The sequence below is a fragment of the Arsukibacterium sp. UBA5043 genome, assembly GCA_002415085.1.
In the GTDB taxonomy this organism is placed as follows: domain Bacteria; phylum Pseudomonadota; class Gammaproteobacteria; order Enterobacterales; family Alteromonadaceae; genus Alishewanella.
Window position 1 is genome coordinate 403,701 of record DIBV01000001.1, and the last position, 57,671, is coordinate 461,371.

At 48.3% G+C, this 57,671-nt stretch carries 50 protein-coding genes (2 of these 50 cut by a window edge); 39 read left to right on the forward strand and 11 right to left on the reverse strand.

All coding sequences use genetic code 11. The annotated features are described in order from the left end of the window. The 8 genes from B2Q61_RS01855 to glnS form a co-directional block, all read left to right on the forward strand. Positions 1-2,257, forward strand: the 3' portion of a protein-coding gene (locus B2Q61_RS01855) for a 2-oxoglutarate dehydrogenase E1 component (RefSeq protein ID WP_290616350.1). 554 nt of this gene lie to the left of the window's left edge; the window shows 2,257 of its 2,811 coding nt (coding positions 555-2,811); its start codon lies off the left edge, out of view; the stop codon is at positions 2,255-2,257. Positions 2,258-2,323: 66 nt separating this feature from the next. Further along, entirely contained in the window at positions 2,324-3,574 is a 1,251-nt protein-coding gene (gene odhB / locus B2Q61_RS01860; RefSeq protein WP_290616348.1) for a 2-oxoglutarate dehydrogenase complex dihydrolipoyllysine-residue succinyltransferase, read from the forward strand. A gap of 147 nt (positions 3,575-3,721) precedes the next feature. Next, the gene (gene sucC / locus B2Q61_RS01865) at positions 3,722-4,888 is read left to right on the forward strand and encodes an ADP-forming succinate--CoA ligase subunit beta (RefSeq protein WP_290616346.1); all 1,167 of its coding nucleotides are present in this window, start codon (positions 3,722-3,724) and stop codon (positions 4,886-4,888) included. A gap of 10 nt (positions 4,889-4,898) precedes the next feature. Beyond that, the gene (gene sucD, locus B2Q61_RS01870) at positions 4,899-5,771 is read left to right on the forward strand and encodes a succinate--CoA ligase subunit alpha (protein WP_290616343.1); all 873 of its coding nucleotides are present in this window, start codon (positions 4,899-4,901) and stop codon (positions 5,769-5,771) included. A 224-nt stretch (positions 5,772-5,995) separates the two neighbouring features. Beyond that, positions 5,996-8,971, forward strand: coding sequence for a TonB-dependent receptor domain-containing protein (locus B2Q61_RS01875; protein WP_290616341.1), 2,976 nt, complete (start codon positions 5,996-5,998; stop codon positions 8,969-8,971). Between the two features lie 142 nt (positions 8,972-9,113). After that, positions 9,114-9,902 carry a hypothetical protein gene (locus tag B2Q61_RS01880; protein WP_290616339.1) on the forward strand — a complete coding sequence of 263 codons (789 nt, stop codon included), beginning with the start codon at positions 9,114-9,116 and terminating at the stop codon, positions 9,900-9,902. A gap of 35 nt (positions 9,903-9,937) precedes the next feature. After that, positions 9,938-11,572 (forward strand): tryptophan halogenase family protein, encoded by a 1,635-nt coding sequence (locus tag B2Q61_RS01885; RefSeq protein ID WP_290616337.1) that lies wholly within the window; start codon positions 9,938-9,940, stop codon positions 11,570-11,572. A 130-nt stretch (positions 11,573-11,702) separates the two neighbouring features. Next, positions 11,703-13,367 (forward strand): glutamine--tRNA ligase, encoded by a 1,665-nt coding sequence (gene glnS, locus B2Q61_RS01890; RefSeq protein WP_290616336.1) that lies wholly within the window; start codon positions 11,703-11,705, stop codon positions 13,365-13,367. 63 nt (positions 13,368-13,430) lie between these two features. Here the strand turns inward: glnS and B2Q61_RS01895 are convergent, their stop codons facing one another. After that, positions 13,431-13,625, reverse strand: a complete 195-nt coding sequence (locus tag B2Q61_RS01895) for a DUF3185 family protein (RefSeq protein WP_290616335.1) — start codon at positions 13,623-13,625, stop codon at positions 13,431-13,433. A gap of 234 nt (positions 13,626-13,859) precedes the next feature. Here B2Q61_RS01895 and B2Q61_RS01900 point away from each other — a divergent pair, with 234 nt between their 5' ends. The 8 genes from B2Q61_RS01900 (at position 13,860) to B2Q61_RS01935 (ending at position 19,875) form a co-directional block, all read left to right on the forward strand. Continuing rightward, entirely contained in the window at positions 13,860-14,483 is a 624-nt protein-coding gene (locus B2Q61_RS01900; protein WP_290616334.1) for a LysE family translocator, read from the forward strand. 19 nt (positions 14,484-14,502) lie between these two features. After that, complete coding sequence (locus tag B2Q61_RS01905) at positions 14,503-15,036, forward strand: hypothetical protein (RefSeq protein WP_290616332.1); 534 nt, start codon at positions 14,503-14,505, stop codon at positions 15,034-15,036. Further along, on the forward strand, positions 15,030-15,398 hold the full coding sequence (locus tag B2Q61_RS01910) for a hypothetical protein (RefSeq protein ID WP_290616330.1): 369 nt from the start codon (positions 15,030-15,032) through the stop codon (positions 15,396-15,398). Before B2Q61_RS01905 ends, B2Q61_RS01910 begins: the two co-directional genes overlap by 7 nt. A gap of 20 nt (positions 15,399-15,418) precedes the next feature. Further along, positions 15,419-16,618, forward strand: a complete 1,200-nt coding sequence (earP, locus tag B2Q61_RS01915; RefSeq protein WP_290616328.1) for an elongation factor P maturation arginine rhamnosyltransferase EarP — start codon at positions 15,419-15,421, stop codon at positions 16,616-16,618. A gap of 16 nt (positions 16,619-16,634) precedes the next feature. Further along, entirely contained in the window at positions 16,635-17,192 is a 558-nt protein-coding gene (gene efp / locus B2Q61_RS01920) for an elongation factor P (RefSeq protein WP_290610751.1), read from the forward strand. Positions 17,193-17,266: 74 nt separating this feature from the next. Next, positions 17,267-17,743, forward strand: coding sequence for a DUF1456 family protein (locus B2Q61_RS01925; RefSeq protein WP_290616326.1), 477 nt, complete (start codon positions 17,267-17,269; stop codon positions 17,741-17,743). A 4-nt stretch (positions 17,744-17,747) separates the two neighbouring features. Then, on the forward strand, positions 17,748-18,302 hold the full coding sequence (locus B2Q61_RS01930; RefSeq protein WP_290616324.1) for a PH domain-containing protein: 555 nt from the start codon (positions 17,748-17,750) through the stop codon (positions 18,300-18,302). Next, positions 18,286-19,875, forward strand: coding sequence for a PH domain-containing protein (locus B2Q61_RS01935; RefSeq protein ID WP_290616322.1), 1,590 nt, complete (start codon positions 18,286-18,288; stop codon positions 19,873-19,875). The genes B2Q61_RS01930 and B2Q61_RS01935 overlap by 17 nt, the downstream gene beginning before the upstream one ends. Positions 19,876-19,900: 25 nt before the next feature. Here B2Q61_RS01935 and B2Q61_RS01940 read toward each other — a convergent pair whose 3' ends face one another. From B2Q61_RS01940 to B2Q61_RS01960, 5 genes are all read right to left on the reverse strand, one after another. Further along, positions 19,901-20,563 (reverse strand): exonuclease domain-containing protein, encoded by a 663-nt coding sequence (locus B2Q61_RS01940; protein WP_290616320.1) that lies wholly within the window; start codon positions 20,561-20,563, stop codon positions 19,901-19,903. 2 nt (positions 20,564-20,565) lie between these two features. Further along, positions 20,566-22,392 carry a DUF294 nucleotidyltransferase-like domain-containing protein gene (locus B2Q61_RS01945; protein WP_290616317.1) on the reverse strand — a complete coding sequence of 609 codons (1,827 nt, stop codon included), beginning with the start codon at positions 22,390-22,392 and terminating at the stop codon, positions 20,566-20,568. 27 nt (positions 22,393-22,419) lie between these two features. Beyond that, a complete protein-coding gene (locus tag B2Q61_RS01950; protein WP_290616315.1) occupies positions 22,420-22,947 on the reverse strand; it encodes a hypothetical protein in 528 nt (175 codons plus the stop codon). 100 nt (positions 22,948-23,047) lie between these two features. Beyond that, a complete protein-coding gene (locus B2Q61_RS01955) occupies positions 23,048-24,829 on the reverse strand; it encodes a sodium:solute symporter family protein (protein ID WP_290616313.1) in 1,782 nt (593 codons plus the stop codon). A gap of 5 nt (positions 24,830-24,834) precedes the next feature. Further along, on the reverse strand, positions 24,835-25,098 hold the full coding sequence (locus B2Q61_RS01960) for a DUF4212 domain-containing protein (protein WP_046553731.1): 264 nt from the start codon (positions 25,096-25,098) through the stop codon (positions 24,835-24,837). 156 nt (positions 25,099-25,254) lie between these two features. Between B2Q61_RS01960 and B2Q61_RS01965 the strand changes: the two genes are divergently transcribed. Continuing rightward, on the forward strand, positions 25,255-28,806 hold the full coding sequence (locus B2Q61_RS01965) for a PAS domain-containing hybrid sensor histidine kinase/response regulator (protein WP_290616311.1): 3,552 nt from the start codon (positions 25,255-25,257) through the stop codon (positions 28,804-28,806). Positions 28,807-28,823: 17 nt separating this feature from the next. Here B2Q61_RS01965 and B2Q61_RS01970 read toward each other — a convergent pair whose 3' ends face one another. Together B2Q61_RS01970 and acs are read right to left on the reverse strand one after the other, a co-directional pair. After that, positions 28,824-29,498 (reverse strand): LuxR C-terminal-related transcriptional regulator, encoded by a 675-nt coding sequence (locus B2Q61_RS01970; RefSeq protein WP_290616309.1) that lies wholly within the window; start codon positions 29,496-29,498, stop codon positions 28,824-28,826. Positions 29,499-29,601: 103 nt separating this feature from the next. Beyond that, positions 29,602-31,557 carry an acetate--CoA ligase gene (acs, locus tag B2Q61_RS01975; protein WP_290616307.1) on the reverse strand — a complete coding sequence of 652 codons (1,956 nt, stop codon included), beginning with the start codon at positions 31,555-31,557 and terminating at the stop codon, positions 29,602-29,604. Positions 31,558-31,788: 231 nt separating this feature from the next. On the opposite strand from acs, the gene B2Q61_RS01980 reads away from it, so the two are divergent. Further along, positions 31,789-32,952, forward strand: a complete 1,164-nt coding sequence (locus B2Q61_RS01980) for a DcaP family trimeric outer membrane transporter (RefSeq protein ID WP_290616305.1) — start codon at positions 31,789-31,791, stop codon at positions 32,950-32,952. A gap of 74 nt (positions 32,953-33,026) precedes the next feature. Here the strand turns inward: B2Q61_RS01980 and rne are convergent, their stop codons facing one another. Continuing rightward, positions 33,027-36,320: a ribonuclease E gene (gene rne / locus B2Q61_RS01985; protein WP_290616303.1), complete on the reverse strand. Its 3,294-nt coding sequence runs from the start codon at positions 36,318-36,320 to the stop codon at positions 33,027-33,029. Positions 36,321-36,802: 482 nt separating this feature from the next. Between rne and rluC the strand changes: the two genes are divergently transcribed. Both rluC and B2Q61_RS01995 read left to right on the forward strand, forming a co-directional pair. Continuing rightward, positions 36,803-37,756 (forward strand): 23S rRNA pseudouridine(955/2504/2580) synthase RluC, encoded by a 954-nt coding sequence (rluC, locus tag B2Q61_RS01990; protein WP_290616301.1) that lies wholly within the window; start codon positions 36,803-36,805, stop codon positions 37,754-37,756. A 1-nt stretch (position 37,757) separates the two neighbouring features. Further along, positions 37,758-38,417 (forward strand): HAD-IA family hydrolase, encoded by a 660-nt coding sequence (locus B2Q61_RS01995; protein ID WP_290616299.1) that lies wholly within the window; start codon positions 37,758-37,760, stop codon positions 38,415-38,417. Positions 38,418-38,456: 39 nt separating this feature from the next. Here the strand turns inward: B2Q61_RS01995 and B2Q61_RS02000 are convergent, their stop codons facing one another. After that, positions 38,457-39,062, reverse strand: a complete 606-nt coding sequence (locus B2Q61_RS02000) for a Maf family protein (protein ID WP_290616297.1) — start codon at positions 39,060-39,062, stop codon at positions 38,457-38,459. A gap of 148 nt (positions 39,063-39,210) precedes the next feature. Here B2Q61_RS02000 and yceD point away from each other — a divergent pair, with 148 nt between their 5' ends. From yceD to prpF, 19 genes are all read left to right on the forward strand, one after another. Further along, positions 39,211-39,738, forward strand: coding sequence for a 23S rRNA accumulation protein YceD (gene yceD, locus B2Q61_RS02005; protein WP_290616295.1), 528 nt, complete (start codon positions 39,211-39,213; stop codon positions 39,736-39,738). A gap of 15 nt (positions 39,739-39,753) precedes the next feature. Continuing rightward, a complete protein-coding gene (rpmF, locus tag B2Q61_RS02010) occupies positions 39,754-39,918 on the forward strand; it encodes a 50S ribosomal protein L32 (RefSeq protein WP_019675618.1) in 165 nt (54 codons plus the stop codon). Between the two features lie 6 nt (positions 39,919-39,924). Then, entirely contained in the window at positions 39,925-40,965 is a 1,041-nt protein-coding gene (gene plsX, locus B2Q61_RS02015; RefSeq protein WP_290616293.1) for a phosphate acyltransferase PlsX, read from the forward strand. A gap of 6 nt (positions 40,966-40,971) precedes the next feature. Then, the gene (locus tag B2Q61_RS02020; RefSeq protein ID WP_290616291.1) at positions 40,972-41,931 is read left to right on the forward strand and encodes a beta-ketoacyl-ACP synthase III; all 960 of its coding nucleotides are present in this window, start codon (positions 40,972-40,974) and stop codon (positions 41,929-41,931) included. Between the two features lie 34 nt (positions 41,932-41,965). Next, on the forward strand, positions 41,966-42,907 hold the full coding sequence (gene fabD / locus B2Q61_RS02025) for an ACP S-malonyltransferase (RefSeq protein WP_290616289.1): 942 nt from the start codon (positions 41,966-41,968) through the stop codon (positions 42,905-42,907). A gap of 2 nt (positions 42,908-42,909) precedes the next feature. Beyond that, a complete protein-coding gene (fabG, locus tag B2Q61_RS02030; protein ID WP_290616287.1) occupies positions 42,910-43,656 on the forward strand; it encodes a 3-oxoacyl-ACP reductase FabG in 747 nt (248 codons plus the stop codon). A 127-nt stretch (positions 43,657-43,783) separates the two neighbouring features. Then, a complete protein-coding gene (gene acpP, locus B2Q61_RS02035; RefSeq protein WP_008223041.1) occupies positions 43,784-44,020 on the forward strand; it encodes an acyl carrier protein in 237 nt (78 codons plus the stop codon). Positions 44,021-44,100: 80 nt separating this feature from the next. Further along, positions 44,101-45,339: a beta-ketoacyl-ACP synthase II gene (gene fabF, locus B2Q61_RS02040; RefSeq protein WP_290616282.1), complete on the forward strand. Its 1,239-nt coding sequence runs from the start codon at positions 44,101-44,103 to the stop codon at positions 45,337-45,339. Positions 45,340-45,436: 97 nt separating this feature from the next. After that, complete coding sequence (gene pabC / locus B2Q61_RS02045) at positions 45,437-46,207, forward strand: aminodeoxychorismate lyase (RefSeq protein ID WP_290616280.1); 771 nt, start codon at positions 45,437-45,439, stop codon at positions 46,205-46,207. Then, positions 46,201-47,217 (forward strand): endolytic transglycosylase MltG, encoded by a 1,017-nt coding sequence (gene mltG, locus B2Q61_RS02050; protein ID WP_290616278.1) that lies wholly within the window; start codon positions 46,201-46,203, stop codon positions 47,215-47,217. The genes pabC and mltG overlap by 7 nt, the downstream gene beginning before the upstream one ends. Continuing rightward, positions 47,210-47,851 carry a dTMP kinase gene (gene tmk / locus B2Q61_RS02055; protein ID WP_290616276.1) on the forward strand — a complete coding sequence of 214 codons (642 nt, stop codon included), beginning with the start codon at positions 47,210-47,212 and terminating at the stop codon, positions 47,849-47,851. The genes mltG and tmk overlap by 8 nt, the downstream gene beginning before the upstream one ends. Next, positions 47,844-48,767, forward strand: a complete 924-nt coding sequence (holB, locus tag B2Q61_RS02060; protein WP_290616274.1) for a DNA polymerase III subunit delta' — start codon at positions 47,844-47,846, stop codon at positions 48,765-48,767. The genes tmk and holB overlap by 8 nt, the downstream gene beginning before the upstream one ends. Beyond that, the gene (locus B2Q61_RS02065) at positions 48,755-49,081 is read left to right on the forward strand and encodes a PilZ domain-containing protein (RefSeq protein WP_290616272.1); all 327 of its coding nucleotides are present in this window, start codon (positions 48,755-48,757) and stop codon (positions 49,079-49,081) included. The genes holB and B2Q61_RS02065 overlap by 13 nt, the downstream gene beginning before the upstream one ends. A 19-nt stretch (positions 49,082-49,100) precedes the next feature. Continuing rightward, positions 49,101-49,883 carry a TatD family hydrolase gene (locus B2Q61_RS02070; protein ID WP_290616270.1) on the forward strand — a complete coding sequence of 261 codons (783 nt, stop codon included), beginning with the start codon at positions 49,101-49,103 and terminating at the stop codon, positions 49,881-49,883. Between the two features lie 591 nt (positions 49,884-50,474). Further along, positions 50,475-51,158 (forward strand): GntR family transcriptional regulator, encoded by a 684-nt coding sequence (locus B2Q61_RS02075; protein ID WP_290616268.1) that lies wholly within the window; start codon positions 50,475-50,477, stop codon positions 51,156-51,158. A 1-nt stretch (position 51,159) separates the two neighbouring features. After that, complete coding sequence (gene prpB, locus B2Q61_RS02080; RefSeq protein WP_290616266.1) at positions 51,160-52,050, forward strand: methylisocitrate lyase; 891 nt, start codon at positions 51,160-51,162, stop codon at positions 52,048-52,050. A 50-nt stretch (positions 52,051-52,100) separates the two neighbouring features. Continuing rightward, entirely contained in the window at positions 52,101-53,228 is a 1,128-nt protein-coding gene (prpC, locus tag B2Q61_RS02085) for a bifunctional 2-methylcitrate synthase/citrate synthase (protein ID WP_290616264.1), read from the forward strand. A 5-nt stretch (positions 53,229-53,233) separates the two neighbouring features. Then, positions 53,234-55,834 carry a Fe/S-dependent 2-methylisocitrate dehydratase AcnD gene (acnD, locus tag B2Q61_RS02090; protein ID WP_290616262.1) on the forward strand — a complete coding sequence of 867 codons (2,601 nt, stop codon included), beginning with the start codon at positions 53,234-53,236 and terminating at the stop codon, positions 55,832-55,834. Positions 55,835-56,323: 489 nt separating this feature from the next. After that, complete coding sequence (prpF, locus tag B2Q61_RS02095; protein WP_290616260.1) at positions 56,324-57,511, forward strand: 2-methylaconitate cis-trans isomerase PrpF; 1,188 nt, start codon at positions 56,324-56,326, stop codon at positions 57,509-57,511. A 41-nt stretch (positions 57,512-57,552) separates the two neighbouring features. On the opposite strand, the gene B2Q61_RS02100 is transcribed toward prpF, so the two are convergent. After that, positions 57,553-57,671 carry the end of an integron integrase gene (locus tag B2Q61_RS02100; RefSeq protein WP_290616258.1) on the reverse strand. It continues 847 nt past the right edge of the window, so 119 of the gene's 966 nt are visible here — the last part of the coding sequence; its start codon lies beyond the right edge, outside the window; its stop codon occupies positions 57,553-57,555.

Sequence of the window (57,671 nt, forward strand, 5' to 3'; positions counted from 1 at the left end):
GATCCAGCAACGACTTGAAGGCACGCAATCTACGTCGGTATTTGATAAAGAAACCCGGCTAGGTATTTTAAAAGGTCTGGTGGCAGCAGATGGTCTGGAAAAATATTTAGGCTCAAAATTCCCCGGGGCCAAACGTTTTGGCCTGGAAGGCGGCGACGCCATGATCCCGATGCTGAAAGCGATGATTCACCGGGCCGGTGAGCAAGGAGCCAAAGATTCTGTTATTGGTATGGCCCACCGTGGCCGCCTGAATACCTTAATTAACGTCCTGGGTAAAAACCCGTCTACCTTGTTCGACGAATTTGCAGGCAAATATGAAGTAGTGGGGGCGGGCGATGTTAAATACCACATGGGATTTTCATCCGATTTTGCGACCAAAGGCGGCAATGTCCATTTGGCATTAGCGTTTAATCCTTCGCATCTGGAAATTGTTAACCCGGTGGTGATTGGTTCAGTGCGCGCCAGACTGGATCGCCGTGGCTGTACTGACGGTTCTCTGGCATTACCTATTACCATTCATGGTGATTCTGCCTTTGCCGGTCAGGGGGTGGTGGCTGAAACCTTTAATATATCGCAAACCCGTGCCTTCAAAGTAGGTGGTACTGTCCGGGTTGTTATTAACAACCAGGTTGGGTTTACGACTTCAAACCCGGAAGATACCCGTTCCACCCCTTATTGTACCGATATTGCCAAAATGGTACTGGCGCCGATTTTCCATGTTAATGGCGATGATCCGGAAGCCGTGGTGTTTGTGGCACAATTAGCGGTAGATTATCGTAATACGTTTAAACGTGACGTGGTCATCGATTTGTTTTGTTACCGGCGCAATGGTCATAATGAGTCTGACGAGCCAAACGCTACTCAGCCATTAATGTACCAGAAAATTAAAAAGCATCCGACTCCGCGGGAAATTTACGCTACAAAGTTAATTAATGAAGGCGTATGCACCGAAGATGAGGTCAAGGCGCTGATTAACAACTACCGTGATGCGCTGGATACTGGCGATTGTGTCGTTGACGAGTGGCAGCCAATGAGCGAGCCGTCGGTTGACTGGACGCCATTTCTTGGTCATGACTGGGACGCCACCTACGACGCCAGCATGGCGGTAGAAAAGCTGGTAGCACTGGGTGAAAAAGCAATTAATGTACCTGAAAATGTAACGTTGCAACGCCAGGTAAACCGCGTCTATGAAGACCGGGCGCTGATGCTGACCGGTGAGAAAAAGATTGATTGGGGCATGGCTGAAATACTTGCTTATGCTGCAACAGTTGCCGATGGTAACCGGATCCGTTTTGTCGGCCAGGATTCGGGTCGTGGTACCTTCTTCCATCGCCATGCGGTACTGCATAATCAGGATGATGGTAGCACTTACACGCCGTTGACTAAAATCAGCGATGAGCAGGGGCCGTTTCAGATTTTTGATTCTGCATTGTCAGAGGAAGCGGTGCTGGCTATCGAATATGGCTATGCAACAGCTGAGCCCAGAGCGATGGTGATCTGGGAAGCGCAGTTTGGTGATTTTGCCAACGGTGCTCAGGTTGTGATAGATCAGTTTTTAAGTTCTGGCGAACAGAAATGGGGTCGCTTGTGTGGCTTGACCTTGTTATTGCCGCATGGCTATGAAGGTCAGGGGCCGGAACACTCATCAGCACGGTTAGAGCGGTTTCTGCAGTTATGTGCTGATCACAACATGCAGGTTTGTATACCGACTACGCCAGCACAGGTATTTAATATGCTGCGCCGGCAAATGGTGCGGCCAATGCGCCGGCCATTAATTGTAATGTCGCCGAAATCACTGCTGCGCCACCCTCAGGCCACATCATCGCTTGAAGAGCTTGCCTCAGGTAAGTTCCTCAATGTTATTGGTGAGATTGACGATATCAAGGCAGATGAGGTTAAGCGGGTCGTATTCTGTAGTGGCAAGGTGTACTACGAACTGCTCGAAGAACGTCGCAAACGTGAGCAAACTGACGTTGCTATTGTCCGGGTGGAACAGCTGTATCCATTCCCCCGGGACGAATTGATGGAAGTGCTTAGTCAGTATCAGCATGTTACCGATTTTGTCTGGTGTCAGGAAGAACCACAAAATCAGGGCGCCTGGTACTGCAGTCAGCACCATTTCCGCTCTGCTATTCCGAAAGATGGCTATTTAAGCTATGCCGGACGTGAAGCCTCATCGTCGCCGGCAGTTGGTTACTTGTCGGTACACAATAAGCAGCAGCAGGCTTTGGTTAACGACGCGCTAAGCATCAAATAATACATTGACCGGTCCGGGTAGCGGGCCGGTTAAACGAAATAAGACTAACCGGTAAAAGGTGAAAAAGTGGAAATTAAAGTACCCGTACTTCCAGAATCTGTTGCTGATGCAACCATCGCCACCTGGCACGTAAAAACAGGCGAAGCCGTAACACGCGATCAGGTATTAGTTGATATTGAAACCGACAAAGTGGTGCTTGAAGTTGCTGCCCAGGCCGATGGTGTAATGGGTGAGATTATTCATGATACTGGTGCAACCGTCTCTGCGGAAGAAGTTATCGGTAAAATGGAAGCAGGTGCCTCTGCAGATAAAAAAGATGATTCGTCAGATAAAAAAGACGACTCTGCAGATAAGAAAAAAGCCTCAACAGAGAGTAAAGACGCGCAGGACTCAGCAAAATCAGAAGCAAAGTCTGAAGACAAAGCAGACGACAGTAACGATGATGCATTAAGCCCGTCAGTGCGTCGGATGATTTCAGAAAAAGGTTTAGACGCCAGCAAAATCAAAGGCTCAGGTAAAAACGGCCGGGTAACCAAAGAAGACGTTGAGAAATTTGTTGCTGAGGGCAGTAAAAAAGCTTCAGGCAGCAGTTCCACTACTACAGCTGTGGCCGGCGATCGCAGTCAGAAGCGCGTGCCGATGACCCGTTTGCGTAAAACAATTGCCAACCGCCTGTTGCAAGCGAAAAACTCAACGGCAATGTTAACCACGTTTAACGAAGTTAACATGAAGCCAATTATGGACCTGCGTAAGCAATATCAGGACGTATTTGAAAAGCGTCATGGTATTCGTTTAGGCTTTATGTCGTTTTATGTTAAAGCCGTAACTGAAGCGCTGAAACGTTTTCCGGAAGTTAATGCTGCGATAGATGGCGATGACATTGTTTATCATAACTACTTTGATGTCAGCATCGCCGTATCAACGCCCCGTGGCTTAGTGACACCGGTATTGCGTGACTGCGACAAAATGAACCTGGCTGAAATCGAAAAATCGATAAAAGAGCTGGCGTTAAAAGGCCGTGACGGCAAGCTGGCAATGGATGATTTAACCGGCGGTAACTTTACTATTACCAATGGTGGTGTGTTTGGCTCGCTGATGTCGACACCTATTATTAACCCGCCACAATCAGCTATTCTGGGTATGCATAAAATCCAGGACCGGGTGATGGTAGTGGATGGCAAGATGGAAATTTTGCCAATGATGTATCTGGCATTGTCTTACGATCATCGGATCATCGACGGTAAAGAGTCGGTGGGTTTCCTGGTAACCATTAAAGAATTACTGGAAGATCCAACCCGTATATTACTGGATATCTGATTATTCAGTAAAAACGCAAGAAAATGCTGTTGTTTTAGGGCAACAGCATTTTGTATTTCGCCGGTTGGCACTATAATACGCGCCGATCGAAACATCAGGCTGCACCATAACGGGCAGCTTCCATATTCAAATGAACGGAAAATAGCCATGAATTTGCACGAGTATCAGGGTAAGCAACTGTTTGCCCAATATGGTTTGCCTGTATCTAAAGGCATCGCCGCAGCTACGGTAGAAGAAGCGGTAGCAGCTGCAGATAAAATCGGCGGCGATATGTTTGTTGTCAAAGCGCAGGTTCACGCTGGTGGTCGCGGTAAAGCGGGCGGTGTGAAACTGGTTAAAAGCAAAGAAGACATCAAAGCATTCGCAGAAAAGTGGCTTGGTAAAAATCTGGTTACGTATCAGACTGACGAGAAAGGTCAGCCTGTAAGCCGTATTCTGGTTGAACCTTGCACCGATATCGCTCAGGAATTATATCTGGGCGCCGTGGTCGATCGTGCTTCACGTCGCATCGTGTTTATGGCGTCTACCGAAGGTGGCGTTGAAATTGAAACCGTTGCCCATGAAACCCCGGAAAAAATCTTAAAAGCGGCTATTGACCCGTTAGTTGGCGCTCAGCCCTACCAGGGCCGTGATTTAGCGTTTAAGTTGGGTCTGGAAGGTAAACAGATTAATCAGTTCGTTAAAATTTTTATGGGATTAGCGAAACTGTTTCAGGAAAAAGACCTGGCATTACTTGAAGTTAACCCGCTGGTTATTACACCTGCAGGTGATTTGCACTGTTTAGATGCCAAGCTGGTGATTGATGGCAATGCGCTGTATCGTCACCCTGAATTAAAAGCGATGCAGGATCCATCACAGGAAGATCCTCGTGAAGCGCATGCCGCATCGTGGGAACTGAACTACGTGGCGTTAGGTGGTGATATCGGTTGTATGGTTAACGGTGCTGGCCTGGCAATGGGCACGATGGACATCGTTAAACTGCATGGCGGTAAGCCAGCTAACTTCCTGGACGTTGGTGGTGGTGCTACTAAAGAACGCGTAGTTGAAGCGTTCAAAATTATCCTGTCTGATGATGCTGTAAAAGCAGTATTCATTAACATTTTTGGCGGTATTGTTCGTTGCGACATGATTGCTGAAGGTGTTATTGGCGCGGTGAAAGAAGTTGGCGTTAAAGTACCGGTAGTGGTGCGTCTGCAGGGCAATAATGCAGAAGTAGGTGCTAAAGTGCTGTCTGAAAGCGGCCTGAACATTATCGCTGACACAGACCTGACCAGTGCTGCTAAGCAAGTGGTTGCAGCAGCGGCTAAGGCATAAGGGGTAACTAATGAGCGTATTAATTAATAAAGATACCAAAGTAATTTGTCAGGGTTTCACCGGTGCTCAGGGTACTTTTCACTCTGAACAAGCCATCGCATACGGAACTAAGATGGTTGGCGGTGTAACGCCAGGCAAAGGCGGCCAGACTCATTTAGGCTTGCCTGTTTTTAACACCGTACAGGAAGCGGTCGACACAACCGGTGCTACGGCATCTGTTATTTATGTACCTGCAGCATTTTGCAAAGATTCTATTCTGGAAGCGGCAAACAGTGGCATTAAGTTAATTGTTTGTATCACTGAAGGCATTCCAACCCTTGATATGTTAGATGCTAAAGTTAAGTGTGATGAATTAGGGGTGATCCTGATTGGTCCTAACTGTCCGGGTGTTATCACGCCGGGTGAATGTAAGATTGGTATCATGCCAGGCCATATTCATAAACCAGGTCGGGTAGGTATCGTTTCACGCTCAGGCACCTTAACTTATGAAGCAGTTAAACAAACTACCGATCACGGTTTTGGCCAGTCAACTTGTGTTGGTATCGGTGGCGACCCGATTCCGGGTTCGAACTTTATCGACATTCTGAAGCTGTTTCAGGAAGATCCTAAAACTGAAGCTATCGTCATGATTGGTGAAATCGGTGGTTCTGCGGAAGAAGAAGCTGCTGCTTATATTAAAGAACATGTTACTAAGCCAGTGGTCTCTTATATTGCCGGTGTTACTGCACCTGCTGGTAAGCGGATGGGTCATGCCGGTGCTATCATCTCAGGTGGTAAAGGCACTGCAGATGAGAAATTCGCTGCGCTGGAAGATGCCGGTGTTAGAACCGTAAAAAGCTTAGCCGATATTGGTCAGGCCTTGAAAGAAGTTACCGGCTGGTAAGCCAGTAGTTACAGAAAATAAAAAAACCGCCAACAGGCGGTTTTTTTTATTTAATATAGGTAAAAAAAGAGACAGGATGCGGTAAATTAGCGACAAAGTGACATTTTTCGTTGCAATTCAGTTTTGAGCCTTTAGTATAGATTCACATGTCGGTTGAACTTTGACAAAGTTGCGTTGTCATTCGCCGCCTTTAAACATAATAAAAATCTATTCAGGAAGCTCTTATGAAAAACTTTGCTCCAATTTCCAGGAAGAAGCCTCTGGCTTTGGCTGTCAGCTGCGTGCTGGCCTCATCCATGTTAAGTCTAAGTGCCAACGCACAGGACGAAAACAGCGAAACAGAAAAAGCAGAAGAAAAAACCGAACGGATTCAGATTGTCGGCTCGCGTATCCGCACTGATGGTTTGGACCAGGCTCAGCCAATTGAAGTGATTAACGCCAGTGCTGCCGCCAGCCAGGGCATCAGTAACCTGGGTGAGCTATTACGTAACTCAACCGTGGCCGCTGGTTCTAACCAGATCACTGCTGCAGCTTCTACTGCTTTTGTTACCGAAGGTGGCACGGGCTCAGAAAGTATCTCACTGCGCGGTTTAGGCGCTAACCGTACTCTTATTTTATTAAATGGTCGCCGGGCGGGTCCTGCTGGTACCCGCGGACAGGTATCGTCTTTTGATCCAAACGTATTGCCATTATCAGCAATTGACCGGATTGAAATCTTAAAAGACGGTGCATCATCATTATACGGCTCTGACGCCGTAGCCGGCGTTATTAACATTATCACCAAGAAAGGTGATGAAAGTTCGATTAATTTTAATACCTCACAACCCACCGAAAGCGGTGGAGAAAACTATCAGTTGAACGGTACTTATGGCAGAACATTTGGCCGAGGTTCATTCCGGGTAGTGGGTGACTATAAAATGCAAAAAGAGTTGGCGCAGGGCCAGCGTAGTTTTTTCAATTGTGCCGAGCGTTATTATTTTGATCCGGATAGCGGTGAGCGGGTAGACCCGATTGATCCACGTACTGGCAAAGCTCATTGTAATGATTTGTTGTGGGGCCATGTCTGGTTATACGACTATCAGGGAGCAGGAGGCAACGTGCCTGCCGGTGCTAAAGCCCAATATGATTATGATGGTGATTTAGCCAATTATATCCCTGGCTTTGCAACCGACCCGAGCAACCCGGATTTTATGGTAACACCTCCAGGTTGGTTCCCGGTGGCGTACGACCGTGCCTCAGATGCGGTCGCTAATGCTGATCACCCGTTTCAGGATTTACAAACGCTAATCCCGGAAAATGAACTTATTACCGCCTATGCCCAGGGTGATTATGAGCTGAGCGACAGCGTTATGTTGTACGGTGAAGCTTTATTAAACCGCCGTACCACCAAGACGAACGGTTATCGGCAATTCTGGAGCTACAAATATAATGAAGACTTCTTTGCCGGTGATCCGTTAAGTGAAGGCTGGACCGGTGCCCAGTGGTTAAGCCCAACGCCAATTACTGATCATTCAGGTAGTGAAATTACCGTTGACTATCGTCGTTTTGTGCTCGGGTTAAATGGTGACTTTGGTAACTGGTTCTGGGATTTGTCTTATCAGGACAGTCATAGCGATGGTGAGTATCAGTCTAAGTTAATTTATGAAGATGCGATATCGCCGTATAACTTTGCTTCAGGTTCTTGCGTCGGTGAAGTGACAACAATTCGTGGTGTACCTTGTGTTGATGTCCCCTGGTTAGATCCGCAATTCCTGGCGGGTAATATTACCGGTGAAGTAAGAGATTTCCTGTTTGGTGAGCAAGTTGGTAATACGGTTTACAAACAACAGTCGCTGGAAGGTTATATTACCGGTGATTTATTTGAATTGCCGGCAGGGCCAATTGGTCTGGCATTAGGTGCCAGCTATCAGCGTGATTCCATTAAAGATACCCCCGGCGTAGAAACGCTGCGTGCTAACACCTGGGGCCAGACTTCAGCGGGTATTACTGAAGGTAAACATAATACCAAAGCGGTGTTCACTGAGATTCAAATCCCGTTCCTGCGTGATATGCCATTTGCGGAATCACTGGATTTCTCGGTTTCTGGTCGATATACCGATGTATCGTCATATGGTAGCGATTATACTTATAAAGTGGGGGCGAACTGGCAGATTGGTCAGGGCTTCCGTTTGCGAGCGTCACGCGGTACCTCATTTCGCTCTCCAGCGCTGTATGAGCTTTACTTGAATAATCAAACCAGCTTCGCCGGTCAACGTGCTATTGACCCTTGTATCAACTGGGAAGACGGTTTAGCTACCGGAACAACCAGTGAAATTGTGGCAAATAACTGTGCTTCAGATGGTATACCAGGTAACTTCGGCGGCGGTGCAATTTCGGCAACGGTAACCACAGGGGGTGGTGCCGGCCAGCTGGAAGCTGAGACGTCAGTGGCGAAAACGGTTGGTTTAGTCTGGCTGCCTGAGTTTGATGATAACTTTAGTGCGTCAATTGATTATTTTAATATTAAGATAACCGGTGAGGTTACTAACTTGTCTGCCCAGGAGATAGTTGGTAATTGTTATAACTCTGAGACCTTTGGTACTGAACCTTTGTGTACTCAATTTGATCGGGACCCGACTGATTTACGGATCACTGACGTTCGTGGTGGTTATCTGAACATTGCTACTCAGGTTAACCGCGGATTTGATGTGCAATTAGGTTACAGCGTTGATACACCTATCGGTGAATTAAGTGCGACCTACCAGCATACCCGTCAGTTGGAAGCATCACAGCAGTTGTTCGCAACCAGTGAACCAATTGATAGAACGGGTGAGTTTGGCCGGCCGAAAGATGTCGGTAATCTGATGGTGGCATTAGATTATGAAGATTGGACCTTTAACTGGACAGCTCGTTACACTGGTGAAGTGTCGAACTATACCCGTTATGGTCTGGGAGAGTATCGTGACACCGGGAGTTATCGTGGCGATGATGTTAAACTAGTGCTGCATTCAGACGCTGTTATTTATCATGCGTTCTCAGTAACTAAAGACTTTCTCGATGCAGGGTTTGATGTGACCTTCGGTGTGGCAAATGCGTTTGATAAAGAGCCGCCGAAAGTCAGTGCAATTGGTGGGGTAACCCGTCTTGGCACCTCAGCTTTCTATAGTCAATATGACTGGCTGGGTCGTCGCTTGTTCCTGAACGCCTCATACTCTTTCTAAGCTTAGTGATACACTGTTAAATAAATGCCGACGTAAGTCGGCATTTTTATTTACTTAGCATGCTAAAAAAGGTTAAAAACCTAGTAAGGCTTTGCCCATTACTTCGTTGTGGGTAATAAAAGAATATAAAAAAGAGATTAACATGCCAACGATCCACGCCAAACCTGACACGCTAAACAGCATTAATGCCAATTATCAGCAAACTGAATTGAAGCAGCCGGTTTTTTTAAATTCGGTACCAAAATGCGGCACGCATTTGCTGAAAAATATCTTCAGAATGTTTGTGCCGGTAGCGCAGCAGTATCATCAGCAATTTATTCAGATCCCTATTTTGCAGCAGCATTTAGGCGCATTCAGTACCGAAAAACCTAAGCTTAGCTGGGGCCATTTGTTGTTTTCAGACAGCTCAGCTATTGCCCTGAAAAATGTCAGGCAAATTGTCATTGTCCGTGACCCGTATGATTGGGTGTTAGCCCGGGCCCGTTTTTTCCTGTCTGATACCTTTCAGGGCTCTATGGATCATTTAAAAGGTGGCAAAGTATCTATTGAACAAATGCTGAATATGATGATTTTCGGTATTTACCAGAAAGCGCCAACCTTAAACGAAATTTATACTCATAACGCGGTGGCCTGGCTCGGAACCGGCAGTAAATTAGTGCGCTTCGAAGACGTTATTTCACATTTGAAAAAACTGGATACGCCGCAGGCCGAAGCCTTTTTTACAGATTTACTGCAACCACTGGGTTTAGCTGAGTTACCGGCAGATTGGCGAGAGCGGGTGTTAGCCGGCGCCGATAAAGAACAAAGCGGTACCTACCGCGAAAATCTGGCCGGACAAAAAGTGGAGTTACCGTCGGTATTACCCGATATGCAAAAGCAATTGGTTGAATACGCCGCGCCGGGGTTGCGCCGCCTGCTTGGTTACTTTTAACAGAATTAAATAAATAACTTGTTGTGGAGTACACAATGCAACAACGAAAAGTAGTCATTGTCGGTGGTGGTTCTGCCGGCTGGATGACCGCCGCCTATCTGAATGGTGCCTTGAATAAGCAGGGGACAGAGCAAAACGTACTGATTGAATTACTGGAATCGCCAGATATTCCGAGGATCTCGGTAGGCGAAGCGACTATTCCCTCTATGCGCCATTTGCTGGCGGTAGTGGGGGTCGATGAGCGGGAATTTATGCAGGCCACCGACGCGACCTTTAAACAATCAATAAAATACTGTAATTGGGTACATAATGACAGTAGTTTTTATCACCACCCATTTAGCAGTATGCGGGTTCAACCAATAGACAGGGCAGGCCGAGACTGGCTGAAAAGCGATCGCAGTATACCTTTTATGGAAACTTGCTCGGCACAACCCATTATTTGTGAAATGGGCCTGGCGCCGCTGATGCTGGGTAAATGGGATATGGGCTCCCGGCTAAACTATGCCTACCATATGAACGCTCAGAAATTTGCTGATTACCTGCGTGATTTTTCAACTGCTCGTGGCGTAGTGCATACCCTGGCTAATTTAACCGGGGTTGACATGCAGGGGCCGGATAAAATTGTTGCGGTGACCACGGATCAGCAACAGCGGTTAACGGCAGATTTATTTGTTGATTGCACTGGCTTTAAAGCCAAACTTATTGAAGAGAAAATGAATGTAGGTTTTGAAGACTGCTCGCAATGGTTGTTATGCGACCGGGCCATTACGATGCACTTGCCCTATGATAAATTTTACCCTGGCATGATAAGGCCTTACACCACGGCCACTGCGCTCTCGGCCGGCTGGATTTGGGATATCCCGATGCAAAATCAGCGTTCAGTAGGCTATGTGCATGCCAGTCAGTTTATCAGCATAGAGCAGGCTGAACAAGAACTGCGAGCCTATCAGGGGCCGGGTACGGAGCAACTGAAAGCCAGAGTCGTAGATTTTAAAGTCGGGCGGCGCCAGGGGAACTGGCGGGGTAACTGCGTGGCCATTGGTTTATCGGGTGGCTTTATTGAGCCGCTGGAATCTACCGGTTTGTATCTGAGTGATTTAGGTGCTGTGTTGCTGGCAGAACATTTTCCTTATGATGATCAGGATATGGACATTTTGGCGGGTCGTTACAATAGGTTAATGGCCAATCGTTTTTACGAAATTCTCGATTTTATCAATATGCACTACTGTATGACCAAACGCACCGATACGGCGTTCTGGCGTGAAGTACAAAAACCAGAGCGGATCACCGAGCGCCTGAAAGCTAAATTGGCATTTTGGCGTATTAAACCCCCCAGTGCCCATGATTTTCAGGATCAGTGGTATCCGGGTATGGTAACAACGGGCGCTGATACGCCATCGTCGCTCTCGGCAGATAGCCGGGCAGCGATTGATACCGGCGGTTTATGGAATCATGAAAGTTATGAGTGCATTTTATATGGTATGGGCTTTTTAGACGACGAGTGCAGGCAGCGCTACGGCCCTGACTTACCGCCCACCAGCGTGCACCCTGCCATTATTCAGCGTTTGCAAATGGCCCGGCAAAAATTACCGCCTCATGCCATCTGGTTAAACCGGGTGCTGGGCATGCCAGAATACCCAACGGCGTACCAGCCAAAGGGTTGGCTATAACATCTGATATGGCCACCAGGCCCGGACTGATTGGTTTTTTCCAAACTGCTAATAGCTACTGCCACTAGCAGTGTTATAATGGCGGCCATTTTGGTTATCTTTAATTGTATTAACAAGGACATTTTACATTATGGCGGACGTTGAACATCGCCCCAGCAATTTTATCCGGCAAATTATTGATGCCGATTTGGCCAGTGGCAAACATAACGCGGTCCAAACCCGTTTTCCGCCAGAGCCAAATGGCTTCTTACATATTGGTCATGCGAAGTCTATTTGCTTAAACTTTGGTATTGCTGAAGATTATCAGGGGCAATGTAATTTACGTTTTGACGATACCAACCCTGAAAAGGAGAATATCGACTTCGTTAATTCTATACAACAGGACGTAAACTGGCTGGGCTTTGCATGGAGTGGCAAGGTTCGTTATTCATCAGATTACTTTGATGCGCTACATGATTTCGCTGTTGAGTTAGTCAGTAAAGGCCTGGCCTATGTGTGTTTTCTCAACAATGAGCAAATGCGCGAATATCGTGGCAATTTAACCCAGCCGGGTAAAAATAGCCCTACCCGCGACACCTCAGTGGAAGAGAACCTGGCGTTATTTGCCAAAATGCGTGCCGGTGGTTTTAAGGAAGGCGAGTGTTCACTGCGGGCTAAAATTGATATGAGCTCCAGTTTTATGTGTATGCGCGATCCGGTGATTTACCGGGTTAAATTTGCTCATCATCACCAAACTGGCGACAAATGGTGCATTTATCCAATGTACGATTTTACCCATTGCATATCAGATGCGCTCGAGGGAATAACCCATTCGCTCTGTACTCTGGAATTCCAGGATAATCGCCGTTTGTATGATTGGATCCTCGATAACATCACGATCAATTGCCATCCGCAGCAAATTGAATTTTCCCGTTTAAACCTTGAGTTTGCAGTGATGAGCAAGCGCAAACTGCAAACGCTGGTTGAGCAAAAAGTGGTGACTGGCTGGGATGACCCAAGAATGCCGACTATTGCCGGCTTGCGCCGCCGCGGATATACCCCAGCTTCTATTCGTGAATTTGCTAAACGTATTGGTGTCACCAAACAAGACAATGTTATTGAAATGAGCGCGCTGGAAGCGTGTATCCGCGAAGATTTAGATAGCGCTGCGCCCAGGGCTATGGCAGTGCTCGACCCACTTAAAGTGACGATTACAAATTATCCGGCGGATGGTATCGAATGGCTTGACTCACCTAATCATCCGAAAGATGACAGCATGGGAAGTCGCAAGCTGCCATTTGGCCAGGTTGTTTATATTGATCGCGCAGATTTTAAAGAAGAAGCGAATAAAAAATATAAACGACTGGTATTAAACAGTGATGTTCGGTTAAGAAACGCTTATGTTATTCATGCAGATGAGGTAATCAAAGATAACGATGGCAATATAACTGAGCTTAAGTGCAGCTATTTACCCGAAACCCTGGGCGAAAACCCGGCTGATGGTCGCAAAGTGCGCGGTGTTATTCACTGGGTTGAGGCGACCAATGCCTTGCCTGCTGAATTCCGGGTTTATGATCGTTTGTTCAGTGTGGCTAACCCGGCAGCAGAAGAAGACTTCTTAACCGTTATCAATCCAGAGTCACTGCTGATCAAACAGGGTTTCGCCGAACCCTCACTGCACACTGCGCTAACTGAGCAGGCTTATCAGTTCGAGCGGGAAGGCTATTATTGTGCTGATAGAGACTCTTCGGCCAGTAAACTGATTTTTAACCGCACAGTGGGTCTGCGTGACAGTTGGGGTAACTCTGAACAGTAAACACGACGTTTAATCAAAATAAAGGCCACAGTAGTGGCCTTTATTTATTGTTAATGACCCGAATTATTTTTTAAGCAACACACCAATACCAATAATGGCAGCCAGGCCACCCGCAACCAGATACCAGACTGCGTTATCTGTCGGGCTACCAGTAACCAACTCTGTTACTTCGGAAGCGGCAGAGTTATACGCGTTGTAACCAAAATACAGCAGCACTGCACCCACAACTAATAACGCCAAACCAATAATTTTATTCATATCGTTCTCCTTTGTTATCTTCACCAGTCTAGCTAATAATTTAATGAAAGCAAATCAGTATGTTATTAAAGTGAATAAAACGAAAAATAAAGTTCGCGCGCTCCTGTTGCCAGTGGGGCGGGCTCTGATCTATAACAATTTTTTCAAAAAAGTTATCCTCGATAAACTGGGTTATTGCAGCGCTGAGTCTGATATCATCAGAGCAGATGCCGATCCGCTAAACTGAGGCCATATATGGAATTATTTCTGGCAGTATTGTTTTTTGCATTTTCAACTACCATCACCCCCGGCCCTAATAATGTAATGATTATGTCTTCGGGTGTGAATTACGGTGTCAAACAAAGCATGCCACACTGGCTGGGGATTTGTTTTGGTTTTCCGCTGATGGTACTTTTGGTCGGTTTAGGGTTCGGTGTAATATTTGATCGCTATCCGCATTTGCATCAGTTAATCAAAATAGTCGGCACCTTGTACTTAATCTGGTTAGCCTGGCGCATTGCCAGTGCCCGGCCTGAAACGATTGCTACCGGCAAGAGTAAGCCGTTCACTTTTTTGCAAGCTGCATTGTTTCAATGGGTTAACGGTAAAGCCTGGGTTATGGCCTCTGGTGCAGTTGCCGCGTTCACATCAGTCTCCGGCGTGTACTGGTTTCAGGTGGTCTTAATCACTTTGGCTTTTTTAGTGATGGCTTTTCCCTGCGTGGGCGTCTGGCTGGTATTTGGCGCAGGTTTACGTAAAGTACTGACCCAGCCAATGTTTCAGCGGATGTTTAATATCTTTATGGGGGCCATTTTGTTGTTATCCGTGCTGCCGGTTGTTGCTGAGATCTGGCGCTACTACTTCACAGCGGCAAGTTAATGCTGCTAAGGTAACCGTTATGAACGGGTCTGAAGAGAAAATAAAGCTGGAGCATGAGGCCGCCCGGATTTTTATGCGCCGCTACCAGCAGCGCTTTGGGATTAAGATGCGCCATATCTGGCACAATGAACCCGCCAGACCAGATGTGTCATGCTACTATGAAAACAGTAAGCTGGATTTAGAAATTGCCCATCTGTATGGTAGTGAAGCAGAGGCGATGCATATTCTGGGACGGGCAATCAGCATAGAAACGCATCGCGAGCTGATGGCGTTGCTGCGAACGCCGCCTGAGCACCGGTTGCTGACCGCGCTTAACCGGATTATCAGCAGTAAGGCGCAAAAGCATTATCAAAGCGACAATGTATGGCTGGTGATCCGCAATGCCAATCCGTTATGGACCCGTCAGGATATGCTGTCGCACTGCGATAAACTGTATCTGCCGAAGTCTCATCCGTTTAAGCAAATCTGGTTGGTGGGAGATATGGCCGGGGAGTCAGGTATTTTGCCACTATATCCTCCTGCATTGCGACAGCAAGAGGTGAATCAATGTTAAATTTTTATCATACGCTGGCTAGAAAGCTCAAACCATGGCAACCGCTGTGGTTATTATTGGCTCTGGCCAGTCTGGTTTGGCTGGGTTATTTGTTGTTGCTGGCACCCGTCGCAGTAAGCCAGCGCTGGCAGTTAACCGCAACGGTATGTTTCGCGTTTGCGCTTAATGTGATGTTGTTAACGCTACTGTTTGCACAGCCTGCAACGAATGCCGTCGCCACTGATTTTTGGGACAGACTGCAAAACCGGCTGCGTTATGCTGGCCGATATCTGCTTGGCTGTTTGGTCACTGTGTTATTTCTGTTAATTGTATGGCTGTTTCTGCGTATCGCACTGGGTATAATCGTACCATTACTATTTTGAACCAGTTGGCAGGGCGAGCGTTGCAGCATTCTAATCAATCAGCTCCTGGTGGAATATGGCGTATATTCTGCTCGGTAGTGGATAATTTTGGTGATATTGGTATTTGTTGGCGCATCAGTCGCCAGCTGGTGGCAGAACATGGTCTGAGGGTGCAACTATGGGTTGATGATTTAACCAGTTTTCAGCGTATTTGTCCGCAGATTAAGCCCGAACTGGCTAGACAGTCAGTACTTGGGGTTGAGATATGTTATTGGCCCCCTGCAACAGAATTTGCAGTTGACTGGCAGCAATTAGCCCCGGCCACTGTGGTAGTTGAAGCATTGGCATGTACTATTCCTGTTGCTTACAAGCAGCATATGGCAAGCCAGCAACCGCCACCACTTTGGATAAATCTTGAATATTTATCCGCAGAGAGTTGGGTTGAAGGTTGCCACGGCCTGAATTCACCGCAACCTGATCTCGCTGTTCATAAATACTTTTTTTTCCCGGGATTCACCGAACTTACCGGTGGCTTACTCTATGAGCAAGGCTTGGTACAGCAACTTTCCAGCTTTAATGCCTCGGATCAGGCCCAAACCGAATTCTGGCAGCAAATAGGAATTGACCATACAGATTTTCAATTAAAAGTGTCGATGTTTGCGTATAGTCATGTCCATATTTATGAGCTGCTACAGCAATGGCAGCAGCATCCCGCTAAGGTATTGTGCGTTATCCCACATGGCGATCTTGCTACCGAGCTCGCTGCACAATATCCAGAGCTGCTAAGTGGCAATGTCGTGCAATTTGATAATCTGAGCTTAAAAGTTATCCCGTTTTTAGCGCAGCCCGATTATGATTTGTTGCTGGCAGTTTGTGATGTTAATTTCGTCAGAGGGGAGGACTCGATAATTCGGGCGCATTGGGCTGGTAAGCCATTTGTATGGCAAATTTACCGGCAGCAGGAAAACACTCATCTGCTTAAACTGCAGGCGTTTCTTGACCGCTACTGTCGCCAGATGCCAGAGCAGCTTAGTAAGCCCGTGCAGCAGTTTTATCTGGCTTGGAATACCCATAGTAATCTGACACTAAACTGGCAGCAATTTTATCCATTGCTATCCGAAATTGCAGAGTATAACCAGCAATGGCGTCAACAATTACTGGCAAATGGAGATCTTGCCAGCAACCTCGTGCACTTTGCTAAAAAAAAATTTATAATAACGCCCAATTTTTCCCAACAATGAAGATATTTCAATAATGATGAAAACAGCCCAAGAACTGCGCGCTGGCCAGGTAATTATGGTTGGCACTGAACCGATGGTAATTTTAAAAGCCGAATTCAATAAATCCGGCCGTAACTCTGCCGTGGTTAAAATGAAAATGAAAAACCTGCTGAATGCTCAGGGCATGGAAACGGTTTACCGTGCTGATGACAAATTTGAGCAGGTTCTGCTGGAAACCAAAGAGGTTACCTATTCTTATTTCTCTGATCCAATGTATGTATTTATGGATTCTGAGTATAACCAATACGAAATTGAAGCAGAAAACATGACTGAAGCGCTTAAATACCTGACTGACGGTATGGAGTGTTCAGTGGTATTCTACAACGAGCGGGCTATTTCTGTAGATTTACCTACTGTTGTAGTACGTGAAGTGGTTTACACCGAACCGGCTGCCAAAGGCGATACCTCTGGTAAAGTGATGAAGCCAGCGAAACTGGATACTGGCTTTGAACTGATGGTGCCTGCGTTTGTTGAAATTGGTGATAAAATCGAAATTGACACCCGTACTGATGAATACCGGAGCCGCGCGAAGTAATTTCGCACGTTAACCATTACAAAGGGCGCGTTCTGCGCCTTTTGTTGTTTTACAGCCTATAACAGGATTGCACTGTGACCAATAATGACGTGTTACGCCGCTTGCGGTATGCCTTCGAATACAACAATAGCACCATGAGCGATATTATGGCGCTTGGCGGTCAGACGCCAAGCCGTGAGCAGATGATTGGCTGGTTGAGTAAGGATGATGAAAGCGACTTTGGCGCCATGGCTGATATCGATCTTGCCCGTTTTTTAAACGGTCTTATTGTCCATAAGCGTGGTCGTAAAGATGGACCACAACCTGAGCCAGAGCAGCGGTTGAACAATAATATTATTTTCCGCAAGCTTAAAATCGCGCTGGATTTTAAAGATGACGATATTATGGCGGTGATGGCGCTGGCCGATTTCAGATTGAGTAAGCCAGAGTTAAGCGCATTTTTCCGCCGCGCCGACCATAAACATTTCCGGGTATGTCAGGACCAGGTGCTTCGCAATTTCATCAAAGGCTTGCAACTGAAATTTCGCCCTGATACTCAAGCGCAGGAGTAACTGCATGCATCCCGCTGACAGCTTCAGCAATCTGCAATTGCGCAGTGAGCAACTCACTCCTCTGCAGGGCTTGCTGTTGGAGCCCTTAGCCAGACGCTATCGGCTGCTGCGCCAGGGCGTTAATGCTGTTTTTTTTATACTGGTGTGGTCATTGCTGTTGGGGTTGTATCTGCAACCCTGGTGGCCGTTATCAGTTGCGATATCCGATGCCTCGTACCATGGCCTTTGGATTGTCCCGTTACTGGGTTTGCTGCGGGCGCTGTATTGCTGGCAGGCCGACAAACACAAATTGTTTGCGCTACGTGAACACGATATCAGTTATAAATCGGGTATTTTCTTTCAGGCAATGATCACGCAACCAGTCGTCCGGATCCAGCATATCGAGCTAAAGCAAGGGCCGCTGGAACGCAAAACGGCACTGGCTCGTTTACAACTGTTCAGTGCCGGTGGTGCTATGCACACCTTTGAAATCCCTGGACTGCAGCTGGAACAGGCTCAGCAAATCCGCCAGTTTGTATTGCAGCATAAGGATGCATTGCAAGATGAACAACAACAGTGAGGCTAAGGTCGCGACCCAATCTGACCACGTGCCAGGGATACCCGACCTGGAACAAGACGACGGTCAGGGGCAATGGCAACGGGTATCACCGATTGCCATTTTATATTTCGCAGTGGCAGTGTTACGTTTTTTTATTGGTCAGTTAGTTTATCTTATTCCCCCTTTTATTCTGCTGTTTAACCGGATTAAAGATAACCCTGGCCTGGCTATTGGCTTGCTCAGTGGCGTGTTATTGTTGGTTGTTGTCTCGGCAATCCTGAAATTTTATTATTTCCAATACCGGCTTTCGGCCGGGACGGTAGAAATCCGCTCCGGTGTTATCAGTAAAAAATATCTTAATCTACCATTTAACCGGATCCAGAATATTAAACTGGAGCAACCCATTTTCTACCGGCCGGCAGATTATGTGTGTTTACAGCTCGATACCGCGGGCTCGGTGCAACAGGAAGCCAGGTTAGTCGCGCTAAGCCGACCTTTTGCCGAAGCTTTGAAAAAACATATTCTGGCGTTTCATCAGCAGGCTGCCACCATGGCTGAACATGCTGCCAGGGATGACGTGATACCTGCCACTACGGCAGAAACTGAACAGCTATTGAATCAGCGCAGTTTGCGCGATTTAATTATTCACGGCATCAGTAATAATCGGATCTGGCTATTTTTAGGTTTGGCCGCGCCGTTTTATAATCAGCTGGCGGACAAAATTCTCGATGGGTTGTTGCAGGTGGGTATTGATATACCTGCCATGTTTGACCCAACCCAGCAATCCTGGATGATTATTGGCTTGTATGCGCTGTCGTTAACCATGTTTATCATGTTACTCCTGACCCTGTTTTCAGTGTTCGGTTCGGTTTTGTCGTTTTACGGTTATACCCTGCATAAAAAGCAGGATAATTATATCCGGCGCAGTGGTTTGCTTACCCGGCATGAAGTGAGTATGCGGCTGTCAAGATTGCAACAGGTGGCTTTGAAACGCGACTGGCTGGATATGGTGCTGGGCAGAGTTAATCTGAGTTTCGAACAAATTAATGGTCAGCAACAATTTGCTACCGAACAAAAAATTATGGTGCCTTCGGTCACACCGGCTGAGGCGAGTGCCTTATTAAGCAATGCTTACCCCGATAATCAACTGCGCAATATCGAATTTAATGCGATTAGCCGGCGTTTTATCTGGCGCAATATTGTGTTGTTCTGGATACCTGCGGCCATTATTGGTCCGGTTATGCTTTGGCTGCAACAACAGCCGCAACTGGCGGCACTTAGCGTCATACCGCTAACGTTCTGGGCGCTGTTAATTGTGATGCGCTGGTACCGTTATGGTTATGCGCAGGATGATATTTATTATTATCTTCGTCGCGGTTATTTTGGCGTGGACTACTATTGTTTCGCCAAATATAAATTGCAGCAGGTCCAGTACAAACAAAGTTGGCTGATGCGCCGGCCCGGACTTTGTACCGTTAAGCTGCTCACGGCTTGTGGAGCGTTGGAGATACCTTTTGTCAAAGAGGCTGATGGCAGGGCATTGCTGGAGCAGGGCCTGTGGCAAATGCAGCGTAGCAAAAAAGCCTGGATGTAATTTGCTATAACCATAATAAGGCATACTAACGGCTTTGGAGCTGTAAATCGGCCAGCGTAATGTCGGCATGACTATGTTTAAGCTGGCTCAACAACAGTAAGGCACAACTATACGCATCTGCCAAGGCATGATGCTGATCACTTTGTGGCAATTTATGCCGCTGCAAACACTGGGGCAGGCGTAAGGCGTCTGTTTTCATCACAATGCCCTGTTTGTGCAGCCGGTAAAGCTCCATGTTCAGGGTGTCGATAAAACTGAATTTTGCCGCTTTGCCGAAGATCCGCTGGCAGGCTACTTCCAGAAAACGTAAATCCAGCTGACAGTGGTGCGCCACAAAAATATAACCCGCATAAGTCTGCATCAGCTCGGTTAGCACTTCAGCCAGATCCCGAGCTTGCTTGAAATCCTTGTCGTGCAAGCCATGAAATATCGCACTCTGGCCGACACTAACCGGACTGTGAACCAGATAATGCCGGGCTTCGCTCAGTACGATTTCATATTGTCGCACCGGCACCCAGCCCAGGCTGAGAATATGATCCTGTCTGGCATTTAAGCCTGTCAGCTCCAGATCAACGACCAGAAAAGGGCAGTCGGCGGCCCTGACAGATCCAGCAGGTAGCGTCGTCTGATTAAAGGCCTGCACAATGTGACTCAGTGGAGTGGTTTTATTAGCTAACCAGCTTAGCATTGTTATAAATCCCGGCAAAAACGATGTTTAAGCGATGACTGGGCATCATTAATTACGGTAAGGCTATCTTTAAGTTGGTGCCGTTGCAGGCCAGATAGCACATTAGGGTCCAGTAAATTACTGACGTCATGACCCTGGAGCAAATCATGCTGATGCTTGTCCCAGCGAAGTTGTGTCAGCACGTCAAAGGCATCGGATAAATTCTGGGTGTCTTTGCTATCCATCACTCCGTTATTAGCCAGTTGCACTAAACGTTGGCGGGTATTAATTTCACTAATCCCGGCTGATAGTGCATACACTCTGACAATATCGGTGATTAAACTGATCCCTCGCTTTTTTAAATCCAGGCCTTTTTTCTGTTTACCGTCGTGTTCCAGAATAAAGTTTCTTAGAAAACTTAATGGCGCACTGCGTTGCAAGGCTGTTTGCGCTAAATGATATAAAAATAACGGATTATCACTGGTTTTTGCCAAAATATCCTGCTGTAAGGCATTAAATAATCCTTTACTGCCTTCGATAACCCGTAGGTCAAAAAAGATACTGGATTTTAGCAGCGCTTGCGGAGTAGGGGTGGTGACCCACCTGGCAAATTGACCAGACCAGCCTTTTAAACTTAAGCGCAAATCACTGTTGGATGCCATGATATTGCCCGGGCATAAAATAATGCCGCAGCGCGCTAAACCCTGACAGACAAAGTCGGCCAGAGCGGCAAAATAAGTGGCTACCTCAGCCACCGGCTCTTTTTCCAGCAATAAGGCATTGTCCTGATCGGCATTTAGGCTTTGATCCATCCGGCCTTGCGAGCCAAAGGCCAACCAGCTGAACACGCAGGGCGGCGGGCCAAGTTCGAGTTGAGCCAGGGCAATTAAGCGTTGAGTCAATGCATCAGTAATGGTAGTAATAATATGACCAGCTTCATGCGCCGGCACCTGTTGTTTACCCAGCGTCAGCGCCAGGCTACTGATCTGACTGGCACAGTGCTCCAGACCATCAATACTGGTCTGGCGATGAATTTCGCCAATCAGATACACCGGGTGATCTTGTTGCGAGCGAATAATATCGGTTGCCGTGATCATCGAATAGCTTTGTTGTTTATCTAATACCGGCAAATGATGCACGTTATGCCGGCTCATCAGTTGTACTGCTTCGAACAGATAAGCATGTTTGTCGATGCTATAGGGTTTGGCCGTCATGACTTGCCGCACTGGCGTTTGCGCCGGTAAGTCTGCCGCCAGCACTCTGCTGCGTAAGTCACGGTCGGTGACAATGCCGATAAGCTGCTCATTTTGCTCTACCAATAATGACGACACCCGTTTTTCAGTCATTAAAGCCGCAGCTTGTTGCACACTTTGCTCACCGTCAATAGCAATTTTCCGGGCCTGAACGATGTCACTTATTTTCAGGGTAAAGCGCAAGTTTTGTTGCTGGGCTTTATATTGGTGCAGACGCCGGCTGAACAGGCGTTGAAAGAAAATATCGATATTTTTGTACTGATAACGCAGTTGATGAAAAGCATCGGCAGGTAACCAGTAGACCAGGCCGTCTTCTTCACACACCAGACTGTCGTTGTCACTCAGCCCGGTTAATAATAATTGATAGCCGTAAAAATCTCCCTGTTCCAGCTTGGTCAATAACGTTTGCTGGTCACTGTACAGGGCAAAAATACCGGTGCGGACAATCATTAATCGTTCAGTGTTAAGTTGAACTGTTTCACCATTCTGACAATAATAAACACTGATATTAGCAGCCAGACTGGCCAGCCGGGCTGCGTCAAGCTGGTCAAATGGGGTAGTACCAGCTAAAAAGGTTGTAACCTCAGCGACTTCCATAAGACCTCTGGATAAATTAAAAGTAAGTTACACGGTCTGGCGTTGGCATAACGTCAACAGCAAAGGGTCATTTATATCTAATTTATGCCATACCTTGCCAACGGCTTCACCTGGAGCGGGGATGCGCAGCTGCTCAGTAAAATCTGTCCGGGCATGCTGCTGGCAATGAACAACCTGTGGTACCCGCTTCGCAGACAGGCGACGCTCAAAGAAATACAGATCAACCAGCCAGATCGCCTCATTGCGCTGATTGGGCGCGGCATTAGCTATATCGGCAGCAATAAAGCGTAAGGTTTGTGGATGCAGATAACTCCAGGGCCGCCAGAAAGACTGCTGTTCGACGGTGCGTACAACTACCACGCCATCGGGTAACAGGCTTGCCTGATGTTGATACCAGCTGTATTCACTTTGCACCTGAAAGCCCAACATACCCAACCCGGCAAAAGCGGGGACAAGCCAGCGTGGCGCTTTTTTTCTACTGATAAAACGAATAGCCAGGGCAATACCCGCAGCTCCTAAACCGGCAACAATGGTGGCAATTAACTCCCACAACATAACGTATTCCTGCTTATAGTGTGTTTTTAAAACGGCGGGCTTTCAAATGAAAGCCCGCTACTACTTTAACTATTTTCTTAACTTTATTGTTAACTATAGCTTAGTGGTCTGTTGCCTTACCAGCACCCCGCGGGAAACGCACGCTTTCGACCAGTTCCTGAATCCGCACCGGTGGTGGTGCAGTCAGAGCTGAGACTGTGAAAGCGACGGCGAAGTTGATCATGGCACCTACCGCACCAAACGACAGCGGCGAAATGCCAAAGCCTGTACCACCAAACAACCAATTTTGCGGAATATTCTCAAAGGTGGCGGTGCCAGGAATAAAGAACCAACCCAGGTAAAGGAAGATATACACACAGGTCGATATTAACCCTGCCAGCATACCGGCAATGGCACCTTTGTTATTAACCCGCTTGGAGAAAATACCCATCATCAGCGCCGGGAAGATTGACGCAGCGGCAATACCGAAGGCCAGAGCAACCGTTTGTGCAGCGAAGCCGGGGGGATTCATGCCGAGCCAGGTAGCTACTACAATAGCCACCCCCATTGAAATACGGGCTGCCATTAACTCCCCTTTCTCGCTGATATCCGGTTTAATCGAGCCTTTAATTAAGTCGTGACTAATCGCAGACGAGATGGCCAGCAACAATCCAGCTGCCGTGGATAACGCAGCAGCAAGACCACCAGCAGCAATTAAACCAATAACCCAGCCTGGCAGGTTGGCAATTTCAGGATTAGCCAGTACCAGAATATCGTTATTTACCACCAATTCATTACCGTTCCAGCCCCGCTCGGATGCGGTGGCAGCAAATGCCGGCGTATCATTATAAACCTGGATACGACCATCATTGTTTTTGTCGGTAAACTGAATTAAACCAGTGGTTTCCCAGGTTTTCATCCAATCTGGACGTTCGGCATACTGAATAGAGTCAGCCGTTGGTCCTGCCGGATAAATAGTATTCATCAGGTTTAAGCGCGCCATTGAAGCAACTGCTGGTGCAGTTAAGTATAGTAAGGCAATAAATACTAAGGCCCAGCCTGCAGACCAACGTGCATCGGCTACTTTAGGTACGGTAAAAAAGCGGATAATAACGTGGGGTAAACCTGCAGTGCCGATCATCAGTGACAAGGTAAACAGCACCATGTTCAGCTTGTTATCCACGTCAGCGGTGTAGTCACGAAAGCCAAGTTCACTAACAACCTGATCAAGTTTGGCCAACAATGGCATGCCAGATTCAGTATGCTCAGAAAATAATCCTATCGGCGGTAAAAAAGTATCGGTTAGCTGGAGTGAAATAAATACAGCCGGAATGGTATAGGCGATAATTAATACGACGTACTGTGCTACCTGGGTATAGGTAATGCCTTTCATGCCTCCCATAACCGCGTACAGGAAGACAATAACTGCGGCGATAATCAGTCCCATATCGCTACTGACTTCAAGGAAACGGGAAAACGCCACGCCGGCACCGGTCATCTGACCAATAACATAGGTAACAGAAGCAATTATCAAACAGGCTACCGCGACCAATCTAGCACCGGTACTGTAAAAACGATCACCGATAAAGTCCGGCACAGTGAACTTACCAAATTTACGTAAGTAAGGTGCCAGTAACATGGCCAGTAATACATAACCGCCAGTCCAGCCCATTAAAAAGGTAGAATTGGCATAGCCGCCGGCGGCAATTAAGCCAGCCATTGAAATAAATGACGCTGCGGACATCCAGTCGGCGGCGGTGGCCATACCGTTCATTACTGGGTTTACTCCGCCGCCAGCCACATAAAACTCTTTAGTGGTGCCGGCACGTGCCCAGATTGCGATTGCGATATAGAGGGCGAAGGAGCCGCCGACAAATATCAGGTTTATTGCAAATTGACTCATCCTGCTTACTCCTCGTCCACGCCAAATTCTTTATCAAGCTTGTTCATTCTCCAGGCATAGAAGAAGATCAAAACGATAAACGTTAAAATAGAACCTTGTTGCGCAAACCAGAAACCCAGGTCTGTGCCTCCAACCGCAATACCTGCTAACCATGGCCGCAGTAAAATGCCAAAGCCATAGGACACCAATGCCCATATCGCCAGACTGATAATGATCAAGCGCAGATTCGCTTGCCAGTATGCCTGGGCGTTACTTTTATGGTCCGCCATCATATTTCTCCTTTAGTTATTTTTATCGAGCATTGTTAATCTAGCAGTAGTTAACCGGGGCGCCAGCCCGACTTTAGTCGAAGCCTGACAGCCAAAGATTGACAGCAAGGGTTATTGCAGCCCAAAGTAGCGTTAATAAGTACTAAGGAGAATGCTGTGACAGCATGGACTGTCGCCTTATTGGCGCTAATTTATGTCGGGGGGTTGTTCTGGGTTGCGAACTGGGGTGAACGTCATGCCGATGACCGGCTTATACGAAAGTATGGGGGGCTTATTTATAGTCTGGCTCTGGCAGTGTACTGCACTTCCTGGACCTATTATGGTGCGGTGGGCACCGCGGTTACCCGTGGCTGGGATTATATCCCGATTTATCTTGGCCCCGTGCTACTGTTTATTTTTGGCCAGCCTTTTCTGTTTAAATTGCTGTATGTGTCAAAAAAGCAAAATGTAACCTCAATTGCCGACTTTATCTCTGCCCGCTATGGCAAGCGTAAAAATATTGCCATGTTCTCGGCCATTATTTGCCTGATTGTGGTGGTGCCCTATATTTCGTTGCAATTAAAAGCCGTGGCCAGTTCTTATCAGGTACTGCTCGGTGGTGATTTTTCCGACACTGCAAGTCATTGGTATCAGGACAGTGCCTTACTTAGCGCCATCGCCATGGCGTTTTTTGCCATTTTATTTGGTACCCGCAAATTACATTTAACTGAGCAGAATCGCGGCGTCATGGTCGCTATAGCCTTTGAATCTGTGGTTAAACTGTTTGCTTTACTCACTCTGGCCATCACGGTGTATGTGTTTATTCTGGATAAAGATCAGAATGTACTACGAGTGTTTGCTGAACATGCCGCTAATCAACAGACCCAGCACAGCACGTCTGGCATCATTGAATTTATTACCAAAACCATTCTGGCGATGGCTGCCGTATTTCTGCTTCCCCGTCAATTCCACGTCGCCTTTGTTGAAAATGTCTCGCATCATCATTTACGTCATGCCCGGCGCTGGTTTTCGGGCTATCTGCTGTTGGTTACTCTGGTGGTGGTGCCATTGGCAGTAGCCGGAATGCAGATGTTTCCCGGCATGGCGCAACAGGCTGATAGTTTCGTGTTATTGATCCCTGCACAGTCGGGCTGGAACAGTTTAAGTGCGCTGGTGTTTATTGGTGGTTTTTCCGCGGGCACCTCAATGATCATTATTGCCACGCTAGCGCTCAGTACCATGATCAGTAATGACGTGGTGATGCCTAGTTTGTTGCACTCCAGCCGGCGTAAACGCATCGCCCATGATTACAGTTTACTGATTATTCTGGTACGCAGGGCGATGATTCTGCTGGTGATGGGCTTATCGTATTTTTACTATCAGATATTTGCCCGCAATTATGAACTGGCTGAAACCGGTTTACTGGCATTTGCTCTGGCTATTCAACTGGCACCAGCGGTATTAGGCGGTCTGTATTGGCGCCGTGGTAATGCCTGGGGGGTTTATGCCGGTTTAGGCTTGGGGCTGGTGTTGTGGTTTTACACGCTTATGCTACCGCAACTGGTTAATGCCGGCGTAATCAATAGTGACATTATGCAGCAGGGGCTGTTGGGCGTGCCTTGGCTGTCGCCTACCGGCATGTTTGGCATTTCGCTCGATAGCTTAAGCCATGGGGTACTGTTGTCGTTAGGTTTTAATATTCTGGCGTATGTGATGGTATCGCTGTTCAGTAATGTCAACCTGCAAGATCGTTTGCAAGCCGTGGCGTTTGTTAAACCTAACTTACCTATCGATCATCAGGATACGCCAGCGCGCCGGATCCGTATTCACAATGCAGATTTAAAAATACTGCTGGAGCGGTTTGTTGGCAGCACCCGGGCCATTGAGTGTCTGGCAGAGTTTGGTCGTAAGCATAAACTCAGCCTGCAACTCGATGACTTACCTAGCGTTGGATTGGTTGAACATGTTGAACGTGAGCTTTCCGGTGTTATTGGTGCCTCATCAGCTTCGGCGATGGTTAACGCGGTGCTTGAAGGCCGCCAGCTTGGTTTTGAAGATGTGGTAACCCTGTTTGACGATACGACTCAGGCCATTCAGTTTTCCCGCAAAATACTGTTTTCCACATTGGAACACTTAAGTCAGGGGGTAAGTGTGGTTGACCGGGAGCTAAAACTGGTTGCCTGGAACAAAGCTTACCTGGAAATGTTCAGTTACCCGGAGGGCATGGTTCGGGTAGGGCGGCCAGTTGCCGATATTGTCCGGTTAAATGCTGAGCGGGGGCTTTGTGGGTCAGGCAATCCGGATGAGCATGTTGAAAAACGTATCGCCCATATGCAAAAAGGTACCGCCCATGTCTTTCAGCGCGTTCGTCCTGATGGCCGGGTGATTGAAATGCGCGGTAATCCTATTCCTGGCGGCGGCTTCGTGACCAGCTTTACTGATATCTCTGAGCATGTTAAAGCTGTGCAGGCATTGGCTGAGGCGAAACAACATCTGGAAGACCGAGTGCAGGAACGCACTCAGACTATCTCGGATATCAATCACGAACTGCTGGCGGAAGTCGGACGGCGCAGGGAAACCGAACTGCAGCTGTTACAAGCGAAAGCCGAAGCGGAAATGGCCAATGCATCGAAAACGCGCTTTCTGGCGCTTGCCAGCCACGATATTCTGCAGCCGCTAAACGCGGCCAGATTATTTGCCGCAGCGCTTGGTGGTGCTAAAGAGAAAGCGCAACAACATCTTATTCTAAGCCAACTTGATAATTCTTTAAAAGCCTCAGAAGAGCTAATTTCAACCTTACTGGAGATTGCCAAACTTGACGATGGCAAGTTGAAACCGGATGTCCATCCGGTGGCCTTGCAAGAGCTGCTGTCACAGCTGGCGGATGAATTCAGTTTAGTAGCCAGCCAGAAAGGCTTAAACCTGAAAGTCCGGATGACCGCGCACTATGTCCTGACTGACTCGACTTATTTGCGGCGAATCTTGCAAAATATGCTGTCAAATGCCCTGAAATATACGGTAAAGGGGCGAATTTTACTCGGTTGTAGAAAGCGTGCCGATACGGTGGTGATTCAGGTATGGGATACTGGCCCTGGCATTGCTCCTGATGACTTAGAACGGATTTTTGAAGATTTCTACCGGATAGATGCGACAGCAAAAGGCCAGCAAGGTGTTGGTCTCGGCTTAGGCGTAGTCCACAGAATGGCAAAATTACTGGGGCACCCGTTGCATGTTCGCTCGTGGCCAGGTCAGGGTACGTTGTTCAGTATTAGTTTGCCGCTGACGGATCAGCGCCAACGAGCCCTGTTGCCACTACCTGGAAAACAAGCGCAACGACCGTTGCCCGGATTAACAGTAGTATGTATTGATGATGATGTGGCTAACCTTGCTGCTTTGAAAGTATTGCTGGAGCAGTGGCAGATTGCGACGGTAAGCTGCTTTTATGATGAAGCCGAGTTGCTGGCATATGCCCGTGGTGCCCCTGCACCCGATGTGATGCTGATAGATTATCAGTTAGGCCAGCATGCCAATGGTCTTGATGTGTATCAGCAAATCAAAGCGTTCTGGGGTGAGGTTGGAGGCATTCTGGTTTCAGCATCGCCACAAGCAGATTTAGCGGCTCAGGCAAAAGCCGCGGGGTTAATGTATCTGGCTAAGCCGATTAAACCCGGCGCACTCAGAGCCAGCCTGAACCATTTTAAAATGCTTAAGCGTGCCAGACAGGAATAATCAGCAATCAGTGTCATTCAGTGCTGTTGCGCCATTGCCCGGTCTACCGGCGGCTCTAAGGTGAGTCGCTGCGCTTGAATGACCACCTGGGTGCGATTGGTGCAGCCCAGTTTGCGAAAAATAGCAGTAATATGCGCTTTAACCGTGGCTTCTGAAATATGCAGATCATAAGCAATTTGTTTATTCAGCCAACCTTCGGTTAAGTAATATAGCACTTTATATTGTTGCTGAGTAAGCTGCGCTACTTTAGCGGCCAGGTCTAAATCTTCGCCGGCACTTTGTTCCTGAAACACTGCTTTGTGCAGAGGCGCAGGCACCCAGAGCTCACCTGACAGCACAGCATTCAGCGCTGTACTGATATCCACTGGGTTAGCCGATTTGGGAATATAGGCCGACGCACCAAAGGCAATTACCCGGCGAATGACATCTAATTCTTCGCTGGCAGAAATAACGACTATTGGCAGGCTGGGATGGTTTTTACGCAACTGAATTAATCCCAGAAAACCGCAGTTACCAGGCATATGTAAATCCAGTAGCAACAAATCAGTATCGGGATGTTGCTCCAATGCAGTGCAGGTACTGTCGAAACTATCTGCTTCGATGGTCGCCTTGGTGACAAAAGTACTGCTTATCGCATTAATCAATGCGTTGCGAAACAACGGATGGTCGTCTGCAACAATAAGCTTTGTCATATAAATCCTCCGGTAAGATCCAGAATTGTAATTATAATAAAGGCCGCAATAGCGGCCTTTTTTGCTGCAACTGGAACAACGTTAAGTGTACGCTGTTTTTTCCTTATTGACGATTTAAACGGTTATTCACTAAAATTTCAACAACTGACGGGTCGGCCAGGGTTGAAATATCACCTAACTGATCATGCTCATTTGCGGCAATTTTGCGCAGGATGCGCCGCATAATTTTACCCGAGCGGGTTTTCGGTAAGCCTGCTGGTGCCCATTGCACCAGATCCGGGGTTGCGATAGGCGAAATTTCTTCCCTAACCCAGGCCCGGATGGCTTTCGTCAGTTCATCGCTGGGTTCAACGCCAACTCGTGGTGTAACATAAACATAAATACCCTGACCTTTAATAGGGTGCGGATAACCTACCACTGCCGCTTCTGCTATTGCCTCATGCGCGACTAGGCAGCTTTCAATTTCGGCAGTACCCAAACGATGGCCGGAAATATTTAATACATCATCTACCCGGCCGGTTAGCCAGTAATAACCATCTTCATCACGCCTTGCGCCATCGCCGGTAAAATACATGCCCGGATAAGTACTGAAATACGTCTGCTCAAAACGATCATGATCGCCATATAAGGTACGCATCTGGCCGGGCCAACTGTCCAGGATCACCAGATTACCAGTAGCGACACCATCAAGTTGCTTGCCTTCATTATCGAGAATTGCCGGTTTTATGCCGAAAAATGGCCGGGTGGCAGAGCCTGGTTTCAGTGCTGTTGCACCAGGTAACGGCGTAATTAAAATACCTCCGGTTTCAGTTTGCCACCAGGTATCGACGATAGGACACTGGCTATTACCCACCTTTTCGTAATACCAGTTCCAGGCTTCCGGGTTTATTGGCTCGCCGACGCTACCCAGAATTTTCAGCGAACTTAAGTTGGCACCTTCTACCGGGCTGTCACCATGGGCCATCAGTGCCCTAATTGCGGTAGGGGCAGTGTAAAGAATATTAACCTGATATTTATCAACAATTTGTGATATACGTTTAACGCTGGGGTAGGTTGGTACCCCTTCAAACATCACACTGCTGGCGCCGTTGGCCAGAGGGCCGTAAATAATGTAACTGTGACCGGTAACCCAGCCGACATCCGCTGCGCACCAGTAAATGTCACCGTCGTGATAATCAAATACGTACTGATGCGTCATCGCTGCATACACCAGATAACCGCCTGTGGTGTGTAATACGCCTTTGGGTTTACCGGTCGAGCCTGAGGTATAAAGAATAAACAGCGGATCTTCGGCATTCATTGGCTCTGGCTCACAGTGCTTACTCTGGCTGGCGACCAGCTCGTGGTACCAGACATCCCGCCCGGGATGAAAATCGATATTTTTAGCCACGTGTTTGACCACGATAACATTTTTCACCGGGCTGTCAGTGCCCAGATGGGCCAGCGCTGCATCAGTGTTATCTTTTAAGTGCGTTGCTCTGCTACCACGTAGTGCCTGATCAGAGGTAATAACCAGTTTTGAATCGCAATCAATAATCCGGCTGCCCAGCGCATCGGGTGAAAAGCCGGCAAAGACCACAGAATGGACCGCGCCAATCCGGGCGCAGGCTAATAAAGCGATGGCCGCCTCCGGGATCATCGGCAAATATATTGTTACCCGATCACCTTTATTCACCCCCAGCGATTTCATGCCATTTGCCAGCGCACACACCTGATCGTAAAGTTGCTGGTAGGTCACCGTCTTCTGCACCCCGGGTTCATCGCCTTCCCAGTAAAACGCAACCTGATCGGCTCTGTCAGCCAGGTGACGGTCTAAACAGTTATAACTGGCATTTAAGGTGCCGTCGCTATACCAGTTTACTTTAACCTTACCTAGCTCAAAACTGGTGTCTTTTATCTTGCTGTAGGGCGTGATCCAATCCAGACGCTTACCTTGCTCAGCCCAGAACTGTTCAGGCTGCTCAACCGACTGACGGTACATTTCCTGATAAATGTCATCGGTAATATGTGTATTGGCTTTGGCCTTAGCACTTACCGGATAAAGGCTTGGATGTGACATAGTTTCCCCTGTGGATCTGCAGTATTTATCTAAGTAATTATAACTGGTTACTTTCTATCGAATTGAGACGGCAATTGAAATTAGACCATAGTCTAGCCAAGCATTGCATATTGCGCTAACTGCGACTAAAGGCTAATTGCGAACTTACAGACTGTCACCCAAAGTTGTACCGTCAAAATTTAAATAACGCAAACCAGATGTTATTACAATAATAAAGATGGAGAACTTCAGATGAGACAGAGAAAGACCCTAAGTGCCCTGACTGCAGCCATTGTGCTGGCGTTGTCGGCTGGCAGTGTTCAGGCTAATGGTTTTAATATTGGCGACACTGATGTGACCTTCGGTGGCTACGTTAAACTTGACGCCATGTATACCGACAGCTCCGATGGCCAGATTGCAACCGGTATCGGCCGTGACTTTTACATCCCGAGCCTGACACCGGTTGGTGGTGCTGATGAGGGCGGGAGCTTTGATTTTCATGCCCGTCAGTCGCGTTTCTTCTTTAAAACGACAACCCAGCTGGAGAATGGCAAAACGCTAGGTGGCCACATTGAGCTGGATTTCCTGGCGACAGCGGGCGGAGATGAGCGGATCACCAACAGTTATTCTCCCCGGTTACGTCACGCCTTTATTACCTACGATGGTTGGTTATTCGGCCAAACCTGGTCCACTTTTATGGATTTAAGTGCGTTGCCGGATACCCTGGATTTTATCGGCAATACCGATGCCATGCCATTTGCGCGCCAGGCGCAAATCCGCTATACCAGTGGCAATTTTCAGGTGGCTATCGAGAATCCTGAAACCACGGTCACCCCTTTTGGTGGTGGCAGCCGGATCACCACTGATGATAACGCCACGCCGGATTTAGTCTTTAAATATGGCCAGAAGACCGAATGGGGTAACTGGTCCGTATCTGCTCTGGTGCGTCAATTGGCTTATGAAACAGCCACGATCGATACAACCACTTCAGCGTTTGGCGTAAGCGCTACGGCAAAAATAATGTTAGCTAATAATAATGATATCCGCTTAACCGCAACGACAGGCTCTGGTGTGGGGCGTTATATTGGTTTAAACACGGCAAACGGTGCGGTACTGGATAACACTAACGAGCTTGATGCTATCGACTCCACTGCATTTGCTGTGGCTTACCGGCATAACTGGAATAGCCAGTGGCGCAGCAATCTGGTGTATTCGATGTTAAGCGTGGATAACGATACTGCGCTAACGGGTGCCGGTGTAACCAAAACGACCAGTAGCTGGACCACTAACCTGATTTATCAGGCGGCTAAAAAGCTGATGTTTGGTATTGAATACAAATTTGCTAATCGCGAAGTAGAATCAGGTTTAGAAGGTGATATGAATCGTTTGCAGTTCAGTGCTAAGTACGATTTCTAATTAAAAAAACCAGCGGTTAGGCTGGTTTTATATTCACAGATACAGGTAACGGCCCCCAGACAAGGGGGCTTTTTTTATTCTGCTTTTTCTGGCTTAGTCATTGGCGCACTGGCTGCCTGTCTGGCAAAAGCAGAGCCGGCTGGCCGGGTTGAACTGCTGACAGTCGGGCGCTCTGCGACCGGAGTTGCAGGGGTAACTGTCTCAGTAGCACTGACAGATGCAGACTCCGCTGCGCTAGCAACGGGTTTAGCCATATCGGCCACTACCATATTACCGAAACGGCTTGCTGTTTTGGCCGCAGCGGCTTTAGGTGCTGGTGTTTTCGGTTCAGCTTTTGGCTCGGTCTTCGGTTGAGCCGGTTGAGCCGGTTGCTCGGTAGTAGCCGCCTTTGCCGTTGGCGGAGTAGCCGTACCGTTTTCTGCCGGCGCCAGATTCAATTCAGATTGCTCAGGAGCAACTGCTTTCTGTTTAGCTGCTGCCGCAACGGGTTCAGCTTTTTCTGCTTTAGTTTTCTCCGTGCTTTCAGCGCCTTTATCTGCAGTGGTTTCAGCAGTTTTACGTTTGGCCCGGGGCCGTCCAGGTTTAGCTCTGGCCTTGGCGGGGGCCTTGGGCTTACTGTCGACGTGCTCTTTTTCGTGTTCAGAAGCATCTTCAGCTGCAGTATCAGCAGTCGTGCTAACGTCGCTGGTATCTGCAACATTTTCAACAGCAGGAGTCGGTTCCACTGCAGTTTCCGCTGTGGTTTCTGGCTTGGCTACAGTTGCTGGCACAACCGGGACATCAGTAGCTGTCGTCTCCTGGTTTTCAGTGACAGGCACTTCCGTACCGGCAGCCAGTTCCTGCTGGTCTTTCTTACGTTTCTGGCCAGCAGCACGTAAATGCCGTGGTGAACGGCGGTTGCGGCTGCGAGGTTCAGTACTTTCACCTTCTTCCTGATCTGACGTTTCGCTCACTACTGCTTCTGCAGCCGTTGCTTCAACAGCAGGCGTTACCGCTCCAGAGGTGTTCTCTGTGGCAACTTCAGGTGTTTGGGGTGTTGATGTCGCCACATCGTCGACTTTAGCAGTGCTTACCGCTGTAGTCTGGTTGTCACTGGCAGTTGTATTAATCGCTTCAGCGGTTTGCTCTGCAGTTGCCGGCGTTTGTTGCCCTGTCAGTGCTGTCTCAGCAGATAATTCAGGCGCAGCCGTTGCCGTTTCAGCAGGCTGATTAAGCCGAACTGACTTACGTACATTGCGACGTTGCCGGCGCTCTGCCGCAACACTGCGCTCTTTCGGCTCTTCGCCTTGTTCTGCAGACGCGGCCTCAGCAGCGCGCTCGGTTTGTGGCTTACGGGCGTCTGGCTGGCGGCTGCGTTCCTGCGCAGGGCGCGGAGTACGGTCCTGTTTTACCGGTGCAGCAGCAGTGCTATTAACGCTATCATCTTTATCTACCGCACGGTCTACCTGATCCGGACGACGGCGTTTGTTATTGCGACGACGATTATTGTCATTTTTACTATCAGCACGGCTACTATCACGACCGGTATCACGACCAGAATCACGAGTATTATCCCGACCGGCATCACGCGCGCCATCGCGGTTGTTGCGGCTGGCTCTGCCATCTTCTTTACGGGCAGTATGCTGCTGGCTTGGTGTTTTGCTGTGCTCAACTTTCGGCTCGCTGCCGGTAATTAACCCTTTAAACCATTTGCTCAGCTTACTGAATAAATCAGGTTTAGCATCGGCTACCGGAATACCCGATGCTGGCGCGGGCGCTGAACGGGCAGGGGCTGACTGTGCAATATTAATTGCCGAGACTGCGGGTTTTTCTTTTACTACTTCAACAGAGGGCTGGTAAGGCTTGCTGATCACTTCTGGTGCCTTAACCATATTGTAACTTACGTCATCCAGCTCTTCATCAATGCGGATACGCGATACTTCATAGTTTGGTGTTTCCAGGTGCTCATTAGGAATAATAAAGATCTGGATACCATTACGTTTTTCAATCCGACGTACTGATTCCCGTTTCTCGTTCATTAAATAGGTCGCAACGGATACCGGTACCTGGGCATGGATTTGACTGGTATTGTCTTTAATCGCTTCTTCTTCGATTAAGCGCAAAATTGACAATGCTGAGCTCTCTGTACCACGAATGGTGCCACGGCCATGACAGCGTGGGCAAACATGGCCTGCAGATTCACCCAGAGACGGACGTAAGCGTTGCCGTGACATTTCCAGTAAGCCAAAGCGGGAGATGCGACCAATTTGTACCCGGGCCCGATCGTGTTTAACCGCATCTTTCAGACGGTTTTCCACTTCACGCTGATGCCGTACCGGCGTCATATCAATAAAGTCGATAACAATTAAGCCACCCAAGTCGCGCAGGCGTAACTGACGGGCAATTTCATCTGCCGCTTCCAGGTTAGTATTAAAAGCGGTTTCTTCGATATCACCGCCTTTAGTTGCCTTTGACGAGTTAATGTCAATTGCAGTAAGCGCTTCGGTGCCGTCGATAACGATAGAGCCACCTGACGGCAACCTGACTTCACGGCGAAAGGCTGTTTCTATCTGGGTTTCAATCTGATAGTGCATAAACAGCGGTACTTCGCCGTCATACATTTTTACCCGATGGGCAAAATCTGGCCGGAATTGTTGAATATAGACTTTGGCTTCTTCAAAGATTTTCGGGTTGTCGATCAGGATTTCACCAACGTCACGGCGCAGGTAATCGCGGATGGCGCGAAATACCACATTACTTTCCTGGTGAATAAGGAATGGTGACGGACGTTTAGCGGCTTCTTCGGTGATCGCAGACCAATGTTTTAACAGCGCTTTTAAATCGTAATCCAGCTCTTCGTACGATTTTCCTACCCCGGCTGTACGGACAATTAAACCCATACCATCAGGCATTTCCAACTGGCCTAGTGAGTCTTTCAGATCCTGACGTTCATCACCTTCTATCCGGCGGGAAATACCACCAGCGCGTGGATTATTTGGCATTAGTACCAGATAAGAACCGGCCAGACTAATAAAGGTGGTTAACGCCGCCCCTTTCTGGCCGCGCTCTTCTTTATCGATCTGAATAATAACTTCCTGGCCTTCTTTAACCACCTCTTTAATATTAGGGCGGCCATCAAAGCTATAACCTTTAGGGAAATACTCGCGGGAAATTTCTTTTAACGGTAAAAAACCATGGCGGTCAGCACCGTAATCAACAAATGCAGCTTCCAGGCTGGGTTCAACCCGGGTAATTTTGCCTTTGTAAATATTCGCTTTTTTTTGTTCATGACCCGGGCTTTCTATGTCCAGGTCATACAATTTTTGGCCATCGACCAAAGCAACGCGGATTTCTTCTTCCTGCGTGGCATTTATTAACATTCTTTTCATTGTTGGGTGACTCTATTATGCAGCCACAACGCAACCTTACTGGGCACCTGGGTGTTCAGATGTTATCAGGCATCAAATAATGCAATCTCCCGACTGGGATGCCTGAGGGAACCAAATTGTCACTATTTACAGTATAGTTATCTGTTTTCGTTTGAATCTGAAACACACCGCCGTTCGGCGTTGCGTTATAGCAAATTATTCTTGTTGCTCAGGTTACTGGAAACTGTGTTTTGCCGTTATTGGTAACAGATTACGCAACATCACCTCAGGCAAATGGCTTATTTAAACGCCGGGGCTATAAAAACGTTGGTTTTCACCAAGATTTCGGTATGATCACATCCCCTGACGGTGCCGCACAATTTCTCTTATGTCACTTTGAGCGCCCTAATTGCCACATTTTGGCATAATTAGCCGGATGATTATCCCACTAATATGCGTCGGATAGCAACTTAAAAGTAATTTTAGCAGAGTATTTAAAGCACATGGCAGATGAAATCAAATTACCAATACAAATGATTGAAATAGAAGATGATTTTATCGGTCAGCGAATAGACAATTTTTTGCTGGCACGCTTGAGAGGGGTGCCCAAAAGTGTCATTTACCGCGTTTTGCGAAAAGGTGAGGTGCGAGTTAATAAAAAACGCGTCAAACCTGAGTATAAGTTACAGCAGGCGGATATCGTCCGGGTGCCACCGTTAACTGTTGCCGCAGAGCCGGATAGAGTGTCAGTAAAGTTAACTTTGGTCAGCGAACTGGAAAGTCATATTCTGTTTGAGGACAGCGACCTGATCGTACTTAACAAGCCTTCAGGCATGGCAGTGCATGGCGGCAGTGGTTTGCAGTTCGGCGTTATTGAAGCGATGCGAGCCTTACGCCCGCAAGCGAAACTGCTGGAACTCGTGCACCGGCTGGACCGCGATACGTCCGGCTGTTTACTCATTGCCAAAAAGCGCTCGGTACTTACGCATTTACATGCCCAGTTACGTGATAAAACCGTTGAGAAAAAATATTGGGCACTGGTCAGTGGTGACTGGGACAATAAAGTGCGTAAAGTGACCGATGCGCTTAGAAAAAATACCCTGCAGTCGGGCGAACGGGTGGTTAAAGTTGACGAGGTTAATGGGAAACCGTCAGAAACCCGCTTTCGAATTTTGCAGCGTTATCAGGAAGGCACTCTGGTGGAAGCTTTTCCGGTTACCGGTCGGACGCATCAAATTCGGGTGCATACTGCCTGCAAAGGACATCCTATCGCCTGTGACGACAAGTACGGCGACAACGCCTTTAGTAGTCAGATGCAGCAGCTAGGACTAAACCGGTTGTTTTTGCATGCCAAAAGCCTCAGTTTTACCCACCCGAACAGTTTGACGACGATGCGGATTGAGGCACCACTTGATGTGCAGCTGGAAAGCGCGATGACCAGATTAACGAGAAAGTAGTATGACCCAGCAGAATAATAGCAACGTCGACCTGGTGATATTTGACTGGGATGGTACGGTAATGGACTCCATTGGTCGCATCGTATCTTCGATGCAGGCTGCCGCTGGTTTAACGGGGCTCGTTGTGCCAAGCAGTTACGCCGTTAAGCAAATTATTGGTTTAAGTCTGGATCCGGCATTCGCTGTGCTTTTTCCCGACACGAATACCACGCAGCGCGCTCAGCTGTTTGAGCATTACCGCGATCATTACACGATTTACGATACGACGCCGACACCATTATTTGCCGGAGTAGAGCAGGTATTAAAGGCGCTGGCTGAACAAAATATCTTGCTGGCCGTTGCCACGGGCAAGGCCAGAAAAGGCCTGGACCGGATGTTTGCGGAAACCGGGCTGGCTGACTATTTTGTTACCAGTCGCTGCGCTGATGAGGCACAGTCGAAACCGCACCCGGATATGCTATTGCAGATAAGTCAGCAGTTAGACATTAAACCTGCCAACGCTATTATGGTCGGAGACACCAGCCATGATATGAAAATGGCTCAGTCGATTGCGATGCCAAGAGTAGGGGTAACCCATGGCGTGCATGGGGCGGAAGTGTTAAGTCAATTTCAGCCCAAAGCGATAATTGACGATTTACCTTCGTTGCTGTCACATATATAGCTGTCACATATATAGCGCTGCGTCCGGACTGCTGGCTGCTCAATAGCCAGCAGTTAATAAGTCGACGCCTTCATTTCGTAGCAGTTGCAATAGCTTGATTAGCGGCAGACCAATCAGACTGTTGGGATCGTCGCCCCGTAATGCACTGAATAAACTGATACCTAAGCCTTCACTCTTAAAACTTCCGGCGCAGTCCAGAGGCTGCTCTCGTGCGACATACGCTGCAATCTCCTGTTCGTTAAGGATACGAAAACTTACGGTAAAAGGCTCAACAATAAGCTGGCATTGAGCCGTTGTTGCGTTAATCAGGGCCAGACCGGTTAAAAACGTCACACTGTGGCCACTAAACTGACTCAACTGGGCGATGGCATTGTCCACGGTATGTGGTTTGCCGATAATCTGACCATTAAACACGGCTACCTGATCAGAACCAATCACCAACCCTTCGCTTAGCGTGTTTGCCACGGCTTGTGCCTTTGCTCTTGCCAGTCGGCGGACCAGCGCCGTTGCATCTTCGCCAGAAAACGGCGTTTCGTCTGTTTCAGGTTTGACTGCGGTAAAGTGTGGCGTTAACTTCGCCAGTAATTGCCGTCGATATACCGAGGTAGAGGCCAGATAAAGCGCGGGCAGCGCAGATTGATTCATAAAACCTTCAATGCAGACGATTAAAACGCTATTATGCCAACTCAATACGTGTTGTACAAAGGACGGTTTTTAAGCGGGCAATAAAAAGCAGAAAAAACTATGGGATCCCTTTGACAGCAGGGGTTGGGTTCTATATGATGCGCGCCTTATGCAAAAAGTGAAAATACCTGTTACGCTTGATCCGGTTAAAGCTGCCCAGAAACGGTCGGTGTTTGACGGCATAGTGCTGCTGCAAACCTTAACCCGGTTAACAGAGAGCCTGGTTGAAAAGCAAGGTGAAGTGGCAGTAAGAATTGAATGCGGTACCGATGAGCAGGGCCTGGCTGTATTACACGGCGAGGCGGCATGTCAGGTTGCTGTATGTTGTGAACGTTGTGGCGAGCCGATGCAGCTGGTGTTAGACAGCAAGTTTGTCTACACCCCGGTGAAAGGTGATGATGATGCAGCGCTGGCATTAATACCAGAGCGATATGATGTTGTCGTCCGCAATGAGCATGGCGAAATAAATTTACGGCAGTTGGTTGAGGATGAACTTATTCTGGCATTACCACTGTTTCCGATGCATGATGCAGCAGCTTGCCATATTAGCGCTGATGCGATGAGCTTCGGAGATATAGGGCCAGAACCAGAAAAACCAAACCCCTTTGCCATACTGCAAGAACTGAAAAAAAAGTGATTTAGGAGAAATACCATGGCTGTTCAGCAAAACAAAAAATCTCGTGCACGTCGTGACATGCGCCGTTCACACGATGCATTAACTGGCCCTACGCTGTCAGTTGATTCAACTACCGGTGAAACGCATCGTCGTCACCACATTACTGCCGATGGTTTTTACAAAGGTCGTAAAGTAAAGTAAGCCTGGATGCACCTGGTGCAGCCAATAAAGATTAAACTTGCTTTAGATATGATGGGGGGCGATCATGGCCCCCTTACTACTATTGCTGCCGCCCTGGCAGCGATTGCTGAGTTCCCCCAGCTAGATCTGGTGTTGTGCGGCGACACCGAGATGTTGCAACAACAATTGCGTTTCCATAACAGTTTTCCTCACCCCCGACTTAGCCTGGTTGCCAGTAATCACGATGTTGGCATGGCCGACAAGCCATCGGTTGCCCTTCGCAGCAAACGAGAATCATCAATGCGCAAAGCGCTCGATTTAGTCGAGCAGGGCGAAGTGCAAGCCTGTGTCAGTGCCGGTAATACCGGAGCACTGATTGCGATGGCGCATTATGTATTGAAAATGCTAAACGGTGTCGAACGCCCGGCGTTGATCAGTGGTTTACCCAGTTGTCAGGGCAACCCGGTTTATATGCTGGATTTAGGCGCCACGGTTAATTGTGATGCAGATACTTTATTTCAATTTGCCGTGATGGGCGCGGTTATGGCCGAAGAGGTGGTGGGTATTCGCCATCCTAAGGTGGCATTGCTGAACATGGGCGAAGAGGAGATCAAAGGCTCTGATCAAATTAAGCGGGCGTCGCAATTGCTAACCCACTGTAACGACATTAACTATATTGGCTATATCGAAGGCGATGATATTTTTTCGGGTAAAGCCGACGTTATTGTCTGCGATGGATTTGTCGGCAATGTGGCGTTAAAAACCTGCGAAGGTGTGGCCAAGCTGATATTGCGCCGCTTTGAAACCAGTTTGCGTCAGCGGGTCAGTGCTCAATTTTTCAGCTGGCTGCTGAAACCTTTCATAAAAAGTCTTTATCAGGGGGTGAACCCCGACCACTATAATGGCGCAAGTCTGATAGGATTGCGCGGAATTGTAGTGAAAAGTCACGGAAATGCGACAAAAGACGCATTTTTAAGTGCCATCCGACAAGCAGTGCGCGAGGTTGAACGCCAGGTGCCTGCTAAAATTAAAGATCGGCTGGAACACGTATTAATTGATAAAGCATAGGTTCGCATGTACTCACGCATTATTGGCACCGGGAGTTATTTCCCGTCACAAGTTCGCACCAACGCAGATTTGGAAACCATGGTGGAAACCACCGATGAATGGATTATCGAGCGAACCGGAATAAAAGAGCGACGGATTATCGGGGCTGATGAGTCGGTTGCCACCATGGGCGCGCAGGCGGCATTAAAAGCGATAGAGGCCGCAGGGGTAGATAAAAACAGCATTGATATGATTATCTGTGCGACCACCAGCGCGTCGCGGGCCTTACCCAGCGCTGCCTGTGAAATTCAACGTGAACTAGCTATACCTGTGATTCCCGCATTTGATATTGCTGCGGCTTGTGCCGGCTTTTGCTACGGCTTAAGCGTGGCTGATCAGTATATAAAAACCGGTATGGCGAAACGCATAATGGTCATCGGTTCAGACTGTTTATCGCAGTTAGTCAGCCCGGAAGACCGTTCAATGGTGATTTTATTTGGTGATGCTGCAGGCGCAGTACTGCTCGAAGCGTCTGAACAGCCGGGTATTCTGTCAACTCATATTCACGCCGAGGGCAAATATTCAGAATTATTATATGTTGATAATCCTATCCGGGGTAACGAGAGCTCAGTTCATACGTCATGGGGCAGTATGAAGGGTAATGACGTATTTAAAGTGGCCGTTACCAAGTTATCGCAGGTCGTTGAACAAACGCTCAGTGCCAATAATATGGATAAATCAGAAATAGACTGGCTGGTACCGCATCAGGCAAACTTGCGAATTATCTCGGCGGTGGCCCGTAAACTGGATATGTCGATGGATCAGGTGGTGATTAACCTGGATCGTTATGGCAATACCTCTGCCGCAACCGTGCCGACAGCGCTGGATGAAGCAATCCGCGACGGCCGGATTAAACGTGGCCAGACCCTACTGTTGGAAGCCTTCGGCGGTGGATTTGCCTGGGCATCTGCGCTGGTTCGTTACTGATTTTTCGTTACCGTTTAAACATGCAGGACAAAAAATGACTCAAAAACTTGCAATCGTATTTCCCGGGCAGGGTTCACAAAGCGTGGGTATGCTTGGCGATCTTTATCAGCATGATAGTGTCAAAGCCACCTTTGCCGAGGCCTCTGCCGCGCTGGGTTATGACTTATGGTCACTGACGGCTAATGGTCCGGAAGCGGATTTAAATGAAACACATCGCACACAACCGGCACTTCTCACTGCATCAGTCGCTATCTGGCGCCTGTGGCAACAACAAGGTGGTGCTATGCCGGTATATCTGGCGGGTCATTCTCTGGGCGAATACTCGGCCTTGGTTTGTGCGCAAGTGTTAAGCCTTGGCACGGCGGTGAAGCTGGTTGAACAACGTGGGCACTATATGCAACAGGCGGTGCCGGCCGGGGTTGGCGCTATGTCTGCCATTATTGGCCTGGATGATGTTGCCATTACCAAAGCCTGCGCCGAAGCGGCACAGGGTGAAATCGTCGCGCCGGTAAATTATAATTCGCCGGGCCAGGTTGTCATCGCTGGCCATAAAGCTGCGGTAGAACGGGCTGGTGAGCTGTGTAAAGCAGCCGGTGCCAAACGGGCTTTGCCGTTGCCGGTAAGTGTTCCTTCACATTGCGCCCTGATGCGCCCGGCTGCAGAACAACTGGCTACGGATTTAGCGGCACTGACTTTTAATACCCCGCAATTACCGGTGATAAACAACGTTGATGTCAGTATTGCTATTGACAGTGCCGCCGTAAAAGAGGCACTGGTTCGTCAGTTGTACAGCCCGGTTCGCTGGACCGAAACCATTCAATGGCTGGCCAGTCAGGGCGTGACTGACGTGATTGAGATAGGCGCTGGCAAGGTACTAAGTGGCCTGGTTAAACGTATTGATAAAAATCTTAATACCAGTTCGGTGAATGATCAGGCGTCGCTGCAGTCTGCGTTAACTCAGCTTACACAGGAATAATTATGACAAATTTACTTTCATTAGAGGGCAAAGTTGCTTTGGTAACGGGAGCCAGTCGTGGTATTGGCAAAGCTATTGCAGAGCAATTAGCCGCCTTGGGAGCAAAAGTAGTGGGTACCGCTACTTCGGAAAAAGGCGCGGCCGCTATTTCGGCTTATCTGGCCGATAAAGGCCAGGGGCTGGTGTTAAACGTTACTGACCCTGAGTCAATTGAACATTGTTTAACCGAAATCAAAAACCAGTTTGGCGAAATTGATATTTTGATTAATAATGCTGGTATTACCCGCGACAATTTATTAATGCGGATGAAAGACGACGAGTGGTTTGACATTATTCAGACTAACCTGACATCGGTATTCCGGTTAAGCAAAGCAGTGTTGCGTAGTATGATGAAAAAGCGTTATGGTCGCATTGTTACTATTGGCTCCGTGGTGGGTTCAATGGGTAATGCCGGCCAAACTAACTATGCGGCGGCTAAAGCGGGGGTGTTAGGTTTTACCAAGTCGTTGGCACGCGAAGTGGCATCACGCGGTATTACGGTTAATGCCGTTTCGCCGGGTTTTATTGATACAGATATGACTAAAGAGCTGTCTGACGAGCAAAAAGAAGCTATTTTTTCTCAGGTGCCGGCCAATCGGCTGGGGCAGCCAGAAGAGATTGCAGCGACAGTTGCTTTTTTAGTTTCAGCACCGGCAGCCTATATTACTGGTGAAACAATTCACGTTAACGGCGGGATGTATATGCTCTGAGCAGAGCAGGTTTGACCAGCAAAAAATGCTGGTAAGCATGCTTGCAACAATTGCAGCTTACGCATAAACTAGCGCCACACAAAATTGCACGAATTGTTGCGATTTATATGAGAAAAAGGAAGAAAAGATGAGCAACATCGAAGAACGCGTTAAAAAAATTATCATTGAGCAACTGGGTGTTAAAGAAGACGAAGTAAAGAACGAAGCGTCTTTCGTTGATGACTTAGGTGCCGACTCACTGGATACTGTTGAGCTGGTAATGGCGCTGGAAGAAGAATTCGATACTGAAATCCCTGACGAAGAAGCAGAGAAAATCACTACTGTACAGTCGGCGATTGACTACATTAAAGCCCACGCTGAGTAAGCGAAAAGCTTGTAAAACGGGTAGCTTAGCTACCCGTTTTCGTTTCAAGACAGATAAAATTTGCTAAGACGGAGGACACGATGGCAAAACGTCGTGTGGTAGTGACTGGTCTGGGAATGTTAACGCCACTGGGCAATGACGTAACCAGTAGCTGGCAGGCTATGCAGCAAGCCAAGAGTGGCATTGGTTTTATTGAGCATTTCGATACCAGTGCATACACTACGAAGTTTGCAGGGTTGGTAAAAAATTTCGATATTGAACCTTATTTTCCGGCCAAAGAAGCCAAGAAAATGGATTTATTTATTCAATATGGTGTTGCGGCCGGTATTCAGGCATTTCGTGACTCCGGATTGGAAATCTCCGAACAGAATGCGCCACGAATTGGTGTAGCTATTGGTTCTGGCATCGGTGGCCTGGGGTTAATTGAAGAAAATCATACCAAACTGATAAACAGCGGCCCTAAACGATTGTCGCCGTTTTTTGTTCCCTCGACCATTATTAATATGATTGCGGGTCATCTGTCCATCAACCTTGGGTTGCAGGGACCGAATATCAGTATTGTTACCGCTTGTACTACCGGGGTACACAATATTGGTCAGGCGGCCAGGATGATTGCCTACGGTGATGCCGATGCAATGATAGCGGGTGGTGCAGAAAAAGCCTCTACGCCACTTGGCATGGGTGGTTTTGGTGCGGCGAGGGCATTGTCTACCCGTAATGATGCACCAGAGCAAGCCAGTCGTCCCTGGGATAAAGACCGTGATGGTTTTGTGTTAGGTGATGGTGCGGGTGTTATGGTGGTTGAAGAATACGAGCATGCAAAAGCCCGCGGTGCAAAAATTTATGCTGAACTGGTTGGTTTTGGCATGAGCGGTGATGCCTATCACATGACCTCACCACCAGAAAGTGGCACCGGTGCGGCGTTATCAATGAAAAATGCCTTGAATGATGCCGGAGTAAACCCGGATCAGGTGCAGTATATTAATGCGCATGGTACCTCAACCCCAGCGGGTGATATTGCTGAAACCATGGCGATTAAATCAGTTTTTGGTGCTAAACCACAAAACCTGATGGTCAGTTCATCCAAATCAATGATGGGGCACTTGCTTGGCGCTGCCGGCTCGGTAGAGTCAATTATCACCGTATTGTCCTTGCAGGATCAGCTGGTGACGCCGACCATTAATCTGGATAACCCCAGCGAAGGCTGTGATCTGGATTATGTTCCTCATACCGCTCGCCAGGCAAAGCTTGAGTTTGCTCTTTGCAATTCATTCGGTTTTGGTGGTACCAACGGTTCTATCTTGTTTAAACGGATATAACCCCCTGGTATCGACATCAAAGGCTGCCGCGGCAGCCTTTGTTTTATCTGCAAATTAAGGCATACTCGGCTTTATTTACCTGTTGTTATAGCGCTACGTGACCAACATTATCAATCCGAATGATCGCTGCTTTTTATACGGTGATGGTTTTTTCAGTACTATCCGGGTCACCGATGGTGTTGCTGAGCTATGGCCACTGCATCTGAGTCGATTACAATATACCGCTGAACAGTTGGCGATTAAAATTGCTGACTGGGATCTGATCAGCAGCGCAGTCCTGAACGCTATCGCGGCGCAGAATACGGATAACGCAGTATTAAAAATCCAAATCTCGCGCGGCTCTGGTAATCGAGGCTACAGCCCGGCAGGGATCGCGCCGGCCAGTATTTATATCAGTATGAGTACGCTGCCTGATTATAGTCGCTGGCAGCAGCGTGGGGTAACGCTGGCATTAGCTGAACTGCAGCTGGCGGTGCAACCACTTCTGGCCGGATTGAAACATTGTAATCGTCTGGAGCAGGTATTGTTAAAGCAGCAAGCAATAAGCCGTGGGGTTGATGATCTGCTGGTGTGTGATCAGCAAGGCTATGTCACTGAAGCTATTGCGGCAAACCTGTTTTTGCATCGTCAAGGCCACTGGTATACGCCAGAGCTAAAGCGTGCTGGTGTTGCCGGCGTCATGCGCAGCTATGTGCTCAGCCGCGATCCTGACATTGAACAGGTTAACTGGCGACTGCCTGAGCTGAATAAGGTCGATGCGATGGTGCTTACTAACGCGTTGATGGGTGCGGTACCGGTGCAATCATACAATAAGCAGCCGCTTGATCTGGCGCTGGCTAAAACCTGGTGTAATAAGCTTTTATGCTAAAAAAAATGTTTGTTGTTTTGTTAATAGCCGTTGTGGCTGTGGTGGTGTTGCTAAGCGTTGCAATTAAACAGCTGGAGCAACGACCTGTACAATTGGCCCAACCCTATTTTAACCTGCAAGCGGGCAGCAGTGCCCGCAGCCTCTGTCAGCAATGGCTGGTTCAAGGGCAGCTAAAGGCATACGACTGCTATCTGCTCCGATTGTATTTAAAATGGCAGCCTGAACTGGCGCAGTTACGACAGGGCACTTATCGTACGCCAGCAGATGCCACTTTATTGTCGTTGTTGCGTTTATTTGCCAGTGGCGAGGTAGCCCAGTTCAGTCTGACGTTTATTGAGGGTGAAACGGTACAACAGGCGCTACTCCGATTGCAGGCGGCTGAGCACTTACAACAGGATATCAGTAGTACCCGGCAGATGCTGGCACTACTAAGCTGGCCTGCTGACTGGGGCGCCCCGCCACAGCACCCGGAAGGGCTGTTATTTGCCGACACGTATTTTTATACGGCAAATAGTACTGCCAGCGAATTGGTAGAACGGGCTCAGCAAGCCATGTTGCGCCAGCTTGAACTCGCCTGGCAGCAGCGACAGGGCGCTCTACCGCTGCAAAATCGCTATCAATTGCTGATCATGGCATCGTTGATTGAAAAAGAGAGCGGTTTGCTGGCTGAAAAATCACTGGTGAGCTCGGTATTTGTTAACCGCTTAAACCACAATATGCGGCTGCAAACAGATCCAACTGTAATTTATGGTTTAACCAACTATGCGGGCCGGATAACGTATGCTGATTTACGTAACCCTCACCCTTACAACACCTACCGCCATCATGGCTTACCGCCTGGGCCGATTTCGCTGGTCGGAGCCAGCGCCTTGCAGGCGGCAGCACAGCCCGATAACAGTGATTATTTTTATTTTGTCAGCCGCGGCGATGGCTCACATGTATTTTCAGTGACCCTGGAGCAACATAATGCTGCAGTAAGGAAGTATATTTTGGGAAAGAAAGATGACTAATCCCGGTCGGTTTATTGTCGTAGAAGGGCTGGAAGGGGCAGGTAAAAGCAGCGCGATAGCGACTATCCGCAGCTGGTTGTTGCAACGTCAGCTAACGGTGGTGTGTACCCGCGAACCCGGCGGCACGCCACTGGCAGAACAATTGCGCACTCTGGTAAAACAGGTGGATAACACTGAGATACTCGCGCCACAAACCGAGTTGCTGCTGATGTATGCTGCCCGGGTGCAATTGCTGACCAACGTTATCCGGCCCGCGCTTGGCCGTGGTGACTGGGTGCTGGCTGACCGGCATGATATGTCATCCCGCGCTTATCAAGGAGGCGGCCGGCAGTTGGACGAACAACTTATTAATAATCTTCGCAATACGGTTCTGGGCAATACCCGGCCGGATCTGACCCTGTATCTGGATATCGATCCGGCAATAGGCTTAAGCCGCGCGGCGGCACGCGGTGAACTGGACCGGATAGAGCAGGAACAACTGGCCTTTTTTATCAGAACCCGGCAAAAATACCGGCAAATAGCGGCAACAGAGCCCGATATTATTACCATTGATGCCAGTCAGCCGCTGGCTGAAGTGCAGCAAGCCATTACTGCGGCATTGCAAAACCATTTTGCCGGGCATGCAGATGACTGAGCTTTATCCATGGTTGTTACCACCGTTTCAGCAAATGCAGGCACTAACAGAAAATGGTCAGCTGGCTCATGCCCTGGTGCTTACCGGGGCGGCCGGTATTGGCAAAAACGCCCTGGCCAATGCGCTGGCCGCGTTGCTGTTATGCAAAAATCGCCAGCCGCAGGGCGCTTGCGGTGCGTGCAAAAGCTGTTTATTGCGCCAGGCCGGTAATCACGCCGATTTGCTGGTTTTGCAAAGCGAGACCCAGCATATCGGGGTGGATGCAATACGCCAGCTTAACCAGTTTACCTATAGCGCAGCGCAGCAGCAGGGATACCGGGTGGTGATTATTCCGGGTGCTGACAGTATGACTGAGGCGGCAGCTAACGCCTTACTTAAAACATTAGAAGAACCTCCTGCAGGTTGCTTTATTGTTCTGGTCACCAGCACTTATTCGCAGTTATCAGCGACCATTCGCAGCCGTTGTCAGCGCTGGCAATTGAACGCCGGTAGGGCAACAGATTTGGAACAATGGCTTAGCAGGCAAAGCCGCCAGCCAATCCCGCCAGAATTGCTCGACTATTGTCAGGGCTCACCCTTAAAAGCGCTCCGTCTGCTGGCCAATGAACAAGCAGATAGTCTGAGCAAGATGCTGACCATACTGGACGACTATTTTGCTGGCAAATTACTGTTGTCAGCTACAGTAAAACAACTGGACGGTAACGCAGAATTAAGTGGTATGCTGGGCTTTTATTTGCGGCAACGTCTGGCTCAGCCGTTAGATTTTTTACGCCAGCAAACAGTTTTAGCGGTTTATCAGCGCTGGTGTCGTGACGCGACCCGGATAATAGGGCAAAATAGCGCCTTAGCGTTAACCGGTTTATTAACTGAATTAAAACCTTTATTGCAACATCAGGAGGCAAAATGGAAGAGCTGACTCTGGGCTTTAGCGATAATAAAGAGTTATATCGCTGCTATATGCCCTTTTTCAAAAATGGTGGTTTGTTTGTCCGCTCTGCCCGGCAATATAAAATGGGCCAGTCGCTGGCGCTTAGCGTCACCTTACCCGACGCGCTTGAACCGATGGTTGTCACCGGCAAAGTGGCCTGGGTTGCACCGCATGGTTCGCAAAGCGCCAATCCTGCCGGTATCGGGGTTGCTTTTATTGATGATAAAGCCAATTTATCAGGCAAAATTGAGAAGTTGATTGGCGGTATGCAAAATAGTACCGACCCTACGTATACGATGTAATTGATGTTAAGAGGTTGTTTTGTTTGTAGATTCGCATTGTCACCTGGATAGGTTAGAACTGGATAAACTTGGCCTTAGCCTGGCGCAGGTTATTGATGCTGCGCTGGCGCGCCAGATTGAGCATATGTTGTGTGTGTCAGTCAGTCTTGCTGAGTTCTCTGATATGGCCGCCAAAGTGGCAGCCTATCCTCAGGTATCGGTATCTTGTGGTGAGCATCCGTTGCATCAAACCGGTACGGTAGATCCGCAGCAGTTACTTTCGCTATGTCAGTTAGCTAAGGTGGTTGCTGTGGGCGAAACCGGCCTGGACTATTTTTATGCACCAGAATCTAAACTGGCTCAGCAGCAAGCGTTTGTAAGTCATATCGAAGTTGCGCGCGAGGTCAATAAGCCCTTAATCATTCATACCCGGGATGCCCGCAGTGATACCATTGCGTTACTAAAGTCGCACCAGGCAGATCAGGCGGGTGGGGTATTGCACTGCTTCACCGAAAGCTATGACATGGCCAGAGCCGCACTTGACCTTGGTTTTTACATTTCAATTTCCGGCATTATGACCTTTCGTAATGCTGATGAGCTTCGGGCAGTGGTGAAAAAACTGCCAATGGACCGGTTGTTAATTGAAACAGATTCACCTTACCTGGCACCGGTACCTTATCGTGGCAAAACTAACCAGCCTGCTTATGTCACTGCAGTTGCTGAGGCAATTAGCGAGTTGCGGGGTATCAGTGTCGATAGTCTGGCTGAGCAAACCACAGCGAATTTTTACCGTTTATTTAATTTATGTAATAAAGCCGCCTAGTATTGCCATCGCTTTGCAATATTACAGCCATGTTATTGTTTTAATTTAATTATTTTAAATAGATAGGGTTAGCCGCTGCAGATAAAAGAAGCCCAGAACCAATCCGAATTGTTCTGGGCCTAGGGGAATGGCTCATAGGGAATGAGCCGTGCGCTATCGAAAAATCGTTGCTAACAAGTTGCCAATCAAAGTAAGGAAGAGTGTAGTAAAGCTAATTCACTTTTTCCTGTTATCTGTTGCCGCTCTTTTCTGGTTATCTGTAAAGTTACCCACCGGTTCTACCCAGCTTATGCCCAGCTTATCCCCTGATTTGTGCCGCGGCATCGCATTTTTGCAGTCTTTGTCCTTAAATGGGGGCAAATTTTTTTTATAAAAAATTGATATAAAAACTAATTTTAAACAAAAAAAAAGTCTAAAAAATAATCTGTAAAAACGTAATTTTATCCAGCCAATTTAATTATCAACCTGATATACCTGTTCTATGTTACTGCTACTTTAGGCGCATATTGTCGACAATCTATCTGGTTTTGGCTTGACATAGCAGTTAAACAAGCTTAAAAAGAGACCATTATTTATTTATGTCGACAATTCATGCATCAACCTCATCCAGCTTTGCGACAGCCGGTTACGGCGGCCGACCGGGTATTACTGGAAATACAACGTGCCATTGTTGAAGGTGATATCGCGCCTGGCAGCAAAATAAGTGAGCCCGAGCTGGCGCGGCGCTTTGATTTAAGCCGGGCTCCGCTACGTGAAGCGCTGGCCCGCTTGGAGCGGTGTCATTTAATTGAACGCATTCCTAACGCTGGTGCCAGAGTCGTTACCTTGTCGACAAAGGGGCTGTTGGCGCTATATCAGCTGCGCGAAAACCTGGAAGGGCTGGCCTGTAAGCTGGCAGCGGAGCATATGACTGAGGCAGAGATCAGTGAAGTGCGCCAATTGCTGGATCAACATTTATCTTCGCAACGGGTACGGGAAGGCGAAAGCTATTATCAGGAAGCCGGAGATCTTGATTTTCATTACCGGGTGATCCTGGGTAGTAAAAACAGTTATCTTATCAACATATTATGTGACGAGCTGTACTACCTGGTAAGAATGTACCGGGTTCAGCTCGGTATGAATGGGCCACGGGTTTCCCGTGCGTTTGACGAACATAAAGCTATTATTAATGCCATTGCTAACCGTGACGGTGAGCTGGCCGACTTACTTATGCGTCGCCATATTGCAGCATCGCGACGAAATATCGAACAACAACTTGAACAAATGGGAACCTGATATGGCTAATACTCTTTCAGCGGGCGCTAAGTTTCGTGCCGCTATCACTGCTAACCAACCCTTACAAATTGTCGGCACCATTAACGCATACACCGCAATGATGGCGGAGCGTTGTGGTCATCAGGCGATATACTTATCCGGGGCAGGAGTGGCGAATGCCTCATTTGGGTTGCCGGATTTAGGCATGACCTCGTTAAATGATGTATGTGAAGATATTCGCCGTATCACCGCAGCCAGCAATCTGCCGCTGTTAGTTGACGCTGACACTGGTTGGGGCGGTGCGTTTAACATTGCCCGTACCGTAAAAGAAATGAGTCGTGCCGGCGCAGCAGGTTTTCATATTGAAGATCAAGTCGCCCAAAAACGCTGCGGTCACCGGCCTAATAAAGAAATTGTCAGTTTAAATGAAATGGTCGACCGGGTTAAGGCCAGTGTTGATGCACGGGATGATGAAAGTTTTTTTATTATGGCTCGAACTGACGCGCTGGCGCAGCAAGGTATAGATGCTGCCCTGGAACGGGCACTGGCCTGCGAAGCTGCTGGCGCAGATGCTATATTTGCCGAAGCCGTGCATACCCTGGAGCAATACCATCAGTTTACTAACGCGTTAAAAATTCCGGTGCTGGCCAATATTACCGAGTTTGGCCAGACCCCACTGTTTAACAAAGCCGAGTTGGCTGGTGTCGGGGTGGCGATGGTGTTGTACCCGCTAAGTGCGTTTCGGGCCATGAATAAAGCGGCGTTAAATGTCTATCAGTCTATTCTGGATAATGGTGATCAGAAAGCCGTTATAGAGACTATGCAAACCCGCGCTGAGTTATATGATTTTTTAAATTATCACAGCTTTGAGCAAAAACTTGACGCGCTGTTTACCGACGGTAAAAACAAGTAAGCCAGCCGTGGACAGTTAACAGATTAAATAGCAAAGAATTGGAGTAGAAAATGGCAAATGCAAAACAATTATCAGGCGCAGGCTTACGCGGCCAGGTTGCGGGTAAAACCGCGTTATCAACCGTGGGTAAAACCGGTTCAGGCCTGACGTATCGTGGTTATGATGTTAAAGATTTAGCGGCAAGCTGCGAATTCGATGAAGTGGCGTTTTTAATTTTAAAAGGCGAGTTACCAAATAAGGCTGAGCTTGCACAATATAAAACGAAACTAAAAAGCATGCGCGCGCTGCCACAGGCATTAAAAGACGTGCTGGAACGGATCCCGGCATCTGCTCATCCGATGGATGTGATGCGCACAGGTTGCTCTATGCTGGGTAATCTGGAAACTGAACAGCGTTTTGCCGAGCAGCAGGATATTACCGACCGAATGCTGGCGGTGTTCCCGGGTATGGTTAACTACTGGTACAACTTCAGCCATCACAACAAGAAAGTTGATGTAGAAACGGATGCCAATTCAACTGCTGAGCAGTTTTTATGGACCTTGCATGATGTTAAGCCGACAGCGTTGCATACCCAGGTAATGGAAGCGTCGCTGATTTTATATGCTGAGCATGAGTTTAACGCTTCTACCTTTACGGCCCGGGTATGTGCTTCTACCCTTAGCGATATGCATTCTTGTATTACCGGCGCTATTGGTTCGTTACGCGGCCCGCTGCATGGCGGCGCCAACGAAGCAGCGATGGAACTAATTGAAAACATGAAAAACCCGGATGACGCTGAGCAAAAGCTGCTGGGTATGCTGGAACGCAAAGAAAAAATTATGGGCTTTGGTCATGCAGTGTATGCTGAGTCTGATCCACGCAATGCGGTTATCAAACAATGGTCAGAAAAGTTGGCTAAGGCTAATGGTGATACGCGGTTATATGACGTATCAGAGCGTTGTGAAGCGGTAATGTGGCGCGAGAAGAAGCTGTTTTGTAATGCTGACTTTTTCCATGCCTCTGCCTACAACTACATGGATATCCCCACTAAGTTGTTTACGCCAATTTTTGTTTGCAGCCGTTTAACCGGCTGGGCAGCACATGTCATGGAGCAGCGCGCAGATAACCGGATTATCCGGCCAAGTGCTGACTATGTAGGCGTAGAGCCGCGCAGCGTTAAACCAATTAATGAACGGTAATAGCAATGAATAACGACTATCGTAAAAAACTGCCCGGCACAGAGCTGGAGTATTTTGATACTCAGGCCGCGGTCGATGCTATAGAACCCGGCGCATACGCCAAATTGCCTTATACCTCACGCGTTTTTGCTGAAAATTTAGTACGGCGTTGCGATAAAGCCACCCTGACTGATTCGTTAAAACAATTTATCTACCGCAAAAACGACTTAGATTTTCCGTGGTATCCGGCCCGGGTAGTCTGCCATGATATTCTGGGCCAGACCGCGTTAGTGGATTTAGCCGGCCTGCGCGATGCAATTGCGGAACAGGGAGGCGATCCGGCTAAAGTTAACCCGGTGGTACCAACGCAGTTAATTGTCGATCACTCCTTAGCGGTAGAGCATGCCGGTTTTGAGAAAGACGCGTTTGAGAAAAACCGCAGTATTGAAGATCGGCGCAACGATGATCGGTTTCACTTTATTAACTGGACCAAAAAAGCTTTTAAAAATGTCGATGTTATCCCACCGGGTAACGGCATTATGCACCAGATTAATCTTGAGCGGATGTCGCCGGTAGTGCATTCGCTGGATGGTGTGGCATTTCCTGATACGCTCGTGGGTACTGACAGCCATACCCCGCATGTTGATGCACTGGGCGTTATTGCCATCGGCGTTGGCGGCCTGGAAGCAGAAAGCGTGATGCTTGGTCGTGCCAGCTGGATGCGCCTGCCTGATATTATTGGTGTTGAACTAACCGGCAAAGCGCAGCCTGGCATCATGGCCACCGATATTGTGCTGGCATTAACTGAGTTTTTACGCAAGCAAAAAGTGGTATCGAGCTATCTGGAGTTTTATGGCGAAGGTGCCCGCAGCTTAAGTCTGGGTGACAGAGCCACCATCTCCAATATGACGCCGGAATACGGCGCCACCGCCGCCATGTTCTATATTGATCAGCAAACGCTGGACTATTTAACCCTGACAGGCCGCGAAGCCAAACAAGTTCAGCTGGTTGAAACCTATGCTAAAACAGCAGGTTTATGGGCAGATAGCCTGGAAACGGCAGAATACGAGCGGGTGCTGAAGTTTGATTTATCCAGCGTTGGCCGCACCATGGCCGGGCCATCGAACCCGCATGCGCGCCTGGCAACCAGTGAGTTAACCAGCCGCGGTATCGCCGGTAAATACGAGCTGGAAGAGGGCAAAATGCCCGATGGCGCGGTTATTATTGCCGCCATTACCAGTTGTACCAATACTTCAAATCCACGCAATGTTATTGCCGCGGGCCTGTTAGCCCGCAATGCTAATGCCAAGGGCTTAACCCGCAAGCCGTGGGTTAAAACCTCACTGGCACCTGGCTCAAAAGCAGTGCAGTTATATCTGGAAGAAGGCGCATTGCTGCCTGAGCTTGAGCAATTAGGCTTTGGTATTGTTGGTTTTGCCTGTACAACCTGCAACGGCATGAGCGGTGCGCTGGATCCGGTGATTCAAAAAGAAGTGATTGAACGTGATTTATACGCCACCGCGGTGTTATCCGGTAACCGGAATTTTGACGGCCGTATTCATCCTTATGCCAAGCAGGCCTTTTTGGCCTCGCCAGCTTTAGTTGTTGCTTACGCGATTGCCGGGACTATCCGCTTTGATATTGAAAAAGATATTCTCGGATACGACGACAAAGGTAACGCTATTACCTTAAAAGATATCTGGCCGGACGATGTCGAAATTGACGCTATGGTAGCTAAAAGCGTTAAACCCGAGCAATTCAGGCGGGTATATGAGCCGATGTTTAACGTTGCGGTTGATTATGGCGAACAAATTAGTCCGCTATATAACTGGCGGCCCCAAAGCACCTATATTCGCCGGCCGCCGTACTGGGAAACTGAAGGTGAGGGCGCCATTGCCGGTGAACGCAGCTTAAGCGGTATGCGGCCTTTGGCGGTGTTGGGGGATAATATTACTACCGACCATTTATCGCCGTCTAACGCCATTATGCTCGACAGTGCTGCGGGTGAATACCTGCATAAAATGGGTGTTCCTGAGGAAGATTTTAACTCTTACGCCACCCACCGTGGTGATCACTTAACCGCGCAGCGGGCCACCTTTGCTAACCCGAAGCTGATTAATGAAATGGCCGTGGTTGATGGCAAAGTGCAGCAAGGTTCGTTAACCCGGCTGGAGCCAGAGGGTAAAGTTGTACGCATGTGGGAAGCGATTGAAACCTATATGCAGCGCAAGCAGCCATTGATCATCATCGCTGGTGCTGATTATGGCCAGGGTTCATCACGCGACTGGGCAGCGAAAGGTGTGCGCTTAGCCGGGGTTGAAGCCATTGCTGCAGAAGGTTTTGAGCGTATTCATCGAACCAATTTAATTGGCATGGGCGTATTGCCGCTGGAGTTTAAACCGGGCACTACCCGTGAAACTCTTAAGCTTGATGGCACTGAAACCTATGACGTTACAGGCGAGCGCAAGCCGCGGGCCGAGCTTAGCCTGGTTATTCACCGGGCCAACGGCGAAACGCTGCAGGTGCCGGTAACTTGCCGCCTGGATACCGGCGAAGAGTTGTCGATTTACGAAGCCGGTGGTGTACTGCAGCGCTTTGCCCAGGACTTTTTGCAAGGGTCTGTTTAACTGTAACAGATAGCCATAGCCCTTTTGGGGCTTCGGTTGCAACTCCCCGAAAAGCTCGCCACAGCAACTCTCTCGCTGCTGGCGCGCTCGTTCAGACACTCTGTGTCGACTTTTCCGGGATTCCAACCTTCGCTATCAAGTTAAGCTGACATCGACAAGGGAGGGCCGATGCCTCTTTCTGCTCATCACAGAGTGTCTGAGCCCTGCCGTAGGCATTAGGGCGAGTTGCTGTGATGAGCAGAAAGAGGTTGTCGGCCCGGACTAAGCAAATTTCGTAATAAGAGATCAGTACTTATGTCTGCACCACAAATTAAAATCCCCGCAACTTATATGCGTGGCGGTAAAATTTTTTACCGGAGAAAGCTGCTCCTGCAGTTTTCTCCTTTCACTGCGGAAAAATGCGATTTTTCCTTGCTCGCAGGCACTAATGTGCCTGGCGGTAGTTCCCTCTACCGCAGAGGTTCCGCTTTTTTCGCTGTAGGAGGTTAAATGTTTGCACCACAGATAAAAATTCCAGCCACTTATATGCGGGGCGGCACCTCTAAAGGGGTGTTTTTTAAACTCGATGATTTACCAGAAGCGGCGCAGAAGCCGGGCTCAGCCCGCGACAAACTATTGTTGCGGGTTATCGGCAGTCCCGATCCTTATGGCAAACATACCGATGGTATGGGCGGCGCCACATCCAGCACCAGCAAGGCGGTTATTTTAAGCAAAAGCAGCAAGGCCGACCATGATGTGCATTATATTTTCGGCCAGATAGCGATAGACAAGCCCTTTATCGACTGGAGTGGTAACTGCGGTAATCTAAGTGCTGCGGTGGGCTCATTTGCCATTAGTAACGGTTTGGTTGCCAACGATCGCATTCCACAAAATGGTATCTGTACCGTGCGGATCTGGCAGGGTAATATTGGCAAAACCATTATCGCCCATGTACCTATCACTAATGGTGAAGTGCAGGAAACCGGCGACTTTGTGTTAGATGGTGTGACATTTCCGGCCGCTGAAGTACAAATTGAATTTGTAAATCCAGCCGCTGACGCAGGAGAGGGGGGTGGCGCCATGTTCCCCACCGGCAACGTGGTCGACGAGCTGGATGTGCCAGGTATTGGCAGTATTAAAGCAACCCTGATTAACGCCGGGATCCCGACTATCTTTATTAACGCGGCAGATATTGGTTATCACGGTACCGAATTACAAGATGCGATAAATGGCGATGCGGCTGCCTTACAACGTTTTGAAACCATTCGGGCCTATGGGGCGCTGAAAATGGGTTTAATTAATGAAGTTGAGCAAGCGAGCGTGCGCCAGCACACGCCAAAAGTAGCCTTTGTCGCCCCACCACAGGAGTATAAATCATCCAGTGGCAAAACCGTGCCGGCTACAGATATCGACTTACTGGTAAGAGCGTTATCAATGGGTAAACTGCATCACGCCATGATGGGCACTGCTGCAGTAGCCATTGGCACCGCTGCTGCTATTCCTGGCACGTTAGTTAACCTGGCCGCTGGCGGTGAAGCACGCGAAGCCGTGCGGTTTGGCCATCCGTCAGGGACGTTAAAAGTGGGCGCCGCTGCAGAAAAAGTCGATGGCGAATGGACCGTGACCAAGGCGATTATGAGCCGCAGTGCACGGGTGCTGATGGAAGGCTGGGTACGCGTACCGGGTGATTACTTCTAGTCAGAAACCACCTTTTGAACAGGGCGCTGCGGCGCCCTTTTTTATAGCAGTTGTGATAGGGGGCTTTTAACGCCACTGGCACCATGTTTCAGGACATGGGTATATATTTGGGTGGTGCGTACATCTGTATGACCGAGTTGCTCTTGCACGGTGCGGATAT

Excerpts from the sequence above, each read along its gene's own strand:
- sucC (WP_290616346.1), top strand. The coding sequence starts at position 3,722 with ATGAATTTGCACGAGTATCAGGGTAAGCAACTGTTTGCCCAATATGGT.
- sucD (WP_290616343.1), top strand. The coding sequence starts at position 4,899 with ATGAGCGTATTAATTAATAAAGATACCAAAGTAATTTGTCAGGGTTTC.
- B2Q61_RS01875 (WP_290616341.1), top strand. The coding sequence starts at position 5,996 with ATGAAAAACTTTGCTCCAATTTCCAGGAAGAAGCCTCTGGCTTTGGCT.
- B2Q61_RS01880 (WP_290616339.1), top strand. The coding sequence starts at position 9,114 with ATGCCAACGATCCACGCCAAACCTGACACGCTAAACAGCATTAATGCC.
- B2Q61_RS01885 (WP_290616337.1), top strand. The coding sequence starts at position 9,938 with ATGCAACAACGAAAAGTAGTCATTGTCGGTGGTGGTTCTGCCGGCTGG.
- glnS (WP_290616336.1), top strand. The coding sequence starts at position 11,703 with ATGGCGGACGTTGAACATCGCCCCAGCAATTTTATCCGGCAAATTATT.
- B2Q61_RS01895 (WP_290616335.1), bottom strand. The coding sequence starts at position 13,625 with ATGAATAAAATTATTGGTTTGGCGTTATTAGTTGTGGGTGCAGTGCTG.
- B2Q61_RS01900 (WP_290616334.1), top strand. The coding sequence starts at position 13,860 with ATGGAATTATTTCTGGCAGTATTGTTTTTTGCATTTTCAACTACCATC.
- B2Q61_RS01905 (WP_290616332.1), top strand. The coding sequence starts at position 14,503 with ATGAACGGGTCTGAAGAGAAAATAAAGCTGGAGCATGAGGCCGCCCGG.
- B2Q61_RS01910 (WP_290616330.1), top strand. The coding sequence starts at position 15,030 with ATGTTAAATTTTTATCATACGCTGGCTAGAAAGCTCAAACCATGGCAA.
- efp (WP_290610751.1), top strand. The coding sequence starts at position 16,635 with ATGAAAACAGCCCAAGAACTGCGCGCTGGCCAGGTAATTATGGTTGGC.
- B2Q61_RS01930 (WP_290616324.1), top strand. The coding sequence starts at position 17,748 with ATGCATCCCGCTGACAGCTTCAGCAATCTGCAATTGCGCAGTGAGCAA.
- B2Q61_RS01935 (WP_290616322.1), top strand. The coding sequence starts at position 18,286 with ATGAACAACAACAGTGAGGCTAAGGTCGCGACCCAATCTGACCACGTG.
- B2Q61_RS01940 (WP_290616320.1), bottom strand. The coding sequence starts at position 20,563 with ATGCTAAGCTGGTTAGCTAATAAAACCACTCCACTGAGTCACATTGTG.
- B2Q61_RS01945 (WP_290616317.1), bottom strand. The coding sequence starts at position 22,392 with ATGGAAGTCGCTGAGGTTACAACCTTTTTAGCTGGTACTACCCCATTT.
- B2Q61_RS01950 (WP_290616315.1), bottom strand. The coding sequence starts at position 22,947 with ATGTTGTGGGAGTTAATTGCCACCATTGTTGCCGGTTTAGGAGCTGCG.
- B2Q61_RS01955 (WP_290616313.1), bottom strand. The coding sequence starts at position 24,829 with ATGAGTCAATTTGCAATAAACCTGATATTTGTCGGCGGCTCCTTCGCC.
- B2Q61_RS01960 (WP_046553731.1), bottom strand. The coding sequence starts at position 25,098 with ATGGCGGACCATAAAAGTAACGCCCAGGCATACTGGCAAGCGAATCTG.
- B2Q61_RS01970 (WP_290616309.1), bottom strand. The coding sequence starts at position 29,498 with ATGACAAAGCTTATTGTTGCAGACGACCATCCGTTGTTTCGCAACGCA.
- acs (WP_290616307.1), bottom strand. The coding sequence starts at position 31,557 with ATGTCACATCCAAGCCTTTATCCGGTAAGTGCTAAGGCCAAAGCCAAT.
- B2Q61_RS01980 (WP_290616305.1), top strand. The coding sequence starts at position 31,789 with ATGAGACAGAGAAAGACCCTAAGTGCCCTGACTGCAGCCATTGTGCTG.
- rne (WP_290616303.1), bottom strand. The coding sequence starts at position 36,320 with ATGAAAAGAATGTTAATAAATGCCACGCAGGAAGAAGAAATCCGCGTT.
- rluC (WP_290616301.1), top strand. The coding sequence starts at position 36,803 with ATGGCAGATGAAATCAAATTACCAATACAAATGATTGAAATAGAAGAT.
- B2Q61_RS01995 (WP_290616299.1), top strand. The coding sequence starts at position 37,758 with ATGACCCAGCAGAATAATAGCAACGTCGACCTGGTGATATTTGACTGG.
- B2Q61_RS02000 (WP_290616297.1), bottom strand. The coding sequence starts at position 39,062 with ATGAATCAATCTGCGCTGCCCGCGCTTTATCTGGCCTCTACCTCGGTA.
- yceD (WP_290616295.1), top strand. The coding sequence starts at position 39,211 with ATGCAAAAAGTGAAAATACCTGTTACGCTTGATCCGGTTAAAGCTGCC.
- rpmF (WP_019675618.1), top strand. The coding sequence starts at position 39,754 with ATGGCTGTTCAGCAAAACAAAAAATCTCGTGCACGTCGTGACATGCGC.
- plsX (WP_290616293.1), top strand. The coding sequence starts at position 39,925 with ATGCACCTGGTGCAGCCAATAAAGATTAAACTTGCTTTAGATATGATG.
- B2Q61_RS02020 (WP_290616291.1), top strand. The coding sequence starts at position 40,972 with ATGTACTCACGCATTATTGGCACCGGGAGTTATTTCCCGTCACAAGTT.
- fabD (WP_290616289.1), top strand. The coding sequence starts at position 41,966 with ATGACTCAAAAACTTGCAATCGTATTTCCCGGGCAGGGTTCACAAAGC.
- fabG (WP_290616287.1), top strand. The coding sequence starts at position 42,910 with ATGACAAATTTACTTTCATTAGAGGGCAAAGTTGCTTTGGTAACGGGA.
- acpP (WP_008223041.1), top strand. The coding sequence starts at position 43,784 with ATGAGCAACATCGAAGAACGCGTTAAAAAAATTATCATTGAGCAACTG.
- fabF (WP_290616282.1), top strand. The coding sequence starts at position 44,101 with ATGGCAAAACGTCGTGTGGTAGTGACTGGTCTGGGAATGTTAACGCCA.
- mltG (WP_290616278.1), top strand. The coding sequence starts at position 46,201 with ATGCTAAAAAAAATGTTTGTTGTTTTGTTAATAGCCGTTGTGGCTGTG.
- tmk (WP_290616276.1), top strand. The coding sequence starts at position 47,210 with ATGACTAATCCCGGTCGGTTTATTGTCGTAGAAGGGCTGGAAGGGGCA.
- holB (WP_290616274.1), top strand. The coding sequence starts at position 47,844 with ATGACTGAGCTTTATCCATGGTTGTTACCACCGTTTCAGCAAATGCAG.
- B2Q61_RS02065 (WP_290616272.1), top strand. The coding sequence starts at position 48,755 with ATGGAAGAGCTGACTCTGGGCTTTAGCGATAATAAAGAGTTATATCGC.
- B2Q61_RS02075 (WP_290616268.1), top strand. The coding sequence starts at position 50,475 with ATGCATCAACCTCATCCAGCTTTGCGACAGCCGGTTACGGCGGCCGAC.
- prpB (WP_290616266.1), top strand. The coding sequence starts at position 51,160 with ATGGCTAATACTCTTTCAGCGGGCGCTAAGTTTCGTGCCGCTATCACT.
- prpC (WP_290616264.1), top strand. The coding sequence starts at position 52,101 with ATGGCAAATGCAAAACAATTATCAGGCGCAGGCTTACGCGGCCAGGTT.
- acnD (WP_290616262.1), top strand. The coding sequence starts at position 53,234 with ATGAATAACGACTATCGTAAAAAACTGCCCGGCACAGAGCTGGAGTAT.
- prpF (WP_290616260.1), top strand. The coding sequence starts at position 56,324 with ATGTTTGCACCACAGATAAAAATTCCAGCCACTTATATGCGGGGCGGC.